The sequence below is a fragment of the Geodermatophilus amargosae genome (assembly GCF_041028265.1).
GTDB lineage: Bacteria > Actinomycetota > Actinomycetes > Mycobacteriales > Geodermatophilaceae > Geodermatophilus > Geodermatophilus amargosae_A.
The window spans coordinates 1-57,671 of the sequence record NZ_JABGCW010000011.1; the positions used below are offsets into that span (position 1 = coordinate 1).

Sequence of the window (57,671 nt, forward strand, 5' to 3'; positions counted from 1 at the left end):
GGCGGCTCCGGCGCGCGCATCATGACCACGCTCGTGCACCACATGCGCGACAACGGCATCCGCTACGGCCTGCAGACCATGTGCGAGGGCGGCGGCCAGGCCAACGCCACCATCCTCGAGCTCCTCTGAGCCCTTGCCCCGCGTAGGGGGACCGGTCAGCCCGGTCACCCCACGTCGGGGTTGCCGGACGCATCGTCACCGGCACGGATCGATCCCGTCGACGAGGAGAGGCTTACGGCCCTCCACCCTGCACGGTCGGTCGACCCCTCCCGTCGACCGTGGCGGTTGACCAACCCGCTTCGGGCGGCTCCTGGCACGGTCATCGACTAGCGTCCCCGATGTGGCTGCGGTCACACCGGAGGAGATCCAGCGGCATCTCCATGGCGGTGGGGCGGCTCGGAGTCGCCCGACGGACAGCGGGAGACGTGCACGTCTCGACCAGACACCCCACCGTCCGGGTTCTCGTAGTGCCCCGTCAACTCGTCCGAATGGGAGCCGATCATGACCGCGACGAAGCCGGCCCGCAGCCGCACCACCGCTCCTCCGAAGGACCATCGGCCTGCAGTGGAGGAGCCGGTGCCGGCCGACGAGGACGAGGCGATCGGCGTCGTCGAGGGCGGTGAGTCGGTCGGGATCCCGTCCGTCGTCGGTGTCCTGAGGGGGATGGCCTCCGCCCTCGCCCAGCCCGGCCCGGTCACCCGTGGTGCCGGCCGGTTGGTCCGCGACTGGGCGTCGATCGCACGGGGGAGCGACGAGTACCGGCCCTCCCCGAAGGACAAGCGCTTCGCTGATCCCGCATGGTCGACGAACCCGGCCTTCCGCCGGTTGTGTCAGGGGTACCTCGCGCTCGCCTCGCAGCTGGACCGGCTCGTCGACGACTACGAGAAGACCGCCTCGGACTGGCACGACGTCGAACGGGCCCGGTTCGCCGTGGGCGTGCTGGCCAGTGCCCTGGCGCCGACGAACACGCTGCCCGGCAATCCGGCGGTCCTCAAGCGGGCGTTCGACACCGCCGGCGCCAGCCTCATGCGCGGAGCCCGCCAGTTCGTGCACGACGTGCGGCACAACGGCGGCATGCCGTCGCAGACCGATCGCAGTGCCTTCACGGTCGGGGTGGACCTCGCCGTCACCCCGGGCGACGTCATCGACCGGGACGACGTCGCCGAGCTCATCGAGTACCGGCCGAGTACCCCGACCGTCAGGCAGCGGCCCCTGCTGGTCATCCCGCCGCCCATCGGCCGGTACTACTTCCTCGATCTGCGACCCGGCCGCAGCTTCGTCGAGTACGCGGCCAGCCGCGGGCTGCGGGTGTTCATGGTCAGCTGGCGCAACCCGACCGCCGCGCAGGCGGACTGGGACATCGACACCTACGCACGGCGGATCCTGCGCTCCATCGACGTCGTCAAGGACGTCACCGACGCCGAGGACGTCAACACGCTGGGGTTCTGCGCCGGCGGGATCCTCACCACGACCGTCCTCGGCCACCTCGCCGCACGAGGCGACCACAGCGTGCACTCCGCCTCCTACGGCGTCACGCTGCTCGACTTCGGCACGCGGGCACCCATCGGCGCCTTCTCGGCACCTCGCGCGCTGGAGATGGCCCGCGGCAACTCCGAGCGGAACGGGGTGATCAGCGCCCGGTCCCTCGGCGCCGTGTTCAGCTGGATGCGCCCGGACGACCTCGTCTTCAACTACGTCGTCAACAACTGGCTGATGGGGGAACGACCCCCGGTGTTCGACATCCTGGCCTGGAACGCCGACGGCACCAACCTGCCCGCCAGGCTGCACGCGCAGTTCCTCGACATCTTCCAGGACAACACCTTGGCGAACGGCCGCGTCGAGGTGCTCGGTACGCCGGTCGACCTGCCCCGGATCACCGTCCCGACCTTCGTCACCGGGGCGCTCAACGACCACCTCACCCCCTGGACCGGCTGTTACCGCACGACACAGCTGCTGGGCGGGCCGAGCACCTTCGTGCTGAGCAACGCCGGCCACATCGCCAGCCTGGTCAACCCACCCGGCAACCCGAAGGCCAGCTACTCCGTCGGCGGCGAACCCGGGGCGGACCCCGAGCACTGGCGTCGGACCGCGGAGAAGCGGACCGGGACCTGGTGGGAGGCCTGGGCGGACTGGGTCCTCGAACGCTCCGGCGACGAACGGCCCGCACCGGACGGCACCGGGGACGCCGAGCACCCACCGCTGGAAGCCGCCCCCGGGTCCTACGTCCTCGACCGCACGCCGGCCCGACGGTGAGCCGTCCCCGAGGCGGCCTGCTGGAGCACTCGGCTCTGGCGGCGGGTTCGCCGACCGGGCTGTCAACCGCCAGGCTGGGCAGTCGCCATCGCCCGTCCGGCGAACCAGGGGAGCACGTCCGGGCGGTCCACCGCGTCCGCGCAGACCACGCGGTCGATCGGCGCCCCTTGCAGCAGGCGCTTCACCGGGACCTCAGGCCCGGTGCCGGCAGGTGGCCGAACACCACTGGGGGATCGGCCCCCGACTCCTCGGCCTGATGGACCCGCCGCACCGGCCGCAGGTCGTGGCGGCCTTCCGTCGTTCGGGGCTGTCCACTCCGGCGGGTCTCGGGTCCGAGCGGGCCACCTCGGTCGGGGCTCGTTGGACCTGGTGACGCCGTCGACGTCCGCGTTCCCGCCGTCGTGCGCGGTATTCGGGACTCCCGCTGTTTCCCGTGCTCACGAGGCTGCAGACGAGTCTCCACTGACTCGTCACCACGAGTTGGAGAACCCGAAGTGGAAGACGTGTGACGGCTGCTGAGCTTGGAAGTATCTCGTCGCCGCTACGTGGCCCTCTGCCGCTCTGGGCTGTGCAGTCAACGTCGATCAACGTGATCCATCCAGCCGAAGATGTGATCGCGCGAAGCCGAGGGTGGCGACGCAACCGGTCTTCTGATGGCACCTGTCGGCGGAGGCACCAGGACTACGGATCCCACCCGGCCGCAGTCGGTCTGTCGTGAGGTCAGATCGCTCGAAAGGGCCGGTGACAGGAGGTCGGTGGATGCCCGAGCCACGGCGACGTCAGGCGGGTGAGGGCAGCATCAGTGAGTACGCGACCAAGGCCGGTCCGCGTTTCCCGATCAGATACTCGGCGGAGCGTGAGGACGGGACGAAGCGTGTCGTCCTGGAGCGCGGGTTCAGAACGAGGAAGGACGCCGCGGCAGCGTTGCGCGCGGAGATCCGCAAGTCCGACGTGGGGGAGTGGGTCGAACCGTCGAAGCAGCGCCTCGACGCCTACCTCGCCGAGTGGATACAGGGGCAACGGCTCAGCCCTCCAACGCTGGCCTCCTACCGGAAGAACATCCGGCTGCACCTCGATCCTCACCTCGGTGCCCAGCCGATCGCCCGTCTCACCGGCTCGATGGTGGACGCCTGGATGCGCAAGCTGGAGGCGTCCGGGCGGGCCGACGGTCGGGGCGCCTCCCCGCGCGGACGGTGCGCTACGTCTACACGATCCTGCGGTCGGCCCTGAGCGACGCGGTCAGGCAGGGGCGGCTGGCGGTCAACCCGGCCGACCGGTCGACACCCCCGAGCCCGTCGGAGGCCCGTCCGCCGGAGATGCAGGCTTGGACCGCGCCGGAGCTCGGCCGGTTCCTCGGCCCGGCCGACGTCCAGGATCCGGACCTCGCCATGGGCTGGCGGCTGCTGGCGGTCACCGGGATGCGCCGCGGTGAGGTGCTGGCCCTGCGCTGGCGGGACGTCGATGTGGGCGCCGCACGGATTGCGGTTCGCCGCAGCGTCGGCGTGGTGAAGGCGAAGGGGGCTGGCGAAGAACTGGTCGAGGGACCGACCAAGACCGGTCAGTCGAGGGTCGTCGACCTCGACCCAGGGACGGTGGCCGCGCTCCGCGCCTACCGGACCGCTCGCGCCGGCCTGTCCCCGGATCTGGCGCGACGCGGCGGTGGTGCTGGGCGACCTCGACGGCACCCACCGGCATCCCGAACGGTTCTCCCGCCGCTTCACCGCCCAGGTGGCCCGGGCGCGCAAGGCGCTCGGGGAGGAGCGACTGCCGGTGATCCGGCTGCACGACCTCCGCCACACCCACGCCACGTTGCTGCTCGCCGACGGCGTCCCGGTGAAGGTCGTCTCCGAGCGCCTCGGTCACGCCAACGCCACCATCACGCTCACCGTCTACCAGCACGTGCACCCCGGCATGGGGCGTGAAGCCGCCGACCGCTTCGCTGCCCTGCTGGAGGGCTGATCCGACGCGATGGGCATCACATGGGTATCACGCGAGCCCTGGAGGCCCGAACGTGAAGCGCCCCGGGCCTCTGACCTGCAGAGACACCGGGGCGGTGCTGTGTCCGAGGGCCGACTCGTCGCGTACGCACACCACTCGACGGCTGGCGATGAGTCGTCGTCTGGTGTCCGAGGGGAGTCCGTACCCCCGCACACGGCTACGGACGTGCTGCCGGGCCTCCGATCGGATCCGGGTGACGTGCGGGGATCGGAGAGGTCGGGGCCGGCGCGACCGGGGCGCGCGGGCGGGACGCGTTTCCGTGACGTGCCGTCTGTCGGCCGAGGCGCCAACCGGACAGCGAGGCCCTCGTGTGGCCCCAGCGGAGACCTGGGGGACCTCGTCGACGGCGCGTTCTCAGGCTTGTGCCGGGCCGGCCGGCGCAGACAGCGAAGGGTCCGATGGTGGCAGCATCCGGCGACATGGACGCCCCTGCGCCGCACCGCTTCGTCGCCCGTGTCATCGAGGAGGCCGAGAACAAGATCCACGATGACGGCGTCGCTCGGCGGTTCGGCTTCTCTGGCGCGCTGGTGCCCGGGGTGGAGCTCTTCGCCCGCACGACCACGCCCTTGGTGGCGGCTTGGGGAGAGGAGTGGTTGTCCGGCGGGCGGGTCGATCTGCGCTTCCGTCGGCCGGTCTACGACGGCGAGGAGTTGCTCGTCGACGTGACCGGTGGCCAGCTGACCGTCACCGGCGCGGACGGTGAGGTGCGCTGCGCGGGCTCGACCGGTCGCACGGGGGATCGCCCCGACCTCGCCGACTTCGCGGAGGTGTCAGCTGCCGGCGAGCCGGTGATCGACCCGGTTGCCGGGCCGTTCGGCAGCGTCCACGAAGTCGGCACCGTCGAGGAGAACGAGTGGTACCTCGATGCGATCGGCGAACCACTGGCGCTGTACCGGGAGAGGTCGTGGGCGCATCCCGGTCTGTTGCTGCGCCTGGTCAACGAGCTGCTCATGCACAACGTCGCCCTCGGACCGTGGATCCACACCTCGAGCGCCTGCACCTTTCTCGGCATCGCCCGGCTGCCTGCGCGGATGACCGTGCACGGACGCGTCACCGACGTGGGCCGGCGCGGCCGGCACGAGCAAGTCCGCTACGACGCTCTGGCCCTGGCCGACGCCGAGCCCGTGCTGCACGTCCACCACACCGCGCTCTACCGGCTCTCCACCACGGCCTGACGCCGGTCGGCGGTCAGCCGTCGGACCGTGAGGCACGACGGGCGCGCTCGGGCCGGACGACCGGGCGGCAGGAGGGGCCCGCGGCCGGCCGACGGGCTGTCCTGCACTGCCGGCGCTCCCGCGTGACCAGCTGGGTACTGCGGCTGCCACCGGAGGAAGGCCCGCAGGACCATCGCGCCTCGTCCACCGTGTGGCGTCGGTGGCCAGCAGGCAGCCGGAGTTCGCCGTCGCGTCCGGTGAGGACGGCGGCGCCTGGCATGGCGACCGGGGGGTCGGCGATGAGCACCGGTGCCGCCCGGTATGTGGCGCGACAGGGTGCGGCTGCGCGTAGGCGGTCCGGCAGCTCAGCCGCCGGGTGATGGCCTGGGTGCTCCGGAGACCTGCACGACCACGTCCCGGGCTTCTGATCTGCAGGAAACCGGGACGAGGCGGAGTCCGAGGGGGAGCCGGTACGTGGGCACACGGTTCCGACCGAGCTGGTCGACTGATCCCGGCCGAGCTTCGCAGTGTGGATCGGCCGGCCGCCCGAGGGTGCGAGGCGGGTGACGTGCGCGCGGCGGGCGTCGTTGCGCGGTCGCTGGCAGGGTGGACCGCACAGCCACTTCCGCCCCCGTCGTGGCGGTGACCGGTGCGACGGGTTGGCCGGCGGGTGTGCCGGGCGCTCGTCGAGCGGTCGGCGCGGGTGCGCGCCGTCGTCCGTCGCGGCGGCAGCGCGATGATCTTCGCCCGGGTCTCCGCGACGCCGGCGTCACCCGGAACCGTGCTGACGTCACGACGATCACCGCGGAGGACGTCGCCGACGCCGCCCGCGCGCTGGGCGAGGAGCCGGCGGGTGACCCCGCGCTGCCCCGCTGGCGACGCCGGCTCGGGTGACGTCCCGCTCGGTGCCCGCATCGACGGGACGGGCAACGGCGGCGAGACCGGGTGTGTCCCCCGCGTGCCCCTCCGGCCCGGGCGCAGGTCAGGCTGGAGTCATGATCGGTGAACCGGGCCGCGCGTCCTCGCCGACGGACCGGTTCGTCCGGGTGCGCGGCGCCCGCGAGCACAACCTGCGCGACGTCGACGTCCACGTGCCGCGGGACGCCCTGGTCGTCTTCACCGGCGTCTCCGGATCCGGGAAGTCCTCGTTGGCCTTCGGCACGATCTACGCGGAGGCGCAACGCCGGTACTTCGAGTCCGTGGCTCCGTACGCCCGGCGGCTCATCCACCAGGTCGGCGCACCCGTCGTCGACGAGATCACCGGACTTCCGCCGGCGGTGGCGCTGCAGCAGAGTCGGGGCACCCCCAGCAGCCGGTCCGCCGTCGGCACCGTGACGACGCTGTCCAACTCGCTGCGGATGCTGTTCTCGCGCGCCGGCATCTATCCGCCGGGGTCGACCGGCCGGCTGGACTCCGACGCCTTCTCGCCCAACACCGCCGCCGGCGCCTGCCCCGAGTGCTCCGGTCTGGGCAGGGTGCACCTGGTGACCGAGGACAGCCTGGTCCCCGACGCATCGCTCAGCATCCGGGACGGCGCGATCGCCGCCTGGCCGGGGGCCTGGCACGGCAAGAACCTGCGCGACATCCTGGTCGAGCTCGGCCACGACATCGACCGGCCGTGGCGGGACCTGCCGCAAGCCGAGCGCGACTGGATCCTGTTCACCGACGAGCAGCCGGAGGTCACCGTGCGCCCCGTCCGCGGGATGGGTCAGGTCCAGCGCGACTACCAGGGCCGGTACACCGGCGCACGGGCCCTCGTGCTGCACACCCTGGCCAACACCAAGAGCCCGACCATGCGGCAGCGGGTCCTGCGGTTCGTGCAGACCTCGACCTGCCCGGTCTGCTCGGGCAGCCGGCTGCGGCCCGAGTCCCTGGCCGTCACCGTCGGCGGGCGGAACATCGCCGAACTGGCCGCCCTGCCGCTGGCCGCGCTCGTCGAGACGCTCCGCCGGGCACCGCAGGCGACCGACGTCGCGGCGCGGATCACGGCGGACCTCCTCGGCCGGATCGAGGTGCTCACCACGTTGGGCCTCGGTTACCTCAGCCTGGACCGTACGACCCCGACCCTGTCGCCCGGCGAGCTGCAACGGCTGCGGATCGCGACTCAGCTGCGGTCGGGGTTGTTCGGCGTGGTGTACGTCCTGGACGAGCCATCCGCGGGGCTGCACCCGGCCGACGCCGAACCGCTGCTGGAGGTCCTGGACCAGCTGACCGCGGCCGGCAACTCGTTGTTCGTCATCGAGCACGACATGGCGCTGGCCCACCGCGCCGACTGGATCGTCGACGTCGGCCCGCTGGCAGGGGAGCAGGGCGGCCGCGTCCTCTACAGCGGGCCCGTCGCCGGCCTGTCCCACGTCGATGCCTCGGTGACCCGGCGCTTCCTCTTCGACCGGGAGCCGCCGATCGGTCGGCCGCGACGGCAGCCGGCGGGGCAGCTGCGCCTGGGTGGCATCGACCGGCACAACCTGCGCGACGTCGAGGTGGCGTTCCCGCTCGGGGTCTTCACCGCGGTCACCGGCGTCTCCGGCTCGGGCAAGTCGACGCTGGTCAGCCAGGTGCTGGCCGATGCCGTCTCCCGGCGGCTCGGCTCACCCGCGACGGCCACGGACGGCGCCGACGACGCCGGTGACGACCCGACTGCCGACCCGGACGACGTCGTCCAGGACACCGCGGGGGTGACGGTGCAGCTCGAGGGGCCTGCGGCCGTCGACCGTCTCGTGCGCGTCGACCAGAAGGCCATCGGCCGGACCCCCCGGTCCAACCTGGCCACCTACACCGGGCTCTTCGACGCGGTGCGCAAGCTCTTCGCGGCCACCGAGGAGGCCCGCAGGCGCGGCTACGGCGCCGGGCGGTTCTCCTTCAACGTGGCCGAGGGGCGCTGCCCGACGTGCCAGGGCGAGGGCTTCGTGACCGTGGAGCTGCTCTTCCTCCCCGGGACGTACTCGCCCTGCCCGACCTGCCACGGTGCGCGGTACGACCCCGAGACGCTGGAGATCACGCACCGCGGCAGGAACATCGCCGAGGTGCTCGACCTGACCGTCGACGCGGCCACGGACTTCCTCGCCGACCTCGCGCCGGTGGCCACAAGCCTGCGCGTGTTGCAGGAGGTCGGTCTGGGCTACCTGCGCCTCGGACAACCGGCGACGGAGCTGTCCGGCGGCGAGGCGCAGCGGGTGAAGCTGGCCAGCGAGCTGCAACGGGCCCGACGGGGGCACACGCTCTACGTTCTCGACGAGCCGACCACCGGGCTGCACCCCGCTGACGTGGAACTGCTGATGCGCCAACTCCACCAACTCGTCGACGCGGGCAACACCGTGGTGGTGGTGGAACACGACATGGACGTCGTCGCCGACGCCGACTGGGTCATCGACCTGGGTCCTGGAGCCGGTGACCAGGGCGGCAGGATCGTGGCCGCCGGCACGCCGGAACGGGTGGCCGCCGCGCCGGGGAGCCAGACCGCCCGCTTCCTCGCCCCCCGGCTACCGAGGACTGAGCCGACTCCGTCGTCGGGCCGCTCGGCAGGCCGGTGAGACCGCCTCCGGCCTGGCCCATGCCGAGGCGCTGCGCGCTCAGCGCGGCGATCAGCCCGGCATGGGCCGCCAGGCCGCCGAGCGCTACGCCGCCCTTCCCCGGGGCTGAGAAGGCCGCGGAGTACCAGAGTGGTGTCACGAGGCATCGTTGCCCTCGAAACGAAGCCGCCCCGGGCCTCTGACCTGCAGAGACACCGGGGCGGTGTTGTGTCCGAGGGGGGACTTGAACCCCCACGCCCGATAAAGGGCACTAGCACCTCAAGCTAGCGCGTCTGCCATTCCGCCACCCGGACGAGTGCGGGACAACGATAGCAACCCGGCGGCACCGTCCGGAGCAGGCCCCGGCCCGGGTCGCGATCGCGCCGTCCGGCCCTACGCTCGCCGGGTGGAGAACCGAGGTCCCGTCCAGGCCCAGGCCGAGGTCGCCGAGCTGCTCAGCGAGCTGATCCGGATCGACACGACCAACACCGGCGACACCGCCACCAGCGCCGGGGAGCGGGCCGCCGCCGAGTGGGTGGCCGGCAAGCTCGACGAGGTCGGGATCGGGTCGCAGATCCTGGAGTCGGAGCGGGGGAGGGCCAGCCTGGTCGCCCGTATCGAGGGCGCCGACCGCTCGAGGCCGCCCCTCCTGATCCACGGTCACCTCGACGTCGTCCCGGCCGACCCCGCCGAGTGGAGCGTCCACCCGTTCTCCGGCGAGGAGCGCGACGGCTACGTCTGGGGCCGCGGCGCCGTGGACATGAAGGACATGGACGCGATGGTCCTGGCGCTGGTGCGCGAGTGGGCCCGCACCGGCGTGCAGCCGCCGCGCGACGTCGTGCTGGCCTACGTCGCCGACGAGGAGGCCGGCGGCAAGCTCGGCGCCCGCTGGCTGGTCGACGAGCACCCCGACCTGTTCGCCGACTGCTCCGAGGCGATCAGCGAGGTGGGCGGCTTCAGCATCACCGTCCGCGACGACCTGCGCCTCTACCTCGTCCAGACGGCGGAGAAGGGCCTGGCCTGGATGCGCCTGACCGCCGGCGGCAAGCCGGGGCACGGCTCGTTCGTCCACGACGACAACGCCGTCACCCGCCTGTGCCAGGCCGTCGCGCGCCTCGGCTCGGCGCGGCTGCCCACCGTGCTCACCCCGCCGATGCGGCAGTTCCTCGCCGCCGTGGAGGAGGCCTACGGCATCGAGATCGACCCCGACGAGCCGGAGGAGGCGCTCGCCCGGCTCGGCAGCATCAGCCGGATGCTCGGCGCGGCCCTGCGCAACACCGCCAACCCCACGATGCTGCAGGCCGGGTACAAGACCAACGTCATCCCCGGCACGGCCAGCGCCACCGTCGACGGCCGCTTCCTGCACGGGCAGGCCGAGGAGTTCGAGCGGCAGCTCGCCTCGCTCATCGGCGAGGGCATCCAGCGCGAGTGGATCGTCCACGACCAGGCCGTGGAGACGACGTTCGACGGCCCGCTGGTCGACTCGATGGTCGCCGCGCTGAAGAGCGAGGACGACGGCGCCCGCCCGGTGCCGTTCACCATGAGCGGCGGCACCGACGCCAAGAGCTTCGAGCGCCTGGGCATCCGCTGCTTCGGCTTCTCACCCCTGCGGCTGCCGGCCGACCTCGACTTCGCCTCGCTGTTCCACGGCATCGACGAGCGGGTGCCCGTGGAGTCGCTGCGCTTCGGCGTCCGGGTGCTCGACCGGTTCCTCCGCGCGGTCTGACGCGCTCACCTCCCCGCGATCATGGCGCCGCGACCGCGCCACGCCGGCCCGGCGCAGTTCCAGCGCCGTGATCCCGGCGGGGGCGGGACGGGAGCGGGGTCCGGCCCGCCCGGGACGGTGCCGGGGTGGTGTGATGCCGGGGTGACCTCTCCCACACCCCCCGGCCCCGGTTCCGTCGCGCTGATCACCGGAGGGACCGGCGGCTTCGGCCGCGCCCTCACGACCAAGCTGCGCGAGCGGGACGTCACCGTCGTCGCCGCCGACCTCGACAGCGAGCGCAACCGGTCGGTCGCCGACGAGCTCGGCGCGCACTTCGTCGCCCTCGACGTCACCGACCGCGCCGCCAACGAGGCCGTCGTCGCCCAGGTGGAGGCCGAGCACGGCCGGCTCGACGCCGCCTACCTCAACGCGGGCATCTCCGCGGCCAAGAGCGACGACGCCCTCGACCTCGACGAGTTCATGCGCGTGGTCGACATCGACCTGTTCGGCGTGGTCTACGGCGCCGCGGCGGCCCGCCCGGCGATCGCGCGGGCCGGCGGCGGAGCGATCGTGGTGACCGCCTCGCTGGCGGGCCTGTCGCCCATGCCCTCGGACCCGGGCTACAGCGTGGCCAAGGGCGGCGCGATCGCGTTCGTCCGGTCGATGGCGCCCCGGCTGAGCCGTGAGGGCATCACCATCAGCGCGATCTGCCCCGGCTTCGCCGACACCGCGATCATCGACCGCATCCGGCACGAGTTCGAGGCCGCGGACTTCCCGGTGATCCCGGCCGCCGAGGTCGCCGACGCGATGGTCATGGCCTGGACGTCGGGGGAGCCGGGTGCCGCCTACGTCATCCAGCCCGGCGTCGGCACGGTCCCGTACAGGTTCAAGGGCGTGCCCAGCGCGAAGACGGCGACCGGCGAGACCGCCGTCGTCCCCGAGGCGCTGCGCCCGCCCTCGATGCGCTGAGCGCCGGAGCCCCGGTGACGCCGGTCACCGGGGCTCTGGCAGGGTCGGGCGCATGCGCGCATGGCGGGTCCACGAACTCGGCGACCCCTCGGAGGTCATGGGGCTGGAGGAGGTCGAGGAGCCGACACCGGGTGAGGGCCAGATCAAGGTCCGGGTGCGGGCAGCGGCCCTCAACTTCCCCGACGTGCTCATGGCGCAGGGGAAGTACCAGGAGCGCCCGCCGCTGCCCTTCACCCCCGGCGTCGAGCTGTGCGGGGAGACCGAGGACGGCCGCCGGGTGATCGGCGGGCCGGCCGGCGGCCCCGGCGCCTTCGCCGAGTACGCGCTGATGAACGCCCGCGACGCGTGGCCGGTGCCGGACTCGCTGTCCGACGAGAAGGCCGCCGCCCTCCACCTCACCTACCAGACCGGCCACGTCGGCCTGCACCGCCGCGCGCACCTGCAGGCGGGGGAGTGGCTGCTGGTGCACGCCGGTGCCGGCGGCGTCGGCTCGGCGGCCATCCAGCTCGGCAAGGCGGCCGGCGCGAAGGTCATCGCCACGGCCGGCGGCGCGCACAAGACCGAGGTCTGCCGCGAGCTCGGCGCCGACCACGTCGTCGACTACACGGCCGAGGACTTCGTGCCCGTCGTCAAGGAGCTCACCGGCGGCGAGGGCGCCGACGTCGTCTACGACCCGGTCGGTGGCGACGTCTTCGACCGGTCGCGCCGGTGCATCGCCTTCGAGGGCCGGCTGGTGGTCGTCGGCTTCACCAGCGGGCGGATCCCCGAGGCGCCGGCCAACCACGCGCTGGTCAAGAACTACAGCGTCGTCGGCCTGCACTGGGGGCTGTACAAGAAGAAGGACCCGGCCGTGATCGGGCAGACCCACGACGAGCTCGTCCGGCTGGTCACCGCCGGGCAGATCGACCCGCTGGTCGGTCAGGTGCTGCCGCTGGACCAGGCCCCGCGGGCGCTGGCCGCGCTGGCCGACCGCGGCACGGTCGGCAAGGTCGTCCTCGTTCCCTAGGCCCCCTGCAGGGGCCCGCGCCGAGCATGCGAGGGCGGGGGCAGGGGGTCCTTACCTCAGGTGACGGGCATCGGCAGATAGGACAGCCGCGCCCGGCGGCGGAGGATGGCCTTGCGGGTGCCGTCGGCGTGCAGCTGGAGGCGTGCGAGCTCCCAGCCGCCGACGTCGACCTGCAGGCTCAGCATGGTCGCCGCTGCGGAACGGGACGTGCCCGGCGGGATCCGCAGCGGCGCGTACTCGTAGTCGTCGGCCGCTCTCACCGGACCGATGTTGCCACGGCCGACACCCGCCGGTCACCCGCCGGACGCCCGCGGGGCTGCCGCCCCGCGACCCGGACGGCAGGATGGACGGCGACCCCCCAGCCGCACCCGAGGAGGACGACGTGACCGATCCCGGTACCGCCAGCGAGGCCGACCGCGCCGAGCAGGAGGCCCTCCTCGAGCCGGCCGCGCCCGAGGTCGCCGGGGACGCCGGCCCGATCGCCGACGGCGCGGACGAGGCCGACGCGCTCGAGCAGCAGCTGGCCACCGCGCCCGGGTCGGCCGGTCCGCTGCGGCCGGTCGGTGACGTCGAGGCCAACGAGGCCGACGTCCTCGAGCAGGAGGCCGACGTCCCCTTCGACGAGGACGACCGCACCTCCTGACCCGCGGCACGGTGGTGGTGCTGCGCCGCAGATGCGGCGGGCGCTCGTGCCCGGTGGCGGGGCGGGAGGGGGAGCGATGACCGCGAAGGTCGACGTCCGCAGGGGCTGGCCTGCCACCGGGCCGAGCGCGCCACCCCGCGGCTGGTCGAGGTGCCCGATCTCCGGTACCTGGCCCTCGACGGCTACGGTGGACCCGCGCGACGTCGGCGACGTCGCCGCCGCCCGGCTGCTGGCCGCCGACTGGACCGGCCGGCAGGTGCAGGCCGTGCACGGCCCGGCCGACCTCACCTGGCACGGGGTCGCCGAGATCGTCTCCGCCGCCACCGGGCACCCGGTCCGCGCCGAGCAGATCGGCGATGACGACCTGCGCCCCGGGCTGACGGCGGCCGGGCTGACCGAACGGCAGGTCGAGGCCGTCGTCGGCATGGCCGCGGGCCTGCGCGACTCCGAGCCCGAGGACCCGCGCACGGTGCTGACCACCACGCCGACGACGCTCGCCGCCTGGGCGCACGAGCACCTCCGGCCGCTGCTGACCGCCTGACCCGGCATGTCCCTCCTCCGGGACGACCGCCGGCTCGGCGCCGCTGCCGGTCCCGGTCCGGCGCGGCCTGCAGCGGGCGTACCCGGCCGATGGGGACCGACGCCCCGCTTCCCCACCGACGAGCACTGTGGTTAGGCTGCCCTAACCAACGTCCCGAGGGGGAGCCTTGACCACCTGCCCTGGTCCGCCGGCGCTCTCGGTTGCCGGTGCTCCCGAGCGCGCCCGCACCGCGGCCACCCGCACCGCCGCCGCGCTGTGCGTGGCCGGCCGCGAGCCGAGCCGCCCGCTGGCGCACGCGACCACCGCCGCCGGGCAGGTGCTCGTGCTGGTGCCCGCCGACGGCGAGGTCGCCGACGTCCTCGCCACCGCTCCCGACCGGGACGTCTCGGCGCTGCTCATGGTCAGCGACCGGGCTCCGGTGCCGCTGCGTGACCCGGTGCGCGCCACCCTGTGGCTGTCCGGCTGGCTCACGCCGGTCCCCGGGGCCGACCGGCGCGCGGCCGCGGTCGCCTTCGCCGAGGTCCGGCCCGACGAGGCGCTGCTCGACGTCGGCACGAGCGCCCTGCTGCTGCGGCTGGACCTCGCCGAGGTGGTGCTGCGCGAGGGCGACGGCTGCGCCGAGGTCTCGCCGGCCGGCTTCGCCGCCGCCCGGCCCGATCCGCTCGCCGCCGTCGAGGAGGGGATGCTGCAGCACCTCGACCGCGACCACCCCGACGTGCTCGCCGTCCTCCGCAGCCGCGTGCCGGTCGCCCCGGGGGAGACGGTGCGGCCGCTGGGCATCGACCGGTTCGGCTACCGGCTGCGGGTGGAGCGGCCCGGCGGGCACCGCGACGTCCGGGTGCCCTTCCCGCGGCCGCTCACCTGCCCCGGCCAGCTGCGCGCGGCGACGTCCCAGCTGCTCTGCGCCCTCCGCGCCGGCCTCACCCGCCGCGACTGAGAGCCAACAGCGCTACAGAGGCCCTCAGCCGCCGAGGTTCTCGCGGAGGAGCTGGGCCAGGCGGGTGCGCCGCGGGCGGACGTCGACCTCCCGCACCGCCCGCGCCAGCGCCGCGCCCGACGCGTGCACGATCGACAGGTGCTGCTGCGCGCGGGTGAGCGCGGTGTAGACCAGCGGCCGCGACAGCATCCCGCCGGCCTCCGGCGGCAGCACCACGACGACGCCCGGCCACTCCGACCCCTGCGCCCGGTGCACGGTGATCGCCCACCCGTGCTTGAGGTCGGGCAGCGCGTCGCCGGTGACGGTGACCGGCCCGGAGGAGAAGTCGACGGTCAGCGAGCCCTCGCCGGTGCCGGTGACGGTGCCGACCTCGCCGTTGGCGAACCCGATGGGCTCGAGGTCGAGGTGGTTGGCGGTGGCCACCACACGGTCGCCGACGTCGAAACCGAACACCGTCCCGTCGCCGGGGTTGAGCCTGTCCTTGAGCGCCCGGTTCAGCTCGATCGTGCCGGCCGGCCCGCGGTGCACCGGCGTCACCACCTGCACGTTGCGCGGGTCGATCCCCAGCGCCCGGGGGATCGAGTCGGTGACCAGCTGCACGACCCGGCGGGCGGCCTCGCCGCTGCCCGACGCCGGGACGACGACGACCTCGCGGTCGGGGGAGTCGACCGGCGGCAGCTCGCCGGTGCGCACCGCGCTCGCCAGCCGGGCGATGGCGCCGCCCTCGGCCTGCCGGTAGAGCGTGGTCAGCTCGGTCACCGGGACGGCGCCGGAGTCGATGAGGTCGCCGAGCACGTGCCCGGGCCCGATCGAGGGCAGCTGGGCGGGGTCGCCCACCAGCAGCAGGTGGGTGCCGTCGGGGCAGGCCTCGACCAGCGCCGCGGTGAGCTCTACGTCGAGCATCGAGGCCTCGTCCACCACGACGACGTCGGCGTCGAGGGGCCACTCCTCGTTGCGGGCGAACCCGCCGCCGAAGCCCTGCGCCTGCAGCAGCCGGTGCACCGTCACCGCGGGGTGGTCGGTCAGCTCCTCCAGGCGCTTGGCCGCCCGCCCGGTGGGCGCGGCCAGTGCCACCTCGGTGCCCTTGGCCCTGAGCAGCCGGACGACGGCGGCCACGGTGCGGCTCTTGCCGGTGCCGGGGCCGCCGGTGAGCAGCGAGACGCCGGCGCCCAGGACCTGCGCGACGGCCTGCTTCTGCGCCTCGTCCAGGCCCTTGGACACCGACCGGACGGCGGCGGGGTCGGCGATCCGCTCCGCGGTGGCCGCCAGCCGGGCCACGCCCTCGGCGACCTCCTCCTCGGCCATGCCGTAGCGGGCCAGGGACAGCGTCCGCAGCGCCGGGTCGGGCTCGGGCGGCTCGGCGTCGGAGTCCTCGTCCTCCTCCGGCTCCGGCGGCTCGTGGGCGAGCACGTCGGCGGACTCGACCGCCGCGGTGATCGCCGCCACCGGGTCGGTGACGCCCTCGGCGCGCAGCGCGGCGACGACCAGGTCGGCCGGCAGCACGGTGTGCCCGTCGCGGGCGGCGGTCCGCAGCGTCATGACGACGATCGCGCGGCCGCGACGGGAGTCCTGGCGGTCGGCGCCGGGCAGCAGCGAGATGGCCAGCCGGTCGGCGTCGCCGAGCTTGACGTTGTTGAGCCCCAGCAGCGCCCACGGGTCGTCGCGCAGCCGGCGCGCGGCGTCGTCGCCCAGGGAGTCGGCGGCCGAGGACGCCAGCTTGGCCTCCAGCCCGGCCGTGACCAGCAGCTGCACCACCTCGTAGGTGGGCGCCGCGGCCAGGAACGAGGAGAACAGCCGCTCGGCGCGCTGCTTGCCGACCCGCGGCATCTTCAGCAGCTTCGCCGCGGTGACGTCGTCGGGGGTGGTGATGCCGGCGCCGGGCAGCTCGGCGACGGCCCGCTTGCCCAGGCCCGGCCAGAGCCCGGCGGTGCAGAAGGCGCCGAAGACGGGGTCGGGCCACACGGGTGCCGGGACCGGTGCGGTGCGGGTCGCGGGCGAGCTCATCGGGCGGCCCTCTGGTCGGGGTAGGAGAAGTGCGGCGCCGACACGTCCTCGAGCGCGGTGCGGATGGCGGCGGGCAGCCGGACGGTGTCGGCGTCGAGGGAGGCCTGCAGCTGGGCGGCGGTGCGCGCGCCGACGACGGGGGCGACGACGCCGGGGCGGTCGCGGACCCAGGCCAGCGCCACGGCCAGCGGCGAGGTGCCCAGGCCGTCGGCGGCGGTGACGACCGCCTCGACGATCCGGTCGGCGGTGGCCGAGCGCAGGTCGTCGACGAAGCCGGCCCACTGCGGCGAGGCGCCGCGGGACTCCGGCGGGGTGCCGGTGCGGTACTTGCCGGTGAGCAGCCCGCGGCCCAGCGGCGACCACGCCAGCACGCCGAGGCCGAGCGCCTCGGCGGCCGGCACGACCTCCCGCTCGACGCCGCGCTGCAGCAGCGAGTACTCGACCTGGGTGCTCACCAGCGACGTGCGGCCGGGCCAGGCGCGCTGCCAGGTGGCCGCCTGCGCGGTCTGCCAGCCGGTGTAGTTGCTCACACCCACGTAGCGCACGCGGCCGGTGGCGACGGCGGTGTCGCAGGCGGCGAGGGTCTCCTCGAGCGGGGTGTGCTCGTCCCAGGCGTGCAGCTGCCACAGGTCGACGTGCTCGACGCCCAGGCGGGCCAGCGACGCGTCGAGCGCGGCCAGCAGGTGCCCGCGGGACGCGCCGCGGCCGAGCGGCCCGGGCCCGGTGCGGCCCACGGCCTTGGTGGCCACCAGCACCTCCGACCGCGGGACGACGTCGGCCAGCAGCCGGCCCAGCGTCCGCTCGCTGTCGCCGTCGCAGTAGACGTCCGCGGTGTCGACGAGGGTGCCCCCGGCGTCGACGAACGCGGTGAGCTGCAGTGCCGCCTCGTCCTCGTCGGTGTCCCGGCCCCAGGTCATGGTGCCCAGCGCCAGCCGGGAGACGACCAGGCCGCTGCGTCCCAGCGCCCGTTGTTCCACGACCGGCCAACCTACCGCCGAGGGACGACACCGGCCGGAGGGCGCGGCGGGTCGGGGACGGCGCGCCGGTGTGGCTCCGGCCGCACCGCGGGGTCCGACCTAGGCTGACCCCCCGTGCTCCCGTTCCGCCCGTGCCCGCCCGCCCGCCCGACGACGGACCGGCGGGGCTGACCGGCCGTGGGGTGGTTCGAGGCGATCGTCCTGGGGCTGGTGCAGGGGCTGACGGAGTTCCTGCCGATCTCCTCCAGCGCACACCTGCGGGTGGTCGGCGAGGCCGCCGGCTGGGGTGATCCCGGCGCGGCGTTCACCGCGATCACGCAGATCGGCACCGAGGCCGCGGTGCTCCTGTACTTCCGCAGGGACATCGCGCGGATCGTCGTCGCGTGGCTGCGGGCGCTGGTCGACCGCACGGAGCGCTCGGACCCTGACGCCCGCATGGGCTGGCTGATCATCATCGGGAGCATCCCGATCGTCGTCCTCGGCCTGCTGTTCCAGGACGACATCGAGACGACGCTGCGCGACCTGCGGATCGTGGCCATCTCGCTGGTGGCGTTCTCCCTGGTCCTCTACTGGGCCGACCGGGTGGGCCGCAAGCAGCGGGAGCTGCGGCAGCTCACCGTCCGCGACGGGCTGCTGTTCGGCCTCGCGCAGGCGATGGCACTGGTGCCGGGCGTGTCCCGCTCCGGCGGCACGATCACCATGGGGTTGTTCCTCGGCTACACCCGCGCGGCCGCGGCCCGGTACTCGTTCCTGCTGGCCGTCCCGGCGGTGCTCGGTTCGGGTGCCTTCCAGGTGTACGAGGTGCTCACCGGCGGCGTCGAGGGGGAGACGGTGTCCTGGGGGCCGACGGCCCTCGCCACGGTCATCGCCTTCGCCGTCGGCCTGTCGGTGATCGCCTGGCTGCTGCGCTACCTCGACCGGGGCACGTTCACGCCGTTCGTCGTCTACCGCGTGGTGCTGGGGCTCGCGCTGCTCGCGCTGGTCGGCGGAGGGGTCCTCGCCCCGAAGTAGCGCCTCACCAGGGCGTCCCGAGGTCGGCGATGGTGGTGGTGCCGAGGGAGTCGTGCCACCGGCGCGACACCGTGATGACCTCGGCGGCCATGCGGGTCACCCACTCCGCCGGTCCGCACGCGGCCAGCAGGCGCTCGTCGGCCTCGGCGAAGCGGCCGTCGACCAGGCCCGCGACCGTGGCGAGGACCGCGGTGGCGGCCCGCTCCGGAGCAGGGTCGGCTCCTCCGGTGGGAACGGCCACCGCGGGGGCCAGGGCGGACCGGGACGACGACGGGTCCGCCGGCCGGTAGCGGTCCGGCCGCCACGGCAGCAGCGACGCCCGCGCCACCCAGAGCCCGCGGCCCACCAGTTCCCCGGCCGCCTCCGCCAGGCCCGTCCGGCCGCGCTCGACCAGATCGGCCAGCGGGCGTCCCGGGTCCGCGTCGACCTCTGCCACCAGCCCCTCGGCGACCGGGCCCGCCTCCGGCCCGGGCAGCAGGTCGACGGCGTCGGCCTCCTCGACGAGGCGCCCGGCGAGGACCAGGTCGACCAGGCCGCCCGCGCGCACCGCCTGCCCGGCCGAGCGGGACGGTGTCAGGCGCCCGTCCGCCTGCAGGCACAGCAGCGCCAGGTGAGCAGCCACGCGCATCCCGTCCGTCTCCACGTCCGGCCCTCCGTTCCTCCCGACCGATGATCACCGCGGACGGCGTCGTCCGGGACGCCCGCCTAGTCTCGGCCGCGTGACCACCGTCATCCTCCTGCGCCACGGTCGGACGACGGCGAACGCCGGTGGCGTGCTGGCCGGCTGGACCCCGGGCGTGCAGCTCGACGAGACCGGGCACGCGCAGGTGGCCGCGGTGGGGGCCCGCCTCGCTCCGGTGCCGCTGGCCGCGGTGGTGAGCAGCCCGCTGGAGCGCTGCCGGCAGACGGCCGGCGCCGTGCTCGACGGCCGCGGCCTGGAGCTGCGGACCGACGACCGCCTCGGCGAGGCCCGCTACGGCGACTGGACCGGCCGGCCGCTCAAGGAGCTGGTCAAGGACCCGATGTGGAAGGTCGTGCAGCAGCACCCGTCGGCGGCGGTCTTCCCCGGCGCCGGGGGGGAGGGGCTGGCGCAGACCCAGGCCCGCGCCGTGGCCGCCGTCCGCGAGTGGAACGCCCGGCTGGGGCCCGACGCGGTGTGGCTCGCGTGCAGCCACGGTGACGTCATCAAGGCCGTCCTCGCCGACGCCCTCGGCCTGCACCTGGACGCCTTCCAGCGGATCGTGGTCGACCCGGCGTCGATCTCGGTGGTCACCTACACCGAGACCCGCCCGTTCGTCGTCCGCACGAACGACACCGGCGGCGACGTCACCGCGCTCGTCCCGCCGAAGAAGCGCCCGCGGCGGCGGCGGGGCAGGGACTCCGACGCCGTCGTGGGCGGCGGCGCGGGGGCGGCCGCGACCTGAACGCCCGCGACCTGAACGCCACGGTCCGGGCGCCCGCGTAACCTGGGCGCGTGTCCCGCCAGGTCCATCGATTCGACCGCCCGTCCCGGTTCGTCGCCGGCACGGTGGGCCAGCCCGGGGACCGCACCTTCTACCTGCAGGCCTCCGACGCCGAGGGCCGCGTGGTCAGCGTCGCGCTGGAGAAGTCGCAGGTGCAGGTCCTCGCCGAGCGCATGGACGAGCTCCTCGACGAGATCGCCACGCGCCCCGGAACGGCCGTCCCCACCGCCGCCGACGTCGACGACCTCGACCCGCTGACCCCTCCCGTCGACGAGGAGTTCCGCGTCGCCGCCATGGGCCTGGCCTGGGACGGCGAGGCGCAGGCCGTCGTCGTCGAGGCCGTGGCCGCCACCGACGAGCCGGTCGACGAGGACGCCATCCTCTCCGACGCCGAGGAGGGCCCCGACGCGCTGCGGGTGACCATCACCCCCGGCGCGGCCCGCTCGTTCGTGGCCCGCGCCCGCCGCGTCGTCGCCGCCGGACGGCCGTCGTGCCCGCTGTGCTCGCTGCCGCTGGACCCGACCGGGCACGTCTGCCCGCGGCAGAACGGCTACCGCCGCTGATCCGGGGGTGCCGGCGATGAGCGAGCCCGTGGAGGAGCTGCGCGCCCCGGCCGGTGATGCCGAAGCGCGGACCCTGCTGCTCGAGGGCGAGATCGACGTCGAGGGCCGGATGATCGACGCCAGCAACGTGACGCTGTTCGGCACGCTGCGCACCGGCACGCTCGAGGCGGAGTGCGTCTACAAGCCGGTCGCCGGTGAGCGTCCGCTCTGGGACTTCCCCGACGGCACGCTGGCCGGCCGCGAGGTCTCGGCCGCGCTGGTCAGCGAGGCCACCGGCTGGTCGGTCGTGCCGCCCACCGTGCTGCGCGAGGGCCCGTTCGGGCCGGGCATGGTGCAGCTGTGGATCGACGGCGACCCCGACGTCGACCTGGCCCGGTTCGTCCGCTCCGACCACCCGGGGCTGCGCCGCATGGCGGTGTTCGACGCCGTCGTGAACAACGCCGACCGCAAGGGCGGGCACATCATCCCGACGACGTCGGGGCACGTGTACGGCGTCGACCACGGCATCTGCTTCTCGCCGGACCCGAAGCTGCGCACGCTGCTGTGGCGCTGGGCGGGCAAGCCGCTGCCGCTGGAGGCACTGGCGGTGCTCGAGCGGCTGGCCGACGACCTGCGCGGTGACCTCGCCGAGGCGCTGCACGAGCACCTCACCCGCCGCGAGGTCCGCTGCACCCAGCAGCGGGTGGCCGAGCTGCTGCGCACGCAGCTGCACCCCGAGCCGTCGGGGGACTGGCCCGCCCTGCCCTGGCCCCCCTTCTGAGCGGACCCGCCCGGATCCGGTGACGTGCGGTCGAGGTGCGTTCGGGCCGCGGGATGCGCCGGAACCGCACACCTCCGGTGAGCGTGCGCGCCGAGGCCGCACGGGGTCTCGGAACCCGGCCCGGGCGCACACGTTCGGCCCGCGCGACCTCGCCGGCATCGGTGACGTGCGGTCGTGGCGCGTTCCGCCCGCGGGATGCGCCGGAACCGCACACCACCGCGGCAGCGGTGTACGCCGGCACGGGCCACCGGGGTCCACCGGTCGCGTCCCGCCCCGGGCGTGTGCGCCGACGCCGCGCTCTCGGCTCCGGAACCCGGCCTGAGCGCACACGTTCGACCCGCCGCCGGTCGGGTGGTGCGCGTCCCGGACCCGGAGTGCACGGGGAGCGGACATCGTCGGAGGCGCGCGGCAGGCTGCCCGGCATGCCGCACCGCTCGCGCGTCGCCGTCCTGCTGCTCGACCTGCCGCCGGAGGTGCACGTCGCCGGCACGGACTTCTGGTCGGCCGCCACCGGCAACCCGGTCGAGCCGGACATGACCGATCCCGACTGGCACCGCCTGGGGTTCCTCGGCGGCGGGCTGTCCTTCGAGGTGCAGCGCACGGGGGAGGGGACGCCGCCGCGGTGGCACGTCGACGTCGAGACCGACGACATCCCCGCCGAGGTCGCCCGGCTCGAGGCGCTGGGCGCCCGGCGGACGGCGGACATGGGCTCGTTCTGGCAGATGACCGACCCGGCGGGGCTGGTGTTCTGCGTGGTCGGCGTCCAGACCGGCGAGGCGTTCGAGCGCCACGCCACCACCTGGCCCTGAGGCGGCGTCAGGACAGGTCGACGGCGGCGATCATCGCGGCGGCCTGCAGGCCGTCGCCGTCGACGGTGAGCACCTCGAGCGGCACCCGCCGCCAGCAGGCGAGCAGCAGGTCGCCGGCCGTGCCGCGCAGCGTGGCCACCGGCTGGGGACGCGAGCCGGCGAACAGCGTGCGCTCCACCCCGGCGTCGATCGCGTGCAGCACCACCGGGTGCGCACCCTCGGGCGGGCCGTCGGGCAGCGCCCCGGGCACCATGACCTCCAGCCACTCGTCGAGGCCGTCGAGGCCGACGTCGGCGGGGATCGGCCGCACGTCGCCGAGGACCTGCTCGACGTCGACGGTGTGCACCACGGCCTCCTGGACCTGCCGGCGCAGGACGAAGCCGACGTCCTTCCGGGGCGCCCAGGTCCACACCCCCTCGGCCGGGTCGGCGGCGGCCAGCACGGTCTCCAGCTCCGCGGACTGCGCGGCCGCCCAGGCCAGCAGCTCGTCGTCGGGACGGCGGGCCGGTTCGACGTACCCGCCCGGGTCGGTGGCGCGGGTGCGCACGACGAACGCCCAGAAGTGCTGCACCTCGCCCAGGTGCGCGACCAGGTCGGCCAGCGTCCAGCCCGGGCAGCCGGGCACCGGGGCGGCCCACCCGCGGGCCAGCACGGCCTCGGCGGCCGCGTCGGCGAAGCGGGCGTCGACCCGGCGCAGCTCCGGCAGGTAGCCCGACAGCTCCATCTCGGCCTCCTCGCGGCAGCTCCGGTGCGGCCCGACGCTAGCGGCTCCAGAGGGCCGGGACCGGGCGGGGCGCGGTGCGGCGCAGCAGCAGCGCCGAGGCGGTGCGCTCGTCGAGCACCAGGTCGGTGACCAGCCCGCCGGCCAGTGCCGCGGCCAGCGCGGTCACCTTGTGGACGCCGGACACCGCGCACACCCGCCGCGGGATGCGCCGCAGCGCCGGCGGGACCAGGCCGCTGGTGCGGGCGTTGATCGGGATGCCCTCCCACGACCCGTCGCCGCGCAGGAACACGGTGCACACGTCGCCGACGACGGAGGCGGCGGCCAGGTCGGCGCGGTCGGCGTGGGTGAGGTACCCCTCGGCCCACACCCGGCTCGGGACGGCGCCGGCCACCGCGCCGATGCCGAACAGGGCGACGTCGGCGGACTGCTGGATGCCGAGCACCCGGCGCACGCTGCGCTCGCGCCACATGGCCTGGCGGGTCTCGGGCCGGTCGAAGAACGCCGGCACGGGGAAGTGGTGCACCTGCGCGTCCCAGGCGGTGCCGAACCGGCCGAGGACGTCGCTGCCGTACCCCACGCCGCTGCTGTGGGTGTTCATCGCGCCGTTGAGCTGGACGACGTGGGCGTCGCGCAGCGGCCGCGCCCGCAGGTGCTGCCCGACCGCGCTGGTGGTGGTGCCCCAGGCCAGCCCGAGGGTCATCCCGTCGCCCATCGCCTCGTCCAGGACGGCCGCGGTGCGGTCGGCCACGAGCTGCAACCGGGCGACGTCGGGGGCGTCGTCGGGCACCGCCTCGACACGCGCGGTCACGCCGTACCGGTGCCCGAGCTCGGTCGCCATCGCCGCTGCACGTCCGTGCACGGCGTTCACGGACACGGTGACGATCCCGAGCGCCCGTGCGGCATCCAGCATCCGGGACACCGTGGAGCGCGAGATCCCCTCCTCGACGGCGATGTCCTCCATCCGGACGCGGTCCAGCCAGTACCGCCTGGACACACGCTCCAGGTCCTCGTCGGCCGCCACGCCGTTCCTCCTCCCCGCCCGGGAGGCCCTGGGCGCGGCCTCCACGCTAGTCCCGGCGTGCACGGATGTGCAGACGGTTGCCCCGGGGGCCGGAGAGGTGCAAGTTGCACCCTGTCCCCGGGTGGCGGCACGCCCGCCGCCGCCCCGCACCACCCGCACCACCCAGGAGTCCCGGTGTCCACAGCCCTCTCGCCCGAGGTCCGCACCTCCGCCCTCGACCGCATGTCCCGCGAGGTCCTCGACGTCCTGGTCATCGGCGGCGGCGTCACCGGTGCCGGCGCCGCCCTCGACGCCGCCAGCCGTGGCCTGTCGGTCGGCCTGCTCGAGCAGCGCGACTGGGCCTCGGGCACCTCCAGCCGGGCCAGCAAGCTGGTGCACGGCGGCCTGCGCTACCTGGAGATGCTCGACTTCGCCCTCGTCCGCGAGGCGCTGCACGAGCGTGGCCTGCTCGTCGGCCGGCTCGCCCCGCACCTGGTCCACCCGGTGCCGTTCCTCTACCCGCTGCGCCACCGTGTCTGGGAGCGGGTCTACACCGGCGCCGGCATCGCGCTCTACGACGTCCTCGGCGGCGTGCTCGGCCGGGTGGGCGGCCGCGGCGTCCCGCTGCACCGCCACCTGTCGAAGAAGGCGCTGCGCCGGGTCGCCCCCTCGCTGCGCGACGACGTCGCCATCGGCGCCATCCGCTACTGGGACGCCAAGGTCGACGACGCCCGCCTGGTCCAGGTGCTGGTGCGCACCGCCGTCGGCCACGGCGCGCTGGCCGCCAGCCGCACGCAGGTCACCGGCTACCACGAGGAGGACGGCCGGGTCGCCGGCGTGCGCGCCGTCGACCTCGAGACCGGCCGCGAGCTGACCATCCGCGCCCGCCACGTCGTCGGCGCCACCGGCGTGTGGACCGACCAGGTGCAGGAGCTCTTCGCCGCCCAGGGCCTGACCGTGCGTGCTTCCAAGGGCGTGCACATCGCCGTCCCGCGCGAGGTCATCGCCGGCGACGACGGTTTCATCCTGCGCACCGAGAAGAGCGTGCTGTTCATCATCCCGTGGCCGACGCACTGGGTGATCGGCACGACCGACACCCCGTGGGACCTCGCCAAGGACCACCCGGTCGCCTCGGCCGCCGACGTCGACTACCTGCTCGAGCACGCCAACGCGGTCCTCACCCGCCCGCTCACCCGCGACGACGTCCTCGGCGTGTACACCGGGCTGCGCCCGCTGCTGCAGCCGATCGACGTGGAGGCCGGCGGGACCACGCGGGTCTCCCGCGAGCACACCGTGGCCACCGTCCGGCCGGGCCTGACGATGATCGCCGGCGGCAAGTACACGACCTACCGCGTCATGGCCCGCGACGTCGTCGACATGGCCCTGGGGGACCGGGCGCCCGGCGAGGACGCCGAGGCGGAGATCCCCGCCTCGCTCACCGAGGAGCTGCCCCTGGCCGGCGCCGACGGCTACCGGGTCCGCTGGAACCGCAAGGCCCACCTGGCGGCGGCGCACGGCTGGACCGAGACCCGCGTGGAGCACCTGCTCGACCGCTACGGAAGCCTCGTCGACGAGGTCCTCGCCCTGGTCGACGCCGACCCCGACCTGGGCCGCCCGCTGGAGGGCGCGCCGGACTACCTGCGGGCCGAGGTGGTCTACGCCGTCACCGCCGAGGGCGCCCTGCACCTGGAGGACGTGCTCACCCGCCGCACCCGGCTGTCCTACGAGCAGGCCGACCGCGGAACGGCGTCGGCCCGCCCGGCCGCCGAGCTCATGGCCCGGATGCTCGGCTGGGACGACGCGCAGCTCGAGCAGGAGATCTCCACGTACCTGGCCCGGGTCGAGGCCGAGCACGCCGCCGAGGCGATGCCCGACGACACCTCGGCCGAGCGGGCGCGGCTGCAGGCACCGGAGATCCGGCCCTTCGCCAGCGCCTCCTGACCCGACCGGGCCGGCGGGGCAGTCCCCGCCGGCCCGGCGCCCCACGACGATCCCGGCGAGAGGAGGGACAGGACAGGGATCCCGCACGACCCGCCCGAGCCGGGCGGGACCCCCATCCCGGCACCACCGGACACAGAGAGGTGTCTACGCGTGTCACTCGTCTCCGTCTTCTTCTCCGAGGTCCTCGGCACGGGGCTGCTGCTCCTGCTGGGCATCGGCGTCGTCGCCAACGTGCTGCTCACCGACTCGAAGGGCCGCGGCGCGGACTGGCTGCTGATCAGCTTCGGCTGGGGCCTGGCGGTCTTCGTCGGCGTCTACGCCGCCTACCGCAGCGGCGCGCACCTCAACCCGGCCGTCACCATCGGGCTGTGGGCCTCCGGGGCCGACGTCTACGCCGCCGACGTCCCCATCACCTTCGGCAGCACGCTCGTCTACCTCGCCGGTGAGTTCGTCGGCGCGTTCCTCGGGGCCGTCGTCGCCTGGCTGGCCTACCGCAACCACTACGACGCCCACCCCGACGCCGGGGAGGTGCTGGGCACCTTCTCCACCGGCCCGGCGATCCGCAGCCCCGCGTGGAACGTCGTGACCGAGGCGATCGGCACCTTCGTGCTGATCTACGTCATCCTCGCCTTCGGCAACACACCCAGCCAGATCGGGCCCCTCGCCGTCGCCCTGCTGGTGGTCTCCATCGGCGCCTCGCTCGGCGGGCCCACCGGCTACGCCATCAACCCGGCCCGCGACCTCGGCCCCCGCATCGCGCACGCCGTCCTGCCCATCCGAGGCAAGGGCGGCAGCGACTGGGGCTACTCGTGGGTCCCGGTCGTCGGACCGATCATCGGCGCCGTCCTGGCCGGCCTGCTCGCCCGGGTCTTCTGACCCGTCCCACCCCCGCTGCAACGACGCACCAGGAGGAAGCAGTGACCACCTACATCGCCGCCATCGACCAGGGCACCACCAGCACCCGCTGCATGGTCTTCGACCATGCCGGCGCCGTCGTGGCCGTCGGCCAGAAGGAGCACCGCCAGATCTTCCCGCGCGCCGGGTGGGTCGAGCACGACGCGGTCGAGATCTGGACCAACGTCCGGGAGGTCGTCGGCCAGGCCCTGGCCCGGGCCGACCTGACCGGCTCGGACCTCGCCGCCGTCGGCCTGACCAACCAGCGCGAGACCACGGTCGTCTGGGACCGGAAGACCGGCGAGCCGGTGTACAACGCCATCGTCTGGCAGGACACCCGCACCGACCGGATCGTCACCGAGCTCGGCGAGCTGGGTGGGGGAGCGGAGCGCTACAAGGACAAGGTCGGCCTGCCGCTGGCCACCTACTTCGCCGGGCCCAAGGTCACCTGGATCCTCGACAACGTCGAGGGCGCCCGCGAGCGCGCCGAGCGCGGCGAGCTGCTCATGGGCACGATCGACAGCTGGCTGCTGTGGAACATGACCGGCGGCGCCGACGGCGGGCAGCACCTCACCGACGTCAGCAACGCCTCGCGCACGATGCTCATGGACTACAAGACCCTCAAGTGGGACGAGTCGATCGCCGCGGACATGCGGATCCCGATGTCCATGCTGCCGGAGATCCGCTCCAACTCCGAGGTCTACGGCGAGGGCCGCAAGGCCGGCGCCCTGGCCGGCGTGAAGATCGCCGGGTCGCTCGGTGACCAGCAGGCGGCCACCTTCGGCCAGGTCTGCTTCTCGCCGGGCATGGCCAAGAACACCTACGGCACCGGCAACTTCCTGCTGCTCAACACCGGCGAGGAGGCCGTGGCGTCGAAGAACGGCCTGCTGACGACGGTCTGCTACAAGATCGGCGACCGCAAGCCGATCTACGCGCTCGAGGGCTCGATCGCCGTCACCGGCTCGCTGGTGCAGTGGGTGCGCGACAACCTGCGGCTCATCGGCGGGGCGGCGGAGATCGAGGCGGTGGCCCGGTCCGTGGACGACAACGGCGGCGCCTACTTCGTGCCGGCGTTCTCCGGCCTGTTCGCCCCGCACTGGCGCTCCGACGCCCGCGGTGCGCTGGTCGGGCTGACCCGCTACGTCAACCGCGGGCACCTGGCCCGGGCGGTGCTGGAGGCCACGGCCTACCAGACCCGCGAGGTCGTGGAGGCCATGAACGCCGACTCCGGCGTCGACCTCACCGAGCTGCGGGTCGACGGCGGCATGGTGGTCAACGAGCTGCTCATGCAGTTCCAGGCCGACATCCTCGGCGTCGACGTCGTCCGGCCCCAGATCGCCGAGACGACGGCGCTCGGCGCGGCGTACGCGGCGGGCCTGGCGGTCGGCTTCTGGGCCGACGAGGACGAGCTGACCAGCCAGTGGGCCGAGGACAAGCGGTGGAGCCCGGCGATGGAGTCGGCCGACCGCGACCGGTACTACCGCAAGTGGCAGAAGGCGGTGCAGCGCACCCTCGACTGGGTCGACGACGACGACGCCGAGTAGGGAGAGGACCCCTCTGCCCCCCGCCCCTCGCACGCTCGGGGCGGGACCCTGCAGAAGGAGCGTCCAGCGGGCGCCGTCCCCAGCGGGGGACGGCGTCCGCGGGCGCGTCCGGCCGCGACACTAGGCTCGCTGGCGTGCTCGCCTGGCCCGCCCCGCTCCTGCCGACCCTCCCGGGCCCCGGCCCGACGCTGCGGCTGTTCGACACCGCGCGCGGCCAGGTGGTCGACACCGAGCCCGGCCCGGTGGCCCGGATGTACGTCTGCGGGATCACCCCCTACGACGCCACCCACCTCGGCCACGCCGCCACCTACCTGGCCTTCGACCTGGTCAACCGGCTGTGGCGGGACGCCGGGCACGCCGTCCACTACGTGCAGAACGTGACCGACGTCGACGACCCGCTGCTCGAGCGGGCCGAGCGCGACGGCGAGGACTGGGTCGTGCTCGCGATGCGCGAGACCGCGCTGTTCCGCGAGGACATGACCGCGCTGCGCGTGCTGCCGCCCGAGGACTACGTGGGCGCGGTCGCGACCATCCCGCGGATCGTGGCGCACGTGGAGACGCTGCTCGACGCCGGCCTGGCCTACGTCCTCGACGACGGCACGGACGACGTCTACCACGACGTCGCCCAGGCGCCCGGCTTCGGCGAGGAGTCCGGCTTCGACGAGGCCACGATGCTGACGCTGTCGGCCGAGCGCGGCGGCGACCCCGACCGCCCGGGCAAGCGCAACCGCCTCGATCCGCTGCTGTGGCGCGGCCGGCGCGAGGGCGAGCCGTCCTGGCCCGGCCCCCGCGGCATCGAGGGCCGGCCCGGCTGGCACATCGAGTGCGCGGCCATCGCCCTGGACACCATCGGCATGGGGTTCGACGTGCAGGGCGGCGGCAGCGACCTCGTGTTCCCGCACCACGAGTACTCCGCCGTCCACGCCGAGGCGCTCACCGCCACCACGACGGGGGTGAAGGAGCCCTTCGCGCAGGCCTACGTGCACGCGGCGATGATCGGCCTCGACGGCGAGAAGATGAGCAAGAGCCGGGGCAACCTGGTGTTCGTCTCCAAGCTGCGCGGCGAGGGCGTCGACCCCATGGCGATCCGGCTGGCGCTGCTGTCGGGCCACTACCGCACCGACCGCGCCTGGACGCCGGACCTGCTGACCGCCGCCGAGCAGCGGCTGGACACCTGGCGCCGTGCCGCGGCCCACCACGCCGGCGCCCCCGCCGCACCGGTGCTCGCGGCGCTGCGCGAGCGGCTCTCCGACGACCTCGACAGCCCCGGCGCCATCGCCGCCGTGGACGCGTGGGCGGCGGCGACACTGGCCGGCGAGGGGGAGACGGAGGACGGGGCGCCGGCCGTGGTCGCCGACGCCGTCGACGCGCTGCTGGGCGTCGTCCTCCAGGAGGCCTGATGGCCGGTGGCGGGGGGTTCCGCTCCACCGACCGCGCCGCCCGGGAACGCGAGGAGGAGGCGCTCGCCCCGGCCGCCACGCGCGCGGCGGCCACCCGCGGCCGCGCCGTGGCCGAGCCCGAGGACCCGCTGCGCACCGCCTTCGAGCGCGACCGGGACCGGATCCTGCACGCCAAGGCCTTCCGCCGGCTCAAGCACAAGACGCAGGTCTTCCTCAACCCCGACGGCGACCACTTCGTCACCCGGCTCACCCACACGCTGCAGGTGACCCAGGTGGCGCGCGCCATCGCCCGCGCCCTGGGGCTCAACGAGACGCTGGCCGAGGCGATCGCGCTGGGCCACGACGTCGGCCACTCGCCGTTCGGCCACATCGGCGAGGACGCCTTCGCCCCCTACGTGCCCGGCGGCTGGCACCACGCCGCGCAGGGCGTGCGGATCGTCGAGGTGCTCGAGCACCTCAACCTGACCTGGGAGGTGCGCGACGGCATCCGCGCGCACAGCTGGAAGATCACCCCGCCGCCGGCCACGCGCGAGGGGGAGTGCGTCCGCTACGCCGACCGGATCGCCTACCTCTCGCACGACGCGCTCGACGCCGTCCGGGCCGGGGTGCTGCGGGCCGGTGACCTGCCCGCCCGCGCGCGCGAGGTGTTCGGCGAGCCGGGCAGCGCGATGGTGGGCGCGATGGTCGACGCCGTCGTCGAGGGCTCGCTGGCCGACGGCGGCGCGGTGGTCATGGCGCCCGGGCCGCTGGCCGCGATGCACGAGCTGCGGGCGTTCATGTTCCAGCGGGTCTACGTGTCCGAGACGGCCGCGGGGCAGAAGCAGCTCGCGATCGACGTCATCCGCCGGCTCGTCGACCACCACCTCGCCCATCCCGAGCTCATCCCCGCCACCTACCGCGACACCGCGGCCGACCCGGTGACGCAGGTCGTCGACCACGTCTCGGGCATGACCGACCGCTTCGCGCTGGCGACCCACGACCGGCTCTTCGGCGACGACGCCGCCGCCCGCATGGCCCCGCTCCTGCGCCGGGGCTGACCGTGCGGGCCGGGGTGGTCACGGTCGTGCGCGCGCCGGCCGCCGTCTGACGCCGTCCCTCCTGGAGTGCTCCTGGACCGGCCGGAGCCCTGCAGGACCCCTGCGGGACGAGGACGGCCCCAGCAGCGCGCCCACTGAGCGGCCACGGTGACCGTTATCCCCAACTCAGCGTCACACCCCACCCGCGCGGGGCGGGCAGGGGTCGGGCTAGTTGGGGGAGGAACCGCGGCGTCGGAGGTAGCGCTCGAACTCGCGGGCGATCTGGTCGCCGTTGGCCTGCGAGAGGTCGGTCTCGGTGGCGCGCTCCTCGAGCGAGCGCACGTACTCGACGACCTCGGCGTCCTCCTGGGCCATCTCGTCGACGGTCTTGACCCACTCCTCGGCCTGCTGCGGGAGCCCGCCGAGCGGCACGGTCACCTCCAGCACCTCCTCGACGCGCTGCAGCAGCGCGACGGTGGCCCGCGGCGACGGGGGCTGGGAGACGTAGTGCGGCACCGCCGCCCAGAAGCTCACCGCCGGGAGGCCGGCCTGCACGCAGGCGTCCTGGAAGATGCCGAGGATGCCGGTCGCGCCCTCGTAGCGGGAGGTCTCCAACCCCCAGGCGCGCGCGGAGTCCTCGTCGTAGGCCGAGCCGCTCACCGGGGTGGGCCGGGTGTGCGGGGTGTCGGCGAGCAGGGCGCCGAGCGCGACGACGGTCTGCACCTGGAGCTCCTCGCACAGCTCGATGAGCTCCTGGCAGAACCCGCGCCAGCGCATGTTGGGCTCGATCCCGCGGATCAGGACGACGTCGCGGTCGCTGCCCGGCGGGCGGGCCACGGAGATGCGGGTGGTGGGCCACTCGATGCGCCGGCTCACCCCGCCGACCAGGGAGACGGTGGGCCGGTTGACCTGGAAGTCGTAGTAGTCCTCGGGGTCGAGTGCCGCCAGGGGCTTGGCGTCCCAGATGAGCTCGAGGTGCTCGAGCGCCCCGGTGGCGGCGTCCCCGGCGTCGTTCCAGCCCTCGAAGGCGACCACCGCCACCGGCTGGTCCAGCTGGGGCAGGTCCTCGGGAGCGGACTTCGGGTCGATCACCCCTGCGAGCCTACGTCGGTCACGCCGCCCCACCAGAGGAGCGAGGGATGGGAGGATGGGCGCCGCCGTGGAATGCGGCCGCGCCCACGGCCGCTGCTCGTCCTGTCGCCCTGCCCGGCCCGCCGACCCCGAGGACGCCCGTGACCGACGCCCCGCAGCTCCGCCCCGACGCCACCGCGGAGCTCACCGCCCTGCTCGAGCAGCGCATCCTCGTGCTCGACGGTGCGATGGGGACGGCCATCCAGCGCGACCGCCCGAGCGAGGCCGGCTACCGCGGGGAGCGCTTCGCCGACTGGCCGGTCGACGTCCAGGGCAACAACGACCTCCTGGTGCTCACCCGGCCCGAGCTGGTCGCGGGCATCCACCGCGAGTACCTCGACGCCGGCGCGGACGTCATCGAGACCAACACCTTCAACGCCACGGCGATCTCCCTGGCCGACTACGGCATGTCGGAGCTGGCCCGCGAGATCAACGTGGCGGCGGCCCGGCTGGCCCGCCGCGAGGCCGACGCCGCGACCGCGCGCACGCCCGGCCGGCCCCGGTACGTCGCCGGCGCGATCGGGCCCACGAGCCGGACGGCGTCCATCTCGCCCGACGTCAACGACCCCGGCGCCCGCAACGTCACCTTCGGCGAGCTGGTCGAGGCCTACCTCGAGCAGGCCGGCGGCCTGCTCGACGGCGGCGCGGACCTCCTGCTGATCGAGACGGTCTTCGACACGCTCAACGCCAAGGCGGCGGTCTTCGCGGTGGAGACGCTGTTCGAGCAGCGCGGCCGGCGCTGGCCGGTGATGGTCTCGGGCACCATCACCGACGCCTCGGGCCGGACGCTGTCGGGGCAGACCACCGAGGCGTTCTGGAACTCCGTGCGCCACGTGCGGCCGCTCCTGGTCGGGCTCAACTGCGCGCTCGGCGCCAAGGAGCTGCGGCCCTACGTCGCCGAGCTCGCGCGGCTGGCCGGCACCTTCGTCTCCGCCTATCCCAACGCCGGGCTGCCCAACGCCTTCGGCGAGTACGACGAGGCGCCCGAGGACACCGCCGCGGTCCTGCGCTCCTTCGCCGAGGACGGCTTCGTCAACATGGTCGGCGGCTGCTGCGGCACCACGCCGGCGCACATCGCCGCCGTCGCCGCGGCCGTCGAGGGGCTGCGCCCGCGCACCCCCGTGCGGCCCCGCCGCGCGCTGCGGTTGTCGGGCCTGGAGCCGCTGACCGTCGACGAGGACTCGCTGTTCGTCAACGTCGGCGAGCGGACCAACATCACCGGCTCGGCCCGCTTCCGCCGGCTGATCCGCGACGGCGACTACGCGACGGCGCTGGCCGTGGCCCGCCAGCAGGTCGAGGCCGGGGCGCAGGTGATCGACGTCAACATGGACGAGGGCATGATCGACGGGGTGGCGGCGATGGCCCGCTTCACCCGCCTGATCGCCTCCGAGCCCGACATCTGCCGCGTGCCGGTGATGGTCGACTCCTCCAAGTGGGAGGTCATCGAGGCCGGACTGCAGCAGCTGCAGGGCAAGTCGATCGTCAACTCCATCTCGCTGAAGAACGGCGAGGCGGAGTTCGTCGAGCAGGCGCGGCTGTGCCGGAAGTACGGCGCGGCCGTGGTCGTCATGGCCTTCGACGAGGACGGACAGGCCGACACCCTCGAGCGCCGCACGCAGATCTGCCGCCGCGCCCACGACATCCTGGTCGACCGGGTCGGCTTCCCCGCCGAGGACGTGATCTTCGATCCCAACGTCTTCGCCGTCGCCACCGGCATCGAGGAGCACGCCCGCTACGGCCTGGACTTCATCGAGGCCACCCGCTGGATCAAGGAGAACCTGCCCGGCGCCCTGGTCTCCGGCGGCGTCTCCAACGTCTCGTTCTCCTTCCGGGGCAACAACCCGGTGCGCGAGGCCATCCACGCGGTGTTCCTCTTCCACGCCATCGCCGCCGGCATGGACATGGGCATCGTCAACGCCGGGGCGCTGGAGGTGTACGACGAGGTCCCCCGCGAGCTGCGGGACCGCATCGAGGACGTCGTCCTCGCCCGCCGCCCCGACGCCACCGAGCGGCTGCTGGAGATCGCCGGGGACTACGCCGGCGACGGCGCGGCCAAGGAGGCGGCCACCGAGGAGTGGCGCGCGCTGCCGCTGGGCGAGCGGATCACCCACGCGCTGGTCAAGGGGATCGACGAGTTCGTCGAGGCCGACACCGAGGAGCTGCGCCAGGAGATCTCCGCCCGCGGCGGCCGGCCGATCGAGGTCATCGAGGGCCCGCTGATGGCCGGCATGAACGTCGTCGGCGACCTGTTCGGCGCCGGGAAGATGTTCCTGCCGCAGGTGGTCAAGTCCGCCCGCGTGATGAAGAAGGCCGTCGCCCACCTCATCCCCTACATCGAGGCGGAGAAGCAGCCCGGCGACGCCGAGCGGACCAACGGCACCGTCGTCATGGCCACCGTGAAGGGCGACGTCCACGACATCGGCAAGAACATCGTCGGCGTCGTCCTGCAGTGCAACAACTACGACGTCGTCGACCTCGGCGTCATGGTGCCGGCGCAGAAGGTGCTCGACACCGCCAAGGAGGTCGGCGCCGACGTCATCGGCCTGTCCGGGCTGATCACGCCGTCGCTGGACGAGATGGTCAACCTGGCCGGGGAGATGGAGCGGCAGGGCTTCGAGGTCCCGCTGCTCGTGGGCGGGGCCACGACGTCGCGCGCGCACACCGCCGTCAAGGTGGCGCCGCGGTACCACGGCCCGGTGATCTGGGTGAAGGACGCCTCGCGGTCGGTGCCCGTCGTCGCCGCGCTGCTGTCGGACGAGCAGCGGCCGGGGCTGCTGTCGGCCACCCAGACCGAGTACGAGACGCTGCGGGAGCGGCACGCCGCCCGGGAGGACACCCGCCGGCTGCTGCCGCTGGCCGACGCCCGCGCCGCCGCGCCGCAGCTCGACTGGTCGTCCTACACCCCGCCGCGGCCGCGGATGCTCGCGCAGCAGGCCCGCGACGTGTGCACCGGCCCCTCCTGCGACCACCGGCACGCCGACGCCGCCCAGTACACCCGGGTGCTGCGCGACCACCCCCTCGAGGAGCTGCGCGGCTACATCGACTGGCAGCCGTTCTTCTCCGCGTGGGAGATGCGCGGCCGGTTCCCCGACATCCTGCACAACCCGGCCACCGGCGAGGCGGCGCGGCGGCTCTACGCCGACGCGCAGGAGATGCTCGACCGGATCGTCGCCGAGCGCTGGCTGACCGCCAACGGCGTCGTCGGGCTGTTCCCCGCCGCCCGGGTCGACGGCGAGGACGTGGAGGTCTACACCGACGAGTCGCGCACGCAGGTCCGCGCCGTGCTGCACCAGCTGCGGCAGCAGACCGAGGGCCGCGACGGCGCGCCCCGCAAGTCGCTGGCCGACTTCGTGGCGCCCAAGGAGACCGGGCTGCGCGACCACGTGGGCGCCTTCGCCGTCACCGCGGGACTGGGCTCGGCCGAGCGGGTGACGGCGTTCAAGGCCGCCCACGACGACTACTCGGCGATCCTGCTGGAGTCGCTGGCCGACCGGCTGGCCGAGGCGTTCGCCGAGCGGCTGCACGAGCGGGTGCGCCGGGAGTTCTGGGGCTACGCCGCCGACGAGCGGCTCGACGCCGACGGGCTCATCGCCGAGCGCTACCGCGGCATCCGGCCGGCGCCGGGCTACCCGGCCTGCCCCGAGCACACCGAGAAGCAGACGATCTGGGACCTGCTCGACGTCGAGGCGGCCACCGGGCTGCACCTGACCGAGTCGATGGCCATGTGGCCGGGGGCGGCGGTCAGCGGGCTGTACTTCTCCCACCCGGAGTCGCGCTACTTCAACCTGGGCCGGATCGCCCGCGACCAGGTCGAGGACTACGCGCGGCGCAAGGGCTGGACGCTGCGCGAGGCCGAGCGCTGGCTGGCCCCCAACCTGGGCTACCGCACCGACGACGAGTGAGCCTCCGTGGCGCTGTCGGTTCCGCGGGGCGCCGACGGCGCTGCAGCGGCCGTCAGCGGTCGGGGACGGTGATCTTGTACTGGGCGATCTTGCGGTAGAGGGTGGCGCGGCCGATGCCGAGCTCCTCGGCGACGCGGGTCATGGTGGTGCCCGGCTCGGTCAGGCATCGCACGATCTCGTCGCGCTCGAGCCGCTCCAGCCGTGACAGCGCCCGCGTGCCGCCGTCGAGGACCTCGGGCGCGAGGTGGTGCACGTCGACGACGTCGGCGCGGGCGGCGGCCTCCCGCACCACGCGGCGCAGCTGGGCGACGTTGCCCGGCCAGCCGTAGCCGGCCAGCGCCCGGGCCGCGCGCGGGGTGAACGCGACCTCGCGGTGGCGCTCCTGACGGGCGGTCCAGGCGGCCAGCGGCAGCACGTCGTCGGCCCGCGCGCGCAGCGGCGGCACCTCGACGACCGCGTCGACCAGCCGGGCGAGCGGGTCGGGCAGCGCCGCGTAGGCCGGCGCGGTGAGCACGAACGGCTGCGGCCGGGCGGTGCGGCGGACCGTCGCCAGCACCTGCGCCAGCTCCCCGGCGGCCCAGGCGGGCAGGCGGTGCAGCCCGGAGACGATCACGCAGGTGTCGGCGTCGCGTAGTTCCGGCGTCCACAGCTCCAGCCACGGGGGGACGTCCCCGGCGTCGGGGGCGCGCGCGTGCAGCAGCCGCTGCCGGCCGGGGAGCCGCCGCCGGGCCAGCGCGGCCAGCGTCGCCTTGCCGGCGCCCTCCTCGCCGACGACGACGGTCACCCGGCCCGCGCGGACCGCGACCGCCGCCTGGTCGACCGCCGCCCGCCAGGCGGGGGAGACGCAGGGGTCGCCGTCGTCGGGCGCCAGTGACCCGCCGACCACCCGGAAGACCTCGCCGCGCGGCGCCGGACGCACCACCCGGCCGCCCGTGCGCACCGCCATGAGCGCGCTGGTGGCGCTGGCCGCCGTCTGGGCCAGGCCCAGCAGCAGCTCGGAGGAGGAGTCCGACCAGGTGGTGAGGTTGATGCTGCCGGCCAGCTCGCCGGTGACCGGGTCGAGCACGGGGGCGGCGGCGCAGGTGTAGCCGCGCAGGTCGGTGCACCAGTGCTCGTCGGCGCGCACCAGCGACGGGGCCCGGTCGGCCAGGGACAGGCCCAGGCCGTTGGTGCCGGCGTTGCGCTCGCTGTAGGAGAAGCCGGGCGCCAGGTGCACCCGGTCCAGGGCGCGCCGGATGGAGGGGTCGTCACCGAGGCGGGCGAGCACGAAGCCCGCCGGGTCGGCGACCATCAGGCTCACCGGCTCGTTCGCGATCGTGCCCTGCAGGTCGGTGAGCACGCGGTGCGCGCACTCGTGGAGCAGCGAGCCGGTGTCCGGGGTGCCGGTGAACACGGGCACGACCTCGTCGGCCGGGACGCCGTAGCCGTGGCTGCGCCGCCACGAGGCGCGGACCCGCGGAGCAGCGGCGCGGGCGGCCGGAGCGGCGTCGGGCAGCGGTTCCGGCGGGGGGACCAGCTCCTCCACGGACGCCTCCCCGGGTGTGTCCTGTGTCACGGCAATGTACGCGGCGGAGGCAGCCGGCCGGCGTCTCAGAGTGAGACACCCGGCCGGGTCCCAGCGGGCCCGGGGCGACCTAGCGTCGGCCCGGAGAGGTGACCCGCCTCACACCCGGAGCCGACGGAGGCCGACGGATGTACACCAAGGACGGCGAGCAGTACTACGTCGTGGACGCCCACATCGCCCTGTGGGACGCGCGCCCCGACAACCAGCGCAACGTGCACGGCAAGCAGTTCATCGACTGCTTCTACGACTACCACCGCAACCTCAGCCCCGAGTCCGAGGTGTGGGAGTACGACGAGTACCTCTACCAGGGCGGCGAGAGGCTGATGCGCGACGTCTTCGTCGACGGGATCGTCGACCACGCGGTCTTCCAGCCGGCACGGCTCGCGGAGTTCTACCACCGCGGGTTCGGCCAGACCGAGGAGGCGTTCGCCCTCGCCCAGGCCCACCCCGACAAGCTCACCTACAACCACTACTGGGACCCGCGCGACGGCGAGAACGGCCTCGACGCGCTGCGCGCCGCCGCCGAGCGCATGCACCTCAAGGGCGTGAAGCTCTACACGGCCGACTGGCACGGGGAGTCCCGCGGCTGGAAGCTCACCGACCCGATGGCCTACCGCTACCTCGAGCTGTGTCGCGAGCTGGGCATCCGCAACATCCACGTGCACAAGGGCCCGACGATCCGGCCGCTGGACCGCGACGCCTTCGACGTCGCCGACGTCGACCACGCCGCCACCGACTTCACCGACCTGACGTTCGTGGTGGAGCACTGCGGGTTGCCGCGGCTGGAGGACTTCTGCTGGATCGCCACCCAGGAGCCCAACGTGGTCGCGGGCCTGGCGGTGGCCATCCCGTTCATCCACACCCGGCCGCGCTACTTCGCGCAGATCATGGGCGAGCTCGTCTACTGGCTCGGCGAGGACCGGATCCTGTTCTCCAGCGACTACGCGCTGTGGACGCCGAAGTGGCTGGTGGAGCGCTTCGTGGACTTCCAGATCCCCGAGGACATGACCGAGTACGCGCCCCTGTCCACCGAGGTGAAGAAGAAGGTGCTCGGCCTCAACGCCGCCCGGCTCTACGACCTCGACGTCCCCGAGCACCTGCGGCTGCCCGAGGCCGACGAGACCCAGACCGGCCCGCGCGAGCCGGCCGCGGCCGACCTGGCGACCGTGTGATGACGGCGGTCCTCCCCGACCTCGCGGCCGAGACCACCGAGCAGCGGGTCCGTTCCGCCCTGGGCGCCGTCGTCGACCCCGAGCTCGACGAGCCGATCACCGACCTCGGCTTCGTCCGCTCGGTCGCCGTCGACGGCGCGGCGGTGGAGGTGCACCTGCGCCTGCCCACGTCCTTCTGCGCGCCGAACTTCGCCTGGCTGATGGTGTCCGACGCCCGCGACGCGGTCTCGGCCGTCCCGGGGGTCGAGCGGGTCGTGGTGGAGCTCGACGACCACTCCGACTCCGACCTGATCAACGCCGGCCTGGCCGCGGGCCTCGGCTACCGGGGCACCTTCGGCTCCGAGGCCGAGGACTCCCTCGACGAACTGCGGGCCACCTTCGTCCGCAAGGCGCACACCGCCGCGATGGAGCGCGCGCTCACCGCCCTGCTGCGCGCCGATCCCTCCGCCGACGTCCGGGCGGTCGCCCTCGGCGACCTCCCGGCCGACGTCGCGGCGGCCCTGCGGCGCAAGCGGGCCGCCGTCGGCCTGCCGGTGGACGACGGCGCGCCCGTGCTCGTCCGCGACGACGGCACCCGCCCCGGCCCCGCCGACGCGGACGTGGTGCTGCGCCGCGCGCGGTCGGTGCGGATCTCCGTCGACGGCAACGCGCACTTCTGCCGCGGGCTGCTCACCACCCGCTACCCGGGGTCGGAGGCCGACCAGGTGCCCCGCCCCGACGACCGTCCCGTCCTGCCCCTGGAGGTCCTGTCATGAAGGCCGTCCGCGTGCACAGCTACCACGCCGACCCCGTGATCGACGACGTCCCGGAACCGGAGCTCCGGGGTCCCCTCGACGTCGTCGTCAAGATCGGCGGCGCGGGGGTCTGCCGCACCGACCTGCACATCCTCGAGGGCCAGTGGGCCGACCTGCAGGACCCCGACCTGCCCTACGTGATCGGGCACGAGAACGCCGGGTGGGTGCACGCGGTCGGGGAGGGGGTCACGAACGTCGCCGTCGGCGACACCGTGATCCTGCACCCGCAGCCGAGCTGCGGCCTGTGCATGCCCTGCCGCGCCGGCCGGGACATGCAGTGCGAGAACGCCTTCTTCCCCGGGCTGTCGAACGACGACGGCGGCATGGCCGAGTACCTGCGCACCACCGCCCGCGCCTGCGTGAAGCTCGACCCGTCGACCAACCCCGCCGACGTCGCCGCGCTGGCCGACGCCGGGATCACCGCCTACCACGCGGTGCGCAAGGCCCTGCCGCTGCTGCACCCGGGCACCACGGCGGTCGTGCAGGGCGCCGGCGGCCTCGGCCACATCGGCGTCCAGTGCCTGGCTGCGCTCTCGGGCGCACGGGTGGTCGTCGTCGACCGCAACCCCGACGCCCTGGAGCTCGCCCGCCGGATCGGCGCGGACGAGACCGTCGTCGCCGACGGGAACCAGGTGCAGGCGGTGCAGGACCTGACCGGCGGGGGGGCGGACGTCGTCTTCGACTTCGTCGCCGAGCAGGGCGCGGAGATGGACGGCTGGCGCATGACCGGCCCGGCCGGCTCGCTCTACGTCATCGGCTACGGCGGCGAGCTGCGGATCCCGACGCTGGAGTTCGTCGCCGGGGAGAAGAACATCGTCGGCAACATCGTCGGCACCTACACCGACCTGGCCGAGCTGATGGTCCTCGCGCAGAGCGGGAAGGTCACCCTGCACACCCAGCAGTACCCGCTGGACCGGGCCGTGGACGCCATCCGCGACCTCGACGCCGGGAAGGTCCGGGGGCGCGCCATCCTCGTCCCCTGAGGCGTAGCCGCCCCGGCCCGGGAGCGGGCCGGGGCAGCTACCGCCCGGTGCCCGCCTCCTCGACGTCCATCCGCTGCACCAGGTCGCCGCTGAACCGGTAGACGTGGCGCACGGTCTCCCGCGACAGCACGGTGCCGGACGGGTCGCGGACGGTCATGGCCACCGTCACGGCGACCGAGCCGTCGTCGCGGTCGGCGAAGCCGGTCGGCCGCAGCAGCGGGCGGATCTCCGCCCACTGGCGCTCCCAGTAGCCGCGGACCTCCGCGTGCCCGGAGAGGCGGCCGCCCTCCCAGCCGTTGGGCCAGTCGACGTCCGGGGCCATCGCGGCCAGGACCGCGTCGAGGTCGCGAGCGGTGAAGGCGCGGTAGAGGGCGCGCAGCTGCTCCGCGCGCTCCGGTGCGGTCATGGGGCGGGTCCTCTCGCGACGGCGGCCCGGGCACCCGCCATCCTGGTGGCACCGCCCGACAGGAGGAACCATGACGCTCGCCGCCCCGCGGCCACCCGCCACCGGAGCCGACGACGCCGCGCTGCGCGAGATCGAGCAGCGCGTGCTGTGGCTGGCGACGGCGGTCGTCGACCACGCCAACCGCGTGCGCCCCAACCCCTCCGGGCTCAAGGTGGGCGGGCACCAGGCCTCCAGCGCCTCGATGGTGACGATCATGACGGCGCTGTGGCTCGAGCAGCTGGGCGCCGACGACCGGGTGTCGGTCAAGCCGCACGCCTCGCCGGTGCTGCACGCGCTGGAGTTCCTGCTCGGGCAGCTCGACGCCTCCTGGCTGACCACGCTGCGCCAGTTCGGCGGGCTGCAGTCCTACCCCTCACGGCTGAAGGACCCCGTCCCGGCCGACTACTCGACCGGCTCGGTCGGCATCGGGGCGACCGCCCCCATCTGGGGCGCGCTGGCCCGCCGCTACGTCAACACGCAGTTCGGCGCCGGCGGCTCCGGGCGGCAGTGGTCGCTGGTCGGCGACGCCGAGCTCGACGAGGGCGCGGTGTGGGAGGCCGTGCTCGACCCGATGGTCGCCGAGCTCGGCGAGGTCGTGTGGGTGGTCGACCTCAACCGGCAGTCGCTCGACCGCGTCGTCCCCACCATGGGCGGCACCCGGCTGCAGGGGATGTTCACCGCGGCCGGCTGGCAGGTGCTCACCGTCAAGTACGGCGCGCTGCTGGAGGAGCTGTTCACCCGGCCCGGCGGCGCGGAGCTGCGCGACCGCATCGACGGGATGAGCAACGCCGAGTACCAGCGGCTGCTGCGGCGCACCGCCGACGAGGTCCGCCGGGAGCTGCCGGGGGAGGGGCCCGGTGCCGCGGCCGTCGCCGGGCTGGTCGCCGACGTGCCCGACGCCGACCTCGTCGCCGCGGTGCGCAACCTCGGCGGCCACGACCTCGCCGCGCTGCGCGAGGCCTTCGCCCGGATCGACGACACGCGCCCCACCGTCGTCCTCGCCTACACGCTCAAGGGCTACGGGCTGGCCACCGAGGGGCATCCGCAGAACCACTCCGCGCTGCTCACCGAGGCCCAGCTGGGCGAGCTGGCCGCGCGGGTCGGCGTCGACCCGGGCCGGCCCTGGGACGGCTTCCCCGAGGACAGCCGCCCGGCGCGGCTGCTGGCCGCGGCGGCCGAGCGGCTGCGCCGGCCGGTGCCGGAGGACCGGCCCGCCCCGGCGGTGCCGGGCGACCTCGGCCGCACCCCCTCGGGCACCGCGACGACGCAGGCGGCGCTGGGCCGCACGCTGCTCGACCTCAACCGCGCCGCGCCCGAGGTGGGCCGCCGGGTGGTCACCGTCAGCCCCGACGTGTCGAGCTCGACCAACCTCGGCGGCTGGGTGAACAAGGTCGGCGTCTGGTCGCACGAGGACCGCCGGGACTGGTTCGCCGACGACGCCGAGACGATCCTGCACTGGCGGGAGCGGCCCTCGGGCCAGCACGTGGAGCTGGGCATCGCCGAGACGAACCTGGTCGGCGCCATCGGTGAGCTGGGCGCCACCTGGTCGCGGTGGGGTCAGCCGCTGCTGCCGGTCGGCGTCCTCTACGACCCGTTCGTCGAGCGGGCGCTGGAGCCGTGGTCGTTCACGATCTACGCCGGCGGGCAGTCGCTGCTGGTCGGGACGCCGTCGGGCGTGACGCTGGCGCCCGAGGGCGGGGCGCACCAGTCGATCACCACGCCGTCCATCGGTCTGGAGCAGCCCGGCTGCCTGTCCTACGAGCCGGCGTTCGCCCTCGACACCGAGTGGGTGCTGCTCGCCGCGCTCGGGCAGATGGGCCGCCCGGGCGGGCAGTCGGCCTACGTGCGGCTGTCCACCCGGCCGGTCGACCAGGCGCTGGCCGCCGTCCCCGCCGACCCGGCCGCCCGCGAGCGGCGCCGGCGCCAGGTGGTGGCCGGCGGCTATCCGCTGCGCCGCGTGCCGCGCCCGGCGGTCACCCTCGCCGCGATGGGCGCGCTCGTCCCCGAGGCGCTGGCCGCCGCCGGCCGCCTCGATGACCTCGGCTTCCCTGCCGACGTCGTGGTGGTCACCAACCCCGGCCTGCTGTTCCGCGCCGTCCAGGCCCGGCGCGGTCTCGACGACGCCCCGCCGTGGGTGCTCGACGCCCTGCTGCCCGCCGACCGGGCGACGCCGCTGGTCACCGTCCTCGACGGGCACCCGCACACGCTGGCGTTCCTGGCCGGCGTCCGCGGCGTCCCGGCGGCGCACCTCGGCGTGACCCGCTTCGGGCAGAGCGGCGACCTCGACAGCGTGTACCGCTCCCACGGTCTCGACGTCGACTCGCTGGTCGGCGCGGCGCTCGACCTCGTCGACTAGGCGTGCGCGCGTTCGTCGTCACCGGGCCCGGCGAGGGCGGGGTGCAGGAGGTGCCCGACCCCGTGGCGGCGCCGGGTGAGGTGGTGGTCGACGTCGAGCGGGCCGGCGTCTGCGGCACCGACGTCGAGTTCTGGACCGGCGAGATGGCCTACCTGCACCAGGGGCACGCCGCGTATCCGATGCGGCTCGGGCACGAGTGGGCGGGCACGGTGTCCGCGGTGGGGGAGGGTGTGGACCCCGGCTGGGCCGGCCGCCGCGTCACCGGCGACACGATGCTGGGCGAGGGCACCTGCCGGCGCTGCCGCCGCGGGCAGCAGCACGTCTGCGCGCAGCGGCAGGAGGTCGGCATCCGCGGCGGCCGGCCCGGGGCGCTGGCCGAGCGGCTCGCCGTGCCGGCGTGGTCGCTGCACGCCCTGCCGGGCGCCGTCGACCCGGTCGCGGGCGCGCTGGTCGAGCCCGGCGGCAACGCGCTGCGCGCGGCGCGGGCCACCGGCGCCGGGCCGGGGGACCGGGTGCTCGTGGTCGGCCCCGGCACGATCGGCCTGCTGGCGGCGATGTTCGTGCGCGCCGCCGGCGCCGAGGTGCACCTGCTGGGCGTGACCGCGCCGTCGCTGGAGTTCGCCCGGAGCGTCGGGTTTCCCGCCTCCGGCGGGCCGCCGGACCTCCCGCTGGACGCCGTCGTCGACGCCTCCAGCGACCCGTCGGTCCCGGCGCGGGCGCTGGACCTGGTCGAGCCGGGCGGCCGGGTCGTCTACATCGGGCTGGCCGGGGTCCCGAGCACCGTGGACACCCGGGCGCTGGTGCTCGGCGACGTCACGGCCGTCGGCGTCCTGTCGGCCTCGCCCGGGCTGGCCGACACGGTGGCCGCCTACGCCGCCGGCGACGTCGACCCGCGGCCGCTGGTGGCCGCGACCGTGGGTCTGGCGCAGGTGGGCGCGGTGCTCGGCGGACGGCGGCCCGCAGGCGCGGGACCGGGCCCCAAGATCCTGGTCGACATGACGACCTGACGACCGGGGTGCCGCGCGCAGCCCCGGGGTGCCGGTGTGGGAGCGTTCTCCCGTGATCGGACACGAGGACCTCGCCGTGCGGACGCTGGGGCCCTGCCGCATCGACTCGCCCCTCGCCGAGCGGCTGGCGGCGCGCGAGACGACCCAGCACTCGGTCCAGGAGGAGGACCGCGTCCTCTTCGACGACACCCTGTCGATGGCCGGTGCGCGCGGCGTGCCGGTCGGGGAGCTGCCGAGCCTGGAGCCGGGCGGGCCCCGCCAGCGCATCTACTTCGACCCGGCCAAGACCCGGGTCGGCATCGTCACCTGCGGCGGGCTGTGCCCCGGCCTCAACGACGTCATCCGCGGGCTGGTCCTCGAGCTGTGCCGGCACTACGGGGTGCGGCGGATCGTCGGGTTCCGCAACGGCTACCGCGGCTTCATCCCGCACTACGGCGAGGACGTCGTCGACCTCTCGCCCGAGGTGGTCCAGCACATCGACGACGAGGGCGGCACCATCCTCGGCACCTCGCGGGGGATGCAGGACCCGGAGGACATCGTCGACGCCCTCGAACGGCTGGCGATCAACATCCTGTTCGTCGTCGGCGGCGACGGGACGATCCGCGGCGCGATGGAGGTCGTGCGGGTCATCGGCGAGCGCGGCCTGAAGATCGCCGTCGTCGGCATCCCGAAGACGATCGACAACGACATCCCCTACATCGACCAGAGCTTCGGCTTCCAGACGGCGATGTCGGAGGCGACCAAGTCCATCCACGCCGCCAGCGTCGAGGCGCGGTCCGCGCCCGGCGGCGTCGGCCTGGTGAAGCTGATGGGCCGGCACTCGGGCTTCATCGCCTGCTACTCGGTGCTGGCCAAGGACGACGCGGACTACGTGCTCATCCCCGAGGTGCCCTTCGCGCTGCACGGCGAGCGCGGCTTCCTCGAGCACCTGCGCCGCCGCGTGGAGGACCGCGGGCACGCCGTCGTCGTGGTGGCCGAGGGCGCCGGGCAGGAGCACATCGAGGAGCACGAGCCCGGGCGGGACGCCTCGGGCAACGTCCGGCTCGGCGACGTCGGCCGGCTGCTGCGCCGGCTGATCACCGAGCACCTCGACGAGGCCAAGGTGGAGAACAACGTCCGCTACTTCGACCCGAGCTACGCCATCCGCAGCGTCCCGGCCAACCCCTACGACAGCGCCTACTGCCTGCGGCTGGCGCACGCCGCGGTGCACGCGGCGATGGCCGGGCGCACGGAGGTGATCGTGGCGCGCCGGCGCCGGCGGTTCGTGCACATCCCGATGGCGCTGGCGGTCAGCCGCCGCAACCACGTCGACCCGCTGGGCGACCTGTGGATGTCGGTGCTCGAGGCGACCGGGCAGCCGGTCCGCTTCGAGTAGCCGCCACCGGCCGGTCAGGGCTCCGCTCGGCAGACGTCGCTCGGGAGACGTCGTCGTGTACCTCCGCATCTGGGAGTACGAGGTCGCGCCGGACGCGGTGGAGCGGTTCACCGTCGCCTACGCGGCGGACGGGGACTGGGCACGGTTGTTCGCCCGGTCCGAGGGCTTCCTCGGCACGGAGCTCTTCCGGGACACGGACACGGGCGTCCGCTTCGCCACGATCGACCGCTGGCGGGACGAGGCGGACTGGGTGGCCTTCCTCCGGCGGTGGGAGGAGGCCTACCGGGCCCTCGACAGGAGCCTCGCCCCGCTGACCAGGGGGCAGGCGCTCCTGCTCCAGGGCACGTCCCCGGGCCGGTGAGGGCGCCGGGTCAGTGCTTCTTCTCGGCGGTGGTGGTCAGGCGCTCCATCTGCGACCGGTCGTCGACCTTGGCCTTGCGGTCGCTGCGCTTCTCCTTGAGCGACTTGCCGGACTTCTTCGACATCGAGTGGCGCGGGGACTTGTCGGCCATGGGGGTTCCCTCCCTCGGGCCGGCCGGGGAGGCCGGCGGCGTGCCCGGGGCCGCCGGCGGCCGCCCCGGGATCGAGCTGACCGGGGTCAGCGGGCAGGCTGCCCGCCGTCCGCGGGTCCCGGCGCGTCGAGCGCGGACAGCAGGTCCGTGGGCTCGGCGGAGTTGCCCCGGTCGGTGGCCGCGGCGAAGGCGCGCCGTGCGTCGTCCTTCGTCGTGCCCGGCGGCACCACGAGCAGGTCCACCCGGCCGCGCCGGAGGTCGCCGGTGAGGTTGAGCAGCTGCGGGTCCAGGTGGCGGAACCAGCCCAGGCGGACGGTCCGGTCGCCGACCTGCAGCCGGCGGGGCGCCGCCGCCCAGGAGCCGGGGTTGAACGCCACCCGGGTCGCCCGGATCCCGCGGCGGGACAGCTCCTCGAGCAGCGGGGCCAGCTCGGTGGTCAGGTCCGACGACCGGGGCCACCAGGCGCCGTCCAGGGTGGTGCGGGCCGACACCGGGTCGATGAGCTCGAGGCGCACTGCGCCGGGACGGGCGGTCGGGGCCTCCGCGTCCTCGGGAGCGGCGGGGGAGCGGCGCGTGACCCGGATGGTGGTCACGGGCGGGTCACCGTCGTGCGACGGGAGGGTGCGTGCGGGGTGAGTCCCATGACAGGGACCGCCGATCTCCCTCCGGGAGCGGAGGGGCTGAGCGCCGCAGTGGCGCCGTGTGCCGAACCTACACCCGACCCCGCCGGCGACCGTCCCGCGCGAGCATCCCGGGATCCTGCCCCGGTCCCGCCCGTGCATGGCGTTCTCGTCCAGGGCCGGCCGGCTCGCGGCGGACCCGGTGGCCCGGAGCGCCCTGGCGGGAACCGCGACCTGCCTTCGAAGGCGGGTTGAAGCGGGATTGGAGTGCCCGCGCGCACGGTGCCCGTCATGACGCCTGCCTCCCTGGCCCTGGGGTTCCTGCCGTGGATCGCCTTCACGTTCGTGGCCCACCGGATGGCGGCGAACGCAGTCGCCTGGAGCGCCGTGGTCGCCGTCGCGATGACCGCCGTCGCCCTCGCCGTCGCCCGGCGGCGGCATGCCCCGACGACCCTGGACACGGTCTCGCTGGTGCTGTTCACCGCCGTGGCCGTCGTCGGGTTCGCCGGCGGGGCCGAGGTCGACGACTGGCTCCACACCTGGGGCCGGCCGCTCGTGGGCGTGCTCCTCGGCCTGTACATGCTGGCGACCGCCTCCGTGCGGCCGTTCACCGAGGAGTACGCGCGCCGGTCGACGCCCCGGGAGCACTGGGGGTCACCGGTGTTCCGGTCCGTCAACCGGGTCATCAGCGCGGCCTGGGGCGCGGGACTGGTCGTCGTCGGGGCCGCGGGCGTGCTCGTCACGGTGCTCGACGAGGAGCCGGTCACCCGCTCCTCGGACCACCTCGCGGAGCTGGTGCTCAACTGGGTGGTGCCGATCGCGGTCATCTGGGGGCTGGCTGCCTTCTCCGGCGCCTATCCCGACCGGGTCACCTCCCGGCTGCAGGGCCGTGGGGCCGGCGCCCCGTCGAGGGCCGCGCACGGCTGACCGACCCGCGGGGCGGTGCGGTCTCAGAAGGTCGCGACCGGGTTGACCGGTGAGCCGGTCCCGCCGGGGATCCGCAACGGTGCGACGGTGAGGAGGAACTCGGCGCGGCCGTAGTGGGCGCAGGCAGCCAGCAGGCCGGTCAGTCGCGGCCAGTCCAGCAGCGCGAGCCCCATGGCCGCGATGCCGATCTGGTGCAGCGGCAACGGCAGCACCGGGCCGCTGATCGGGAGCCGCTCGACGCAGTCACCGGAGTACACGGCGATGTCGCGGTCGCGCAGCCAGTACACCGCGTCCAGGCCCAACCCGGCGCGAGCCACCAGATCGGCGGGATCGCCGGGTGCGGCCCGCCGCTCCAGGCCGGTGTGCACGAAGACGGCATCGCCGGGCTCCACGTCGACGCCGGCCAAGGTCTCTGCGCTGCGCAGGTCGGCCGCGGTCACGGTCCGGTCGGCTTCCAGCCAGTGCACCTCGGCAGCCGCGGCGACGTCGAGCAGCACGCCCCGGGTGAAGATCCCCTCGCGCATGGCGCAGATGCCGTTGGCGAGCAGGCCGTCGTTGGTGACGACCTCGTCCTGGCGCCGGCCGTTGTAGCCGATGCCGTCGACGTACACGTGGCCCACCGCGTCCAAGTGCGTCCCGACACCGTGGACATCCAGGGCGATGCTGTCGTGCAGGGTGTCGGGCAGGTCCCGCTCGAGGTGCATCAGGTGCCGGGCCGGATGCGGGTTCAGCGGCCGCTGCACGGTGTCGATGTCACCGCCCAGGGACACGCAGACGCCTTCGCGGACCAGACGGGCAGCCCGGCGGCGCTTGTCCGGGGTGATGAGGTTCAGCGTGCCCAGCTGGTCGTCCGCACCCCAGCGCCCGGCGTTGGAGCAGCGGGCGAGCGCCTCGAGAGCCTCCGCTCGGGTGGTCACGCAGGACAACCTAGAGACGACGCGCTCCCCGCGGACCGTCCTCCGACGGCAGCAGCGACGACGGGCACGGGACCGGTGATCCGGCTTGTCCGGACCCGCCCCGCAGCGGGAGGCTGCTGCCGTGCAGGTCCCGCTGACCGCCGAGGACCGGACGATCCTCGCCCTGGAGGACGCCCGGCTGGTCGGGCACACGGCCACGGTGGTCCACCTGCCCGAAGCCCCGGACCTGCGGCAGCTCCGCGACGCGGTCACCCGGCGGCTGGCGGCCGCGCCCCGGCTGACCTGGCGGCTGAGCGGGACGTCCGACGAGCCGACGTGGCGCTCGGACGAGGTGGACGTGGCGGCGCACGTCCGGGCCGTCGGCGCGGTCGGCCCGCTCGACGGATCCGGCGTGCGCGCCGAGCTGGCCCGGATCTTCGGGGAGCACCTCGACCGCAGCCGGCCGCTGTGGCGGATGGACGTGCTCGGCCCGCTCACGGGTGGGGGCGCGCTCCTGGTGTGGCGGGTGCACCACGCCCTGGCCGACGGCGGAACGGTCATGCGGCTGGCCGAGGACGTGCTGTGGGACCCGGCGCCGGACGCGGGAGACCGAGGAGGGCACGGCTCCCGAGCCGCCGGCTCAGGGACGCACGGAGGGGACCACGGGCGTCCCTCCCTGTCCGGCCTCCTGACCGGTGAGCTCCTCCCCGGACTGCGGCGCTCCCCGTTCGACGCGCAGGTCGGCCGCCGGCGCGAGGTCGCCCTCGCCGTGGCACCGGTGGCGGGTCTGCGCGAGGCCGCCCGCGGGCTGGCCGGGGCGACGCTCAACGACGCCGTGCTCGCAGTGGTGGCAGGTGCGCTGCGCCGGTGGCTGGAGCACCGGCACGGGCCGATCCACGGGCTGCGGGTCAAGGTGCCGGTGACCATGCACCACGAGGGCGATCAGGCCGGCAACCGCGACTCCTACTTCCGGGTCGACCTGCCGGTGGACGAGCCCGATCCCGTGGCGCGGCTGGTCGCCGTCCGCCGGGAGACGGCGCAGCGCAAGGCCCGCCACGATGCCCAGCAGCTGGACGAGCTGATGGACCGGATGGCCCGACTCTCGCCCCGCCTGGCCGGCTGGTCCCAGCGGCTGCAGCGCAGCGGCCGCTCGTTCGCGCTCAACGTGTCGAACGTCCGCGGCCCCGACCGGGCCGTCACCGTGCTCGGCGCGCCCGTGGGCGCCGTCTCCCCACTCGCCGAGGTCGCGCAGCACCACGCGCTGCGGGTGGCGGTGCTGTCGGTCGCCGACCGGTTGGGCTTCGGGCTGGTCGCCGACCCCTCGGTGGTCGAGGACCTCGACGTGCTCGCCGCCGCGGTGGAGCAGGCGACGGCCGAGTTGCTCCACATCTCCCCGAACGGGAGCGCAGCCGGCTCCGCCGGGTGAGCCCGACCGGATCGGATGACGGCTGTGCGCGGCCCGCTGCCGCGCGTCCCCGCTCGGGTCCGGAGCCGGCCAGGTGGTCGCCGTCCCGCGCCGGCTGGGACACTCGGGACCGGAGACCACCCACCGCGTGGACGCGTACCCGAGCCCGACGACTGGCTCGTGACGCGCGCGACGATCGCCGAGATCCTGTCCGAGACCGCTCCGACGTGTGCCCGTCGTGCACCCGGGAGCCCACGAACCAGGGAAGACCGCAGGTCAGATGCCGAACAGCCTCGCAGCCGTCCTCTTCGACATGGACGGCACCCTCGTGGAGTCCGAGCAGCACTGGGGTGACGCGCTGTTCGGCCTCGCCCGGCGCCTGGGCGGGGAGCTCAGCGGTGCCGCGCGCGAGGCCACGGTCGGCACGAGCATGGCCGCCTCGATGCGCATCCTGCAGGCCGACCTCGGCATCGAGCGCAGCCCCGAGGACACCCGCGCCGACATCGCCTGGGTGGAGGACGCGGTGGCCGGCCTCCTCGCCGGCGAGCTGCACTGGCGGCCCGGCGCGCGGGAGCTGCTGGCCGCGGTCCGCGCGGCCGCCCTGCCCACGGCCCTGGTGACGACGACGCCGCGCCGGCTGGCCGACCTGGTCATCGCGCAGGTCGAGCAGGCGTTCCCCGGCGTGCCGCCCTTCGACCTCACCGTCTGCGGTGACGAGGTGCCCGCGCGCAAGCCCGACCCCGCGCCCTACCTGCAGGCCACCGCGGCCCTCGGCGTGGACCCGGCGGACTGCGTGGTGGTCGAGGACTCCGCGGCCGGGGCCGCGGCGGGCCTGGCCGCCGGGTGCGCCGTCCTCGGCGTGCCCTCGCTGCAGCCGCTCGCCCCGGCGCCGGGACTGGTCCTGCGCGACACGCTCGCCGGGATCGGCGTCGCCGACCTCGAGCGGCTGGTCCTCGACCGGCAGGCCGCCGCCCCGCGCGCCTGAGCGCTCAGGCCCCGACCTCCCGGCCTCGGGACACGACCAGCCGCACCCGGAGCAGTGCCTCTCCGTCGGTCGTGGGGTCGCCGTCGACGAGCAGCAGGTCGGCGTCGAGTCCCACCGCCAGCCGTCCGGTGCGCCCCGACAGGCCGCACGCGTCCGCCGCCCGGCCCGTCGCCGTCGCCAGCGCGTCGATCGCGGGCACGCCGCCGGCCACGAGCGACCCGACCGCCCGCGGCAGGAGCCCGTGCGGTTTGCCCGGGGCGATGCCGGCGTCGACGCCGCTGACGAGCCGCACGCCGGCGCGGTGCAGCCGGGCCGCCTCCTCGGCGCGTGCCTGCTCGGTCATGCCCAGCCGGTCGATGAGCGCCTGGACCCGCGGCGGCGGCACGGTCCCCGGCGCGAGGCCCAGGGTCGGGCAGACGACGGTGCCCGCGCGGGCCAGCTGCCCGGCCAGCGCCGGAGGGACGCCCCAGCCGGTGGCGGTCAGGCCGCTGCAGTGCTCGATGCCGTCCACCCCTGCCGCCAGCACCTGCCGGACGGCGCCGAGCGCGTGCGCGTGCGCGGTCACCGGGAGGCCGAGCCGGTGCGCCTCGTCCACCACGGCGCGCACCTCGGCCGAGCTGAACTGGCAGGCGGCCATGTCCGTGCCGGCCGTCATGGCCCCGCCGCTGGCCATGAGCTTGACGACCGCGGCGCCCCGCCCGGCGCGCTCCCGCACGGCGGCCCGCAGAGCGTCGACGCCCGCGACCGCACCGCCCATCGACGCGCAGTGGCCGGCGGGGGAGGTGATCGGCGGTCCCGCCGCCACCACCGTGGGGCCGGTCGCAGGCGCGCGCTCGACGACCGCCCACCCGATGTCGCCGAGGTCCCGCACCGACGTGACCCCGGCGGCCAGGTGCTGCTGCAGGCTCGCCGCCACGATCCGGTCGACCTCGCCGGGATCCAGCTCGGGCAGCTGGTCCAGCGCCCGCGGGCCGCTGTCCCCGCACAGGTGCACGTGCGCGTCGACCAGACCGGGGAGCAGCGTCGTCCCGGGCAGGGTGGTGACCGGTACCCCCGCCGGCGGGGCGGTGGCGGCCGGCTCGACGGCGACGATGCGGCCGTCCTCGACGAGGACGAGGGCGCCGGAGGACAGGACGCGGTCCCCGTCGAAGGCGCGGTCGGCACGGTAGGCGCGCATGACGGCCTCCTCGGGTGCGCGGCGCGAGCTCCCCGATGCTCGGGCGCGGGACGCCGCCGGGTCGAGGGGACCCGGCGCGTACCGGTGGTCGGCCGGCCGCGGTGGGCGACGGTGGGACACGCCCTCCCGGCCGGTGACCGTCATCCCCACTCGGGCGTCGTCAGGTCGGCGACGGTGCCGGAGCCTTCCGGCCGGCTGTGCGGCGGACCCGGTCGACCGCCCGGAGGTGCGTCAGTCCCGCTCGACGATCGGCAGCGTCGCCCAGCCGGCCTTGGCGGCCGCCTCGGCGGGGAACGGCGGGGGCGTGCCGCCGAAGGACGGGCACAGCGCCTGGTGGTCGCACCAGTCGCACAGCCGGGTGCGGTTGGGGCGGAAGTCACCGGTCGCCACGGCCCGCTCGATCGCCGCCCAGATGGCCAGCAGCGTGCGCTCGAACCGGACCAGCTCGCCCTCCTCGGGGGCGTAGGTGAGCGCGTCGCCGTCGCCGAGGTAGATGAGCTTGAGCTGGCTGGCCACGACGCCGCGGGTGCGCCACAGCACCAGCGCGTAGAACTTCATCTGGAACAGCGCCTTGGACTCGAACGCCTCGCGCGGCATCGAGCCGGTCTTGTAGTCGACCACCCGCAGCGCGCCGTTGCGCGCGACGTCGAGCCGGTCGACGTACCCGCGCAGCAGCAGCCCGTCGGGCAGCGTGACCTCGACCAGCTGCTCGCGGCCCTCCGGCTGGATGCGGGTCGGGTCCTCCAGGCGGAAGTAGGTCTCCACCAGCGTCCCGGCCGAGGCCAGCCACGACTCCAGCGACGGCGGCTCCTGGCCCTCCTCGGCGGTGGTGAACAGCGCCTCGACCTCCGGGTCCGCGCGCAGCTCGTCCCACGCCGGGGTCACCAGCTCGCGGGCCGCCTCGACCGTCCGCTCGGCCGGCGGGAGGTCGTAGAGCCGCTCCAGGACCGAGTGCACCAGCGTGCCCCGCACCGCGGCGGCGCTCTTCTTCTCCGGCAGCCGGTCGATGGTGCGGAAGCGGTAGAGCAGCGGGCAGGTCTTGAAGTCGGCCGCCCGGCTCGGGGACAGCGAGGGCCGGCGAGGCGTCTTCGCACCCTCCCCGGGAGCCTGCTCGCCGCCAGCGGACGCCGGGTCGGGGACGACCACGTCCGTGTGCGCCGGGTCGTGCGCCACTGCCGTCATGGTCCCGAGGTTAGGTCGCCCCTCCGACGGTTCCGGGCGCCCCGCGCCGGGAGGGCCCGTTTCCCCGCTCGCCTAGGCTGGCCGCCCGTGGACCCGCAGCCCGAGCCCAGCCAGAACGCCCCGAGCGCCGAGCGGGCACCCGCCGCCGACCCGGTGCCCGCGGACGGCGAGCAGCCGTCCGACGTCGCCGCGCCCGTGCCCGGCGCCTTCGCCGTCGGCGACCGGGTGCAGCTCACCGATCCCAAGGGCCGGCTGCACACCGTCGTCCTCACCCCCGGCAAGCAGTTCCACACCCACCGCGGCGCCATCGAGCACGACGACCTCATCGGCGCGCCCGAGGGCTCGGTCGTGCACTCCACCGCGAACACCGGCTACCTGGCGTTCCGCCCGCTGCTGGCCGACTTCGTGCTCTCCATGCCCCGCGGCGCGCAGGTCATCTACCCCAAGGACGCCGCCCAGATCGTCGGCAGCGGCGACGTCGGCCCCGGCATGCGCGTGCTCGAGGCCGGCGCCGGCTCCGGCGCGCTGACCTGCTCGCTGCTGCGCGCCGTCGGGGAGTCCGGGCGCGTCACCAGCTACGAGCGGCGCGAGGACTTCGCCGACGTCGCCCGCGCGAACGTGTCCGCCTTCTTCGGCGGCGGCGTCCCGGAGAACTGGGACCTGCGCCTGGGCGACCTCGCCGACCACCCCGCCGACGAGGTCGTCGACCGGGTCGTCCTCGACATGCTCGAGCCCTGGGCCGTGCTGCCCACCGTGGCCGCCGCCCTGCGTCCCGGCGGCGTGCTCGTCGGCTACGTGGCGACCGTCACACAGCTGTCCACCTACGTCGAGGCGCTGCGCGCGCAGGGCGTGTGGACCGAGCCCTATGCCTGGGAGTCGCTGGTCCGCCCGTGGCACGCCGTGGGCCTGGCCGTCCGCCCGGAGCACCGGATGGTCGCCCACACCGCCTTCCTCGTGACCGCCCGCCGGCTGGCCCAGGGGGCCGTCGCCCCCATGCGCCAGCGCCGCCCGCAGAAGTAGCAGGGGCCCTCTACAGCACCGCCGGACGCGCCGCGAGGCGGTGGTGACGAGGGCGTCACGGTCCGCGCGAGCCCCCGGCACGGCGTCGGCGGGCGTGTATAGATTTGCGTCCTGGCTCCCCCAGAAGTGCGGAGGTGCGCGATGGGCCCCGGTCCTGCAAGCGGTCCCGACGAGTTCCGAGCGCGGCGCGAGCGCGACGTCTCGGCCCTGCTCTCCCAGATCTCCTACCTCGAGGAGGAGATCGGTCTGCTGCGCCGCAAGGTGGCCGACAGCCCCCGGCACGTGCGGGCGCTCGAGGAGCGGATCGCCGAGGCGGAGGGCCGCGCGGCCTTCCTCTCCGAGCGCAACGACAAGCTGGCCGGCACGCTGCGCGACGCCCGCGAGCAGCTGGTCACGCTCAAGGAGGAGATCGACCGCCTCGGCCAGCCGCCGTCGGGCTACGGCATCCACCTCGGCCGCCACGACGACGGCACCGTCGACGTCTTCACCGGCGGGCGCAAGCTGCGCGTCTCGGTGTCGCCGGCGGTCGAGGCCGAGGCCCTGCGGCCCGGCCAGGAGGTCATGCTCAACGAGGCGATGAACGTCGTCGAGGCGCTCGGCTTCGAGAAGCAGGGCGACGTCGTCATGCTCAAGGAGCTCCTCGAGCCCGTCGACGGCGTCACCCAGCGCGCGCTGGTCATCGGCCACACCGACGAGGAGCGGGTCGTCTACCTGGCCGACTCGCTGACCGACCAGCCGCTGCGCGTCGGCGACTCGCTGCTGCTGGAGTCGCGGTCGGGCTACGTCTACGAGCGGATCCCCAAGAGCGAGGTCGAGGAGCTCGTCCTCGAGGAGGTCCCCGACATCGACTACACCGACATCGGCGGGCTGGCCCGGCAGATCGAGCAGATCCGCGACGCCGTCGAGCTGCCGTTCCTGCACGCGGACCTGTTCCGCGAGTACGAGCTGCGCCCGCCGAAGGGGATCCTGCTCTACGGCCCGCCCGGGTGCGGCAAGACGCTGATCGCCAAGGCGGTGGCCAACTCGCTGGCGAAGAAGGTCGCCGCGGTGAAGGGGGAGGGGCAGGCCAAGTCCTACTTCCTCAACATCAAGGGCCCGGAGCTGCTCAACAAGTACGTCGGCGAGACCGAGCGGCACATCCGGCTGGTGTTCCAGCGCGCCCGGGAGAAGGCCAGCGAGGGCACGCCGGTCATCGTGTTCTTCGACGAGATGGACTCGATCTTCCGCACCCGCGGATCGGGCGTGTCCTCCGACGTCGAGTCGACGATCGTCCCGCAGCTGCTCAGCGAGATCGACGGCGTCGAGGGCCTGGAGAACGTCATCGTCATCGGCGCCTCCAACCGCGAGGACATGATCGACCCGGCGATCCTGCGGCCCGGCCGGCTCGACGTGAAGATCAAGATCGAGCGCCCCGACGCCGAGGCCGCGCGCGACATCTTCAGCAAGTACCTGCGGCCCTCGCTGCCGATCAGCGCCGACGACCTCGCCGAGAACGGCGGCAGCCGTGAGGCGACCATCCAGGGGATGATCCAGCGCACCGTCGAGCGGATGTACACCGAGAGCGAGGAGAACCGCTTCCTCGAGGTGACCTACGCCAACGGTGACAAGGAGGTCCTGTACTTCAAGGACTTCAACTCCGGCGCGATGCTGCAGAACATCGTCGACCGGGCCAAGAAGATGGCGATCAAGGAGCGCCTGGAGACCGGTTCCAGCGGTCTGCGGGTCAGCCACCTCATGCAGGCCTGCGTCGACGAGTTCAAGGAGAACGAGGACCTGCCGAACACCACCAACCCCGACGACTGGGCGCGGATCTCGGGGAAGAAGGGCGAGCGGATCGTCTACATCCGCACGCTCATCAGCGGCAAGGGCAGCGAGTCCGGCCGGGCCATCGACACGGCCACCAACACCGGCCAGTACCTCTAGGCCCTCTCCCGGCCGCCCCGTCCGCGCGGGGTGGCCGGGGCGCGCTCCGCACGTCCGGAGGAGCCACGGCATGCCGACAGCACGGGGGCCCGGGCACCGGCGTACCCGGCGCACCGCCGCGGGCGTCGGGGTGCTCGCCGCCGTCCTGGGCGGGTGCAGCACCACCGTCGGCGGCGAGGCATTCTTCGCGGGACTGGAGCAGGCCAAGCCCACCGTGCCGCCGGCCCCGCCGGGCAGCACCGACCCGGCGGCCGCGCCGTTGCCCGGGACCTGCTGGCTGCTCGCCGAGGGCCAGGAGGCGACGCCCCTGCAGCCGCCGCAGCAGGTGGAGTGCTCCGGCGACCACCACGCCGAGACCGCGGTGGTGGGCGAGAGCGGCCTGCCCGACGACGCCCCGCGCCCCACGGACGCCGACCTCGGCGACCCCGACGGTCCGGTGAGCCGGGCACTGGCCGACCTGTGCGGCCTCGGCGTCGTCCGCGAGTACCTGGGCGGCGACGACCTCGACGACCCCTACGCCCACGTCGCGGCCCACCTGCCCGACGAGGAGCAGTGGGCCGCCGGCGCCCGGTGGGCCCGCTGCGACGTCTACTACGGCCACGACGCGCCCGAGACGGCGCCCCGCGTCCTGCAGGGCGCCCTCGCGACGGGCAACGCCGCCTTCCGCGCCTGCTTCGCCGGCTCGCCCGCCGACTACTGGATGGTCCCGTGCTCGGAGCCGCACGAGGCCGAGCCGGTGGGCACCGAGGTGGCCCCGCTGCCGGACGGCGCGCCGTATCCCGACGAGCCGACCCGGCAGTCGCTGGCCGGCAGCTGCACCCCGCCGGCACGGGAGTACGGCGGCGGGGAGGTCCCCCACGGCTACGTCGTCGACGTGTGGGTCGACACGCCCGCCGAGTGGGCGGAGGCCGCGTCCGCCCGCTGCGCGCTGGTCCCTGCCGGGGGCGGCCGGACGACGACGTCGGTGCGTCCCTGAGGCCCGACCCGGCGCCCGGGGCCGCCCGGCGGGGGACGCCTAGGCTCGGTCCCATGAGCGCCCGCAGGGTCATGGGCACCGAGGTCGAGTACGGCATCTCGGTGCCCGGGCAGCCCACCGCCAACCCGACGACCCTGTCCAGCCAGGTGGTCAACGCCTGGGCCGTCGCCGACGCACCGACCCGCCGCCGCCCGCGCTGGGACTTCGAGGAGGAGTCGCCGCTGCGCGACGCCCGCGGCTTCGACCTGTCCCCGGCGACCGCGCTGGACCACACCGAGCTCGACGAGGACTCGGGGATGGCCAACGTCATCCTCACCAACGGCGCGCGGCTCTACGTCGACCACGCGCACCCGGAGTACTCGACGCCGGAGGTCACCAACCCGCGCGACGTCGTCCTGTGGGACAAGGCGGGGGAGCGGGTGATGGCCGAGGCGGCCCGCCGCGCCGCGCGCATCCCGGGCACCCAGCCGATCCAGCTGTACAAGAACAACACCGACG

Annotated in this window: 50 protein-coding genes, 1 tRNA gene and 1 pseudogene (1 of these 52 running past the window's edge); 37 read left to right on the forward strand and 15 right to left on the reverse strand. The window is 74.7% G+C overall.

Annotated elements, in window-relative coordinates:
* The 6 genes and pseudogenes from HLV61_RS14470 to HLV61_RS14495 form a co-directional block, all read left to right on the forward strand.
* Window positions 1-129 (forward strand): annotated as a pseudogene (locus tag HLV61_RS14470) (acetyl-CoA C-acetyltransferase); the annotation flags it as partial.
* 372 nt (window positions 130-501) lie between these two features.
* Window positions 502-2,253, forward strand: coding sequence for a PHA/PHB synthase family protein (locus HLV61_RS14475; protein WP_369256589.1), 1,752 nt, complete (start codon window positions 502-504; stop codon window positions 2,251-2,253).
* Between the two features lie 759 nt (window positions 2,254-3,012).
* Window positions 3,013-3,483: a hypothetical protein gene (locus tag HLV61_RS14480; RefSeq protein WP_369256591.1), complete on the forward strand. Its 471-nt coding sequence runs from the start codon at window positions 3,013-3,015 to the stop codon at window positions 3,481-3,483.
* Between the two features lie 429 nt (window positions 3,484-3,912).
* Window positions 3,913-4,212 carry a tyrosine-type recombinase/integrase gene (locus HLV61_RS14485; protein WP_369256593.1) on the forward strand — a complete coding sequence of 100 codons (300 nt, stop codon included), beginning with the start codon at window positions 3,913-3,915 and terminating at the stop codon, window positions 4,210-4,212.
* A gap of 458 nt (window positions 4,213-4,670) precedes the next feature.
* Window positions 4,671-5,426, forward strand: a complete 756-nt coding sequence (locus tag HLV61_RS14490) for a hypothetical protein (RefSeq protein ID WP_369256595.1) — start codon at window positions 4,671-4,673, stop codon at window positions 5,424-5,426.
* Between the two features lie 974 nt (window positions 5,427-6,400).
* A complete protein-coding gene (locus HLV61_RS14495) occupies window positions 6,401-8,935 on the forward strand; it encodes an excinuclease ABC subunit A (protein WP_369256597.1) in 2,535 nt (844 codons plus the stop codon).
* 208 nt (window positions 8,936-9,143) lie between these two features.
* Here the strand turns inward: HLV61_RS14495 and HLV61_RS14500 are convergent.
* Window positions 9,144-9,228, reverse strand: a tRNA-Leu gene (locus HLV61_RS14500).
* Window positions 9,229-9,320: 92 nt separating this feature from the next.
* Here HLV61_RS14500 and HLV61_RS14505 point away from each other — a divergent pair.
* From HLV61_RS14505 to HLV61_RS14515, 3 genes are all read left to right on the forward strand, one after another.
* Window positions 9,321-10,640 (forward strand): M20/M25/M40 family metallo-hydrolase, encoded by a 1,320-nt coding sequence (locus HLV61_RS14505; RefSeq protein WP_369256599.1) that lies wholly within the window; start codon window positions 9,321-9,323, stop codon window positions 10,638-10,640.
* Window positions 10,641-10,781: 141 nt separating this feature from the next.
* Window positions 10,782-11,588 (forward strand): SDR family oxidoreductase, encoded by an 807-nt coding sequence (locus HLV61_RS14510; protein ID WP_369256601.1) that lies wholly within the window; start codon window positions 10,782-10,784, stop codon window positions 11,586-11,588.
* A gap of 52 nt (window positions 11,589-11,640) precedes the next feature.
* The gene (locus tag HLV61_RS14515) at window positions 11,641-12,594 is read left to right on the forward strand and encodes an NADPH:quinone oxidoreductase family protein (protein ID WP_369256603.1); all 954 of its coding nucleotides are present in this window, start codon (window positions 11,641-11,643) and stop codon (window positions 12,592-12,594) included.
* Between the two features lie 56 nt (window positions 12,595-12,650).
* Here HLV61_RS14515 and HLV61_RS14520 read toward each other — a convergent pair whose 3' ends face one another.
* Window positions 12,651-12,854 carry a DUF5703 family protein gene (locus HLV61_RS14520; protein WP_369256604.1) on the reverse strand — a complete coding sequence of 68 codons (204 nt, stop codon included), beginning with the start codon at window positions 12,852-12,854 and terminating at the stop codon, window positions 12,651-12,653.
* Window positions 12,855-12,976: 122 nt separating this feature from the next.
* Between HLV61_RS14520 and HLV61_RS14525 the strand changes: the two genes are divergently transcribed.
* The 3 genes from HLV61_RS14525 to HLV61_RS14535 all read left to right on the forward strand — a co-directional run bounded on the left by HLV61_RS14525 (window position 12,977) and on the right by HLV61_RS14535 (window position 14,715).
* A complete protein-coding gene (locus HLV61_RS14525; protein ID WP_369256606.1) occupies window positions 12,977-13,237 on the forward strand; it encodes a hypothetical protein in 261 nt (86 codons plus the stop codon).
* A gap of 187 nt (window positions 13,238-13,424) precedes the next feature.
* Window positions 13,425-13,778, forward strand: a complete 354-nt coding sequence (locus HLV61_RS14530) for a hypothetical protein (RefSeq protein ID WP_369256608.1) — start codon at window positions 13,425-13,427, stop codon at window positions 13,776-13,778.
* Window positions 13,779-13,944: 166 nt separating this feature from the next.
* Window positions 13,945-14,715: a DUF2470 domain-containing protein gene (locus tag HLV61_RS14535; RefSeq protein ID WP_369256610.1), complete on the forward strand. Its 771-nt coding sequence runs from the start codon at window positions 13,945-13,947 to the stop codon at window positions 14,713-14,715.
* Window positions 14,716-14,739: 24 nt separating this feature from the next.
* Here the strand turns inward: HLV61_RS14535 and HLV61_RS14540 are convergent, their stop codons facing one another.
* Both HLV61_RS14540 and HLV61_RS14545 read right to left on the reverse strand, forming a co-directional pair.
* A complete protein-coding gene (locus tag HLV61_RS14540) occupies window positions 14,740-16,719 on the reverse strand; it encodes an AAA family ATPase (RefSeq protein ID WP_369256612.1) in 1,980 nt (659 codons plus the stop codon).
* Window positions 16,716-17,696, reverse strand: coding sequence for an aldo/keto reductase (locus HLV61_RS14545; protein ID WP_369256614.1), 981 nt, complete (start codon window positions 17,694-17,696; stop codon window positions 16,716-16,718). The genes HLV61_RS14540 and HLV61_RS14545 overlap by 4 nt, the downstream gene beginning before the upstream one ends.
* A gap of 177 nt (window positions 17,697-17,873) precedes the next feature.
* On the opposite strand from HLV61_RS14545, the gene HLV61_RS14550 reads away from it, so the two are divergent.
* Window positions 17,874-18,707: an undecaprenyl-diphosphate phosphatase gene (locus HLV61_RS14550; RefSeq protein ID WP_369256616.1), complete on the forward strand. Its 834-nt coding sequence runs from the start codon at window positions 17,874-17,876 to the stop codon at window positions 18,705-18,707.
* 4 nt (window positions 18,708-18,711) lie between these two features.
* Here the strand turns inward: HLV61_RS14550 and HLV61_RS14555 are convergent, their stop codons facing one another.
* Window positions 18,712-19,329 carry a GPP34 family phosphoprotein gene (locus tag HLV61_RS14555; RefSeq protein WP_369256618.1) on the reverse strand — a complete coding sequence of 206 codons (618 nt, stop codon included), beginning with the start codon at window positions 19,327-19,329 and terminating at the stop codon, window positions 18,712-18,714.
* Window positions 19,330-19,426: 97 nt separating this feature from the next.
* Between HLV61_RS14555 and HLV61_RS14560 the strand changes: the two genes are divergently transcribed.
* From HLV61_RS14560 to HLV61_RS14575, 4 genes are all read left to right on the forward strand, one after another.
* Complete coding sequence (locus HLV61_RS14560) at window positions 19,427-20,131, forward strand: histidine phosphatase family protein (RefSeq protein ID WP_369256620.1); 705 nt, start codon at window positions 19,427-19,429, stop codon at window positions 20,129-20,131.
* A gap of 50 nt (window positions 20,132-20,181) precedes the next feature.
* A complete protein-coding gene (locus HLV61_RS14565) occupies window positions 20,182-20,733 on the forward strand; it encodes a DUF3090 family protein (RefSeq protein WP_369256622.1) in 552 nt (183 codons plus the stop codon).
* A 16-nt stretch (window positions 20,734-20,749) separates the two neighbouring features.
* Window positions 20,750-21,493, forward strand: a complete 744-nt coding sequence (locus tag HLV61_RS14570; RefSeq protein WP_369256624.1) for an SCO1664 family protein — start codon at window positions 20,750-20,752, stop codon at window positions 21,491-21,493.
* A gap of 422 nt (window positions 21,494-21,915) precedes the next feature.
* Window positions 21,916-22,302 carry a VOC family protein gene (locus HLV61_RS14575; protein WP_369256626.1) on the forward strand — a complete coding sequence of 129 codons (387 nt, stop codon included), beginning with the start codon at window positions 21,916-21,918 and terminating at the stop codon, window positions 22,300-22,302.
* Between the two features lie 7 nt (window positions 22,303-22,309).
* On the opposite strand, the gene HLV61_RS14580 is transcribed toward HLV61_RS14575, so the two are convergent.
* Together HLV61_RS14580 and HLV61_RS14585 are read right to left on the reverse strand one after the other, a co-directional pair.
* Window positions 22,310-23,026 (reverse strand): maleylpyruvate isomerase family mycothiol-dependent enzyme, encoded by a 717-nt coding sequence (locus HLV61_RS14580; RefSeq protein ID WP_369256628.1) that lies wholly within the window; start codon window positions 23,024-23,026, stop codon window positions 22,310-22,312.
* Between the two features lie 37 nt (window positions 23,027-23,063).
* Window positions 23,064-24,047: a sugar-binding transcriptional regulator gene (locus tag HLV61_RS14585; protein ID WP_369256630.1), complete on the reverse strand. Its 984-nt coding sequence runs from the start codon at window positions 24,045-24,047 to the stop codon at window positions 23,064-23,066.
* Window positions 24,048-24,221: 174 nt separating this feature from the next.
* On the opposite strand from HLV61_RS14585, the gene HLV61_RS14590 reads away from it, so the two are divergent.
* From HLV61_RS14590 to HLV61_RS14610, 5 genes are all read left to right on the forward strand, one after another.
* Entirely contained in the window at window positions 24,222-25,967 is a 1,746-nt protein-coding gene (locus HLV61_RS14590) for a glycerol-3-phosphate dehydrogenase/oxidase (RefSeq protein ID WP_369256632.1), read from the forward strand.
* Window positions 25,968-26,117: 150 nt separating this feature from the next.
* Window positions 26,118-26,843: an MIP/aquaporin family protein gene (locus tag HLV61_RS14595; RefSeq protein ID WP_369256634.1), complete on the forward strand. Its 726-nt coding sequence runs from the start codon at window positions 26,118-26,120 to the stop codon at window positions 26,841-26,843.
* A 41-nt stretch (window positions 26,844-26,884) separates the two neighbouring features.
* On the forward strand, window positions 26,885-28,405 hold the full coding sequence (glpK, locus tag HLV61_RS14600; RefSeq protein ID WP_369256636.1) for a glycerol kinase GlpK: 1,521 nt from the start codon (window positions 26,885-26,887) through the stop codon (window positions 28,403-28,405).
* 134 nt (window positions 28,406-28,539) lie between these two features.
* Window positions 28,540-29,805: a cysteine--1-D-myo-inosityl 2-amino-2-deoxy-alpha-D-glucopyranoside ligase gene (mshC, locus tag HLV61_RS14605; protein ID WP_369256638.1), complete on the forward strand. Its 1,266-nt coding sequence runs from the start codon at window positions 28,540-28,542 to the stop codon at window positions 29,803-29,805.
* A complete protein-coding gene (locus HLV61_RS14610; RefSeq protein ID WP_369256640.1) occupies window positions 29,805-30,842 on the forward strand; it encodes an HD domain-containing protein in 1,038 nt (345 codons plus the stop codon). The genes mshC and HLV61_RS14610 overlap by 1 nt, the downstream gene beginning before the upstream one ends.
* A 207-nt stretch (window positions 30,843-31,049) precedes the next feature.
* Here the strand turns inward: HLV61_RS14610 and HLV61_RS14615 are convergent, their stop codons facing one another.
* A complete protein-coding gene (locus tag HLV61_RS14615; protein WP_369256642.1) occupies window positions 31,050-31,913 on the reverse strand; it encodes a PAC2 family protein in 864 nt (287 codons plus the stop codon).
* Window positions 31,914-32,053: 140 nt separating this feature from the next.
* Between HLV61_RS14615 and metH the strand changes: the two genes are divergently transcribed.
* Window positions 32,054-35,854, forward strand: a complete 3,801-nt coding sequence (gene metH, locus HLV61_RS14620) for a methionine synthase (RefSeq protein WP_369256644.1) — start codon at window positions 32,054-32,056, stop codon at window positions 35,852-35,854.
* Between the two features lie 52 nt (window positions 35,855-35,906).
* Here the strand turns inward: metH and HLV61_RS14625 are convergent, their stop codons facing one another.
* Window positions 35,907-37,379 (reverse strand): helix-turn-helix domain-containing protein, encoded by a 1,473-nt coding sequence (locus tag HLV61_RS14625; protein ID WP_369256646.1) that lies wholly within the window; start codon window positions 37,377-37,379, stop codon window positions 35,907-35,909.
* Between the two features lie 167 nt (window positions 37,380-37,546).
* On the opposite strand from HLV61_RS14625, the gene HLV61_RS14630 reads away from it, so the two are divergent.
* From HLV61_RS14630 to HLV61_RS14640, 3 genes are read left to right on the forward strand one after another with little or no spacing between them, the layout of a single operon-like run.
* The gene (locus HLV61_RS14630; RefSeq protein WP_369256648.1) at window positions 37,547-38,590 is read left to right on the forward strand and encodes an amidohydrolase family protein; all 1,044 of its coding nucleotides are present in this window, start codon (window positions 37,547-37,549) and stop codon (window positions 38,588-38,590) included.
* A complete protein-coding gene (locus HLV61_RS14635) occupies window positions 38,590-39,345 on the forward strand; it encodes a metal-sulfur cluster assembly factor (protein ID WP_369256650.1) in 756 nt (251 codons plus the stop codon). The genes HLV61_RS14630 and HLV61_RS14635 overlap by 1 nt, the downstream gene beginning before the upstream one ends.
* Window positions 39,342-40,367, forward strand: coding sequence for an NAD(P)-dependent alcohol dehydrogenase (locus HLV61_RS14640; RefSeq protein ID WP_369256652.1), 1,026 nt, complete (start codon window positions 39,342-39,344; stop codon window positions 40,365-40,367). The genes HLV61_RS14635 and HLV61_RS14640 overlap by 4 nt, the downstream gene beginning before the upstream one ends.
* Before the next feature lie 37 nt (window positions 40,368-40,404).
* Here the strand turns inward: HLV61_RS14640 and HLV61_RS14645 are convergent, their stop codons facing one another.
* Complete coding sequence (locus HLV61_RS14645; protein ID WP_369256654.1) at window positions 40,405-40,773, reverse strand: nuclear transport factor 2 family protein; 369 nt, start codon at window positions 40,771-40,773, stop codon at window positions 40,405-40,407.
* Between the two features lie 70 nt (window positions 40,774-40,843).
* Here HLV61_RS14645 and HLV61_RS14650 point away from each other — a divergent pair, with 70 nt between their 5' ends.
* Genes HLV61_RS14650 through HLV61_RS14665 form a run of 4 tightly spaced genes read left to right on the forward strand, consistent with a single transcriptional unit; the run spans window position 40,844 to window position 45,911 of the window.
* Entirely contained in the window at window positions 40,844-43,168 is a 2,325-nt protein-coding gene (locus HLV61_RS14650; protein WP_369256656.1) for a transketolase-like TK C-terminal-containing protein, read from the forward strand.
* 2 nt (window positions 43,169-43,170) lie between these two features.
* Window positions 43,171-44,175 (forward strand): zinc-dependent alcohol dehydrogenase, encoded by a 1,005-nt coding sequence (locus HLV61_RS14655; protein WP_369256658.1) that lies wholly within the window; start codon window positions 43,171-43,173, stop codon window positions 44,173-44,175.
* Window positions 44,176-44,227: 52 nt separating this feature from the next.
* Window positions 44,228-45,550 carry an ATP-dependent 6-phosphofructokinase gene (locus HLV61_RS14660; RefSeq protein ID WP_369256660.1) on the forward strand — a complete coding sequence of 441 codons (1,323 nt, stop codon included), beginning with the start codon at window positions 44,228-44,230 and terminating at the stop codon, window positions 45,548-45,550.
* Window positions 45,551-45,605: 55 nt separating this feature from the next.
* Entirely contained in the window at window positions 45,606-45,911 is a 306-nt protein-coding gene (locus tag HLV61_RS14665; protein ID WP_369256662.1) for an antibiotic biosynthesis monooxygenase family protein, read from the forward strand.
* Window positions 45,912-45,921: 10 nt separating this feature from the next.
* Here HLV61_RS14665 and HLV61_RS14670 read toward each other — a convergent pair whose 3' ends face one another.
* The gene (locus HLV61_RS14670) at window positions 45,922-46,062 is read right to left on the reverse strand and encodes a hypothetical protein (protein WP_369256664.1); all 141 of its coding nucleotides are present in this window, start codon (window positions 46,060-46,062) and stop codon (window positions 45,922-45,924) included.
* Between the two features lie 86 nt (window positions 46,063-46,148).
* Window positions 46,149-46,655, reverse strand: a complete 507-nt coding sequence (locus tag HLV61_RS14675) for a DUF5994 family protein (protein WP_369256666.1) — start codon at window positions 46,653-46,655, stop codon at window positions 46,149-46,151.
* Window positions 46,656-46,973: 318 nt separating this feature from the next.
* Between HLV61_RS14675 and HLV61_RS14680 the strand changes: the two genes are divergently transcribed.
* The gene (locus HLV61_RS14680) at window positions 46,974-47,609 is read left to right on the forward strand and encodes a hypothetical protein (protein ID WP_369256667.1); all 636 of its coding nucleotides are present in this window, start codon (window positions 46,974-46,976) and stop codon (window positions 47,607-47,609) included.
* Window positions 47,610-47,632: 23 nt separating this feature from the next.
* Here the strand turns inward: HLV61_RS14680 and HLV61_RS14685 are convergent, their stop codons facing one another.
* Window positions 47,633-48,526 (reverse strand): cyclase family protein, encoded by an 894-nt coding sequence (locus HLV61_RS14685; protein WP_369256669.1) that lies wholly within the window; start codon window positions 48,524-48,526, stop codon window positions 47,633-47,635.
* A 121-nt stretch (window positions 48,527-48,647) separates the two neighbouring features.
* Between HLV61_RS14685 and HLV61_RS14690 the strand changes: the two genes are divergently transcribed.
* Together HLV61_RS14690 and HLV61_RS14695 are read left to right on the forward strand one after the other, a co-directional pair.
* Complete coding sequence (locus HLV61_RS14690) at window positions 48,648-49,931, forward strand: WS/DGAT domain-containing protein (RefSeq protein ID WP_369256671.1); 1,284 nt, start codon at window positions 48,648-48,650, stop codon at window positions 49,929-49,931.
* A 259-nt stretch (window positions 49,932-50,190) separates the two neighbouring features.
* Window positions 50,191-50,895: an HAD family hydrolase gene (locus HLV61_RS14695; RefSeq protein ID WP_369256673.1), complete on the forward strand. Its 705-nt coding sequence runs from the start codon at window positions 50,191-50,193 to the stop codon at window positions 50,893-50,895.
* A 4-nt stretch (window positions 50,896-50,899) separates the two neighbouring features.
* Here HLV61_RS14695 and HLV61_RS14700 read toward each other — a convergent pair whose 3' ends face one another.
* Window positions 50,900-52,072, reverse strand: a complete 1,173-nt coding sequence (locus tag HLV61_RS14700; RefSeq protein WP_369256675.1) for an amidohydrolase family protein — start codon at window positions 52,070-52,072, stop codon at window positions 50,900-50,902.
* Window positions 52,073-52,303: 231 nt separating this feature from the next.
* Entirely contained in the window at window positions 52,304-53,254 is a 951-nt protein-coding gene (locus tag HLV61_RS14705) for a RecB family exonuclease (protein ID WP_369256677.1), read from the reverse strand.
* Between the two features lie 87 nt (window positions 53,255-53,341).
* Between HLV61_RS14705 and HLV61_RS14710 the strand changes: the two genes are divergently transcribed.
* The 4 genes from HLV61_RS14710 to dop all read left to right on the forward strand — a co-directional run.
* The gene (locus HLV61_RS14710; RefSeq protein ID WP_440284792.1) at window positions 53,342-54,274 is read left to right on the forward strand and encodes a tRNA (adenine-N1)-methyltransferase; all 933 of its coding nucleotides are present in this window, start codon (window positions 53,342-53,344) and stop codon (window positions 54,272-54,274) included.
* A 141-nt stretch (window positions 54,275-54,415) separates the two neighbouring features.
* Entirely contained in the window at window positions 54,416-56,197 is a 1,782-nt protein-coding gene (arc, locus tag HLV61_RS14715; protein ID WP_369256679.1) for a proteasome ATPase, read from the forward strand.
* Between the two features lie 70 nt (window positions 56,198-56,267).
* Entirely contained in the window at window positions 56,268-57,173 is a 906-nt protein-coding gene (locus tag HLV61_RS14720; protein WP_369256681.1) for a septum formation family protein, read from the forward strand.
* 53 nt (window positions 57,174-57,226) lie between these two features.
* Window positions 57,227-57,671: the start of a depupylase/deamidase Dop gene (dop, locus tag HLV61_RS14725; protein WP_369256683.1), read on the forward strand. The gene runs 1,061 nt beyond the window's last position; 445 of the gene's 1,506 nt are visible here — the first part of the coding sequence; its start codon is at window positions 57,227-57,229; its stop codon lies off the right edge, out of view.

Bases quoted from the DNA above. Each gene is read 5' to 3' on its own strand.
- HLV61_RS14475 (WP_369256589.1), top strand. From the start codon at position 502: ATGACCGCGACGAAGCCGGCCCGCAGCCGCACCACCGCTCCTCCGAAG.
- HLV61_RS14480 (WP_369256591.1), top strand. From the start codon at position 3,013: ATGCCCGAGCCACGGCGACGTCAGGCGGGTGAGGGCAGCATCAGTGAG.
- HLV61_RS14490 (WP_369256595.1), top strand. From the start codon at position 4,671: ATGGACGCCCCTGCGCCGCACCGCTTCGTCGCCCGTGTCATCGAGGAG.
- HLV61_RS14495 (WP_369256597.1), top strand. From the start codon at position 6,401: ATGATCGGTGAACCGGGCCGCGCGTCCTCGCCGACGGACCGGTTCGTC.
- HLV61_RS14515 (WP_369256603.1), top strand. From the start codon at position 11,641: ATGCGCGCATGGCGGGTCCACGAACTCGGCGACCCCTCGGAGGTCATG.
- HLV61_RS14540 (WP_369256612.1), bottom strand. From the start codon at position 16,719: ATGAGCTCGCCCGCGACCCGCACCGCACCGGTCCCGGCACCCGTGTGG.
- HLV61_RS14570 (WP_369256624.1), top strand. From the start codon at position 20,750: ATGAGCGAGCCCGTGGAGGAGCTGCGCGCCCCGGCCGGTGATGCCGAA.
- HLV61_RS14575 (WP_369256626.1), top strand. From the start codon at position 21,916: ATGCCGCACCGCTCGCGCGTCGCCGTCCTGCTGCTCGACCTGCCGCCG.
- HLV61_RS14580 (WP_369256628.1), bottom strand. From the start codon at position 23,026: ATGGAGCTGTCGGGCTACCTGCCGGAGCTGCGCCGGGTCGACGCCCGC.
- HLV61_RS14610 (WP_369256640.1), top strand. From the start codon at position 29,805: ATGGCCGGTGGCGGGGGGTTCCGCTCCACCGACCGCGCCGCCCGGGAA.
- HLV61_RS14630 (WP_369256648.1), top strand. From the start codon at position 37,547: ATGTACACCAAGGACGGCGAGCAGTACTACGTCGTGGACGCCCACATC.
- HLV61_RS14635 (WP_369256650.1), top strand. From the start codon at position 38,590: ATGACGGCGGTCCTCCCCGACCTCGCGGCCGAGACCACCGAGCAGCGG.
- HLV61_RS14640 (WP_369256652.1), top strand. From the start codon at position 39,342: ATGAAGGCCGTCCGCGTGCACAGCTACCACGCCGACCCCGTGATCGAC.
- HLV61_RS14645 (WP_369256654.1), bottom strand. From the start codon at position 40,773: ATGACCGCACCGGAGCGCGCGGAGCAGCTGCGCGCCCTCTACCGCGCC.
- HLV61_RS14650 (WP_369256656.1), top strand. From the start codon at position 40,844: ATGACGCTCGCCGCCCCGCGGCCACCCGCCACCGGAGCCGACGACGCC.
- HLV61_RS14670 (WP_369256664.1), bottom strand. From the start codon at position 46,062: ATGGCCGACAAGTCCCCGCGCCACTCGATGTCGAAGAAGTCCGGCAAG.
- HLV61_RS14680 (WP_369256667.1), top strand. From the start codon at position 46,974: ATGACGCCTGCCTCCCTGGCCCTGGGGTTCCTGCCGTGGATCGCCTTC.
- HLV61_RS14695 (WP_369256673.1), top strand. From the start codon at position 50,191: ATGCCGAACAGCCTCGCAGCCGTCCTCTTCGACATGGACGGCACCCTC.
- HLV61_RS14700 (WP_369256675.1), bottom strand. From the start codon at position 52,072: ATGCGCGCCTACCGTGCCGACCGCGCCTTCGACGGGGACCGCGTCCTG.
- HLV61_RS14705 (WP_369256677.1), bottom strand. From the start codon at position 53,254: ATGACGGCAGTGGCGCACGACCCGGCGCACACGGACGTGGTCGTCCCC.
- arc (WP_369256679.1), top strand. From the start codon at position 54,416: ATGGGCCCCGGTCCTGCAAGCGGTCCCGACGAGTTCCGAGCGCGGCGC.
- HLV61_RS14720 (WP_369256681.1), top strand. From the start codon at position 56,268: ATGCCGACAGCACGGGGGCCCGGGCACCGGCGTACCCGGCGCACCGCC.